61 protein-coding genes, 1 tRNA gene and 1 pseudogene (1 of these 63 running past the window's edge) are annotated in these 57671 nt (G+C 38.7%); 45 read left to right on the top strand and 18 right to left on the bottom strand.

Annotated features, from left to right (window positions below; translation table 11 throughout):
• Positions 1 to 219, bottom strand: the start of a protein-coding gene (locus HF876_RS09080) for a DUF4166 domain-containing protein (protein ID WP_169359744.1). It extends 393 nt beyond the left edge of the window; the window shows 219 of its 612 coding nt (coding positions 1-219); the start codon lies at positions 217 to 219; the stop codon falls past the left edge of the window.
• A gap of 12 nt (positions 220 to 231) precedes the next feature.
• Positions 232 to 1134, bottom strand: coding sequence for a DoxX-like family protein (locus tag HF876_RS09075; RefSeq protein WP_169359743.1), 903 nt, complete (start codon positions 1132 to 1134; stop codon positions 232 to 234).
• 101 nt (positions 1135 to 1235) lie between these two features.
• Here HF876_RS09075 and HF876_RS09070 point away from each other — a divergent pair, with 101 nt between their 5' ends.
• From HF876_RS09070 to HF876_RS19360, 5 genes and pseudogenes are all read left to right on the top strand, one after another.
• A complete protein-coding gene (locus HF876_RS09070) occupies positions 1236 to 2258 on the top strand; it encodes a serine hydrolase domain-containing protein (RefSeq protein ID WP_169359742.1) in 1023 nt (340 codons plus the stop codon).
• A 4-nt stretch (positions 2259 to 2262) separates the two neighbouring features.
• Positions 2263 to 2820, top strand: coding sequence for a GNAT family N-acetyltransferase (locus HF876_RS09065; protein ID WP_240949716.1), 558 nt, complete (start codon positions 2263 to 2265; stop codon positions 2818 to 2820).
• Complete coding sequence (locus HF876_RS09060; protein ID WP_169359741.1) at positions 2817 to 3002, top strand: hypothetical protein; 186 nt, start codon at positions 2817 to 2819, stop codon at positions 3000 to 3002. Before HF876_RS09065 ends, HF876_RS09060 begins: the two co-directional genes overlap by 4 nt.
• Positions 2989 to 3312 carry a hypothetical protein gene (locus HF876_RS09055; RefSeq protein ID WP_169359740.1) on the top strand — a complete coding sequence of 108 codons (324 nt, stop codon included), beginning with the start codon at positions 2989 to 2991 and terminating at the stop codon, positions 3310 to 3312. The genes HF876_RS09060 and HF876_RS09055 overlap by 14 nt, the downstream gene beginning before the upstream one ends.
• Positions 3309 to 3784, top strand: a pseudogene (locus HF876_RS19360) (GNAT family N-acetyltransferase). The gene HF876_RS09055 and the pseudogene HF876_RS19360 overlap by 4 nt, the downstream one beginning before the upstream one ends.
• A gap of 140 nt (positions 3785 to 3924) precedes the next feature.
• Here the strand turns inward: HF876_RS19360 and HF876_RS09045 are convergent.
• The 4 genes from HF876_RS09045 to HF876_RS09030 are packed head-to-tail and all read right to left on the bottom strand — an operon-like array spanning position 3925 to position 8464.
• Positions 3925 to 4947, bottom strand: a complete 1023-nt coding sequence (locus HF876_RS09045; RefSeq protein ID WP_169359739.1) for a sensor histidine kinase — start codon at positions 4945 to 4947, stop codon at positions 3925 to 3927.
• Positions 4944 to 5645 (bottom strand): response regulator transcription factor, encoded by a 702-nt coding sequence (locus HF876_RS09040; RefSeq protein WP_240949715.1) that lies wholly within the window; start codon positions 5643 to 5645, stop codon positions 4944 to 4946. The genes HF876_RS09045 and HF876_RS09040 overlap by 4 nt, the downstream gene beginning before the upstream one ends.
• On the bottom strand, positions 5638 to 7692 hold the full coding sequence (locus tag HF876_RS09035; RefSeq protein WP_169359738.1) for an FtsX-like permease family protein: 2055 nt from the start codon (positions 7690 to 7692) through the stop codon (positions 5638 to 5640). The genes HF876_RS09040 and HF876_RS09035 overlap by 8 nt, the downstream gene beginning before the upstream one ends.
• Positions 7682 to 8464 carry an ABC transporter ATP-binding protein gene (locus tag HF876_RS09030; protein WP_169359737.1) on the bottom strand — a complete coding sequence of 261 codons (783 nt, stop codon included), beginning with the start codon at positions 8462 to 8464 and terminating at the stop codon, positions 7682 to 7684. Before HF876_RS09030 ends, HF876_RS09035 begins: the two co-directional genes overlap by 11 nt.
• Positions 8465 to 9068: 604 nt before the next feature.
• On the opposite strand from HF876_RS09030, the gene arr reads away from it, so the two are divergent.
• The 3 genes from arr (at position 9069) to HF876_RS09015 (ending at position 11129) form a co-directional block, all read left to right on the top strand.
• Complete coding sequence (arr, locus tag HF876_RS09025) at positions 9069 to 9818, top strand: NAD(+)--rifampin ADP-ribosyltransferase (protein ID WP_169359736.1); 750 nt, start codon at positions 9069 to 9071, stop codon at positions 9816 to 9818.
• A 234-nt stretch (positions 9819 to 10052) separates the two neighbouring features.
• Positions 10053 to 10640 (top strand): glycerol-3-phosphate 1-O-acyltransferase PlsY, encoded by a 588-nt coding sequence (gene plsY, locus HF876_RS09020; RefSeq protein WP_169359735.1) that lies wholly within the window; start codon positions 10053 to 10055, stop codon positions 10638 to 10640.
• A 48-nt stretch (positions 10641 to 10688) separates the two neighbouring features.
• Complete coding sequence (locus HF876_RS09015) at positions 10689 to 11129, top strand: hypothetical protein (protein WP_169359734.1); 441 nt, start codon at positions 10689 to 10691, stop codon at positions 11127 to 11129.
• 212 nt (positions 11130 to 11341) lie between these two features.
• On the opposite strand, the gene HF876_RS09010 is transcribed toward HF876_RS09015, so the two are convergent.
• Positions 11342 to 12118, bottom strand: coding sequence for an enoyl-CoA hydratase-related protein (locus HF876_RS09010; protein ID WP_169359733.1), 777 nt, complete (start codon positions 12116 to 12118; stop codon positions 11342 to 11344).
• A gap of 150 nt (positions 12119 to 12268) precedes the next feature.
• On the opposite strand from HF876_RS09010, the gene HF876_RS09005 reads away from it, so the two are divergent.
• Both HF876_RS09005 and HF876_RS09000 read left to right on the top strand, forming a co-directional pair.
• Positions 12269 to 13501 carry an EAL and HDOD domain-containing protein gene (locus tag HF876_RS09005; RefSeq protein ID WP_169359732.1) on the top strand — a complete coding sequence of 411 codons (1233 nt, stop codon included), beginning with the start codon at positions 12269 to 12271 and terminating at the stop codon, positions 13499 to 13501.
• Between the two features lie 122 nt (positions 13502 to 13623).
• A complete protein-coding gene (locus HF876_RS09000; RefSeq protein WP_169359731.1) occupies positions 13624 to 13977 on the top strand; it encodes a YhjD family protein in 354 nt (117 codons plus the stop codon).
• Here the strand turns inward: HF876_RS09000 and HF876_RS08995 are convergent, their stop codons facing one another.
• Positions 13978 to 14487, bottom strand: a complete 510-nt coding sequence (locus tag HF876_RS08995; RefSeq protein ID WP_251555870.1) for a competence protein ComK — start codon at positions 14485 to 14487, stop codon at positions 13978 to 13980.
• A 213-nt stretch (positions 14488 to 14700) separates the two neighbouring features.
• Here HF876_RS08995 and HF876_RS08990 point away from each other — a divergent pair, with 213 nt between their 5' ends.
• The 4 genes from HF876_RS08990 to HF876_RS08975 all read left to right on the top strand — a co-directional run bounded on the left by HF876_RS08990 (position 14701) and on the right by HF876_RS08975 (position 21520).
• The gene (locus tag HF876_RS08990; RefSeq protein ID WP_169359730.1) at positions 14701 to 14931 is read left to right on the top strand and encodes an IDEAL domain-containing protein; all 231 of its coding nucleotides are present in this window, start codon (positions 14701 to 14703) and stop codon (positions 14929 to 14931) included.
• A gap of 506 nt (positions 14932 to 15437) precedes the next feature.
• Positions 15438 to 17420 carry an excinuclease ABC subunit UvrB gene (gene uvrB / locus HF876_RS08985; protein WP_169359729.1) on the top strand — a complete coding sequence of 661 codons (1983 nt, stop codon included), beginning with the start codon at positions 15438 to 15440 and terminating at the stop codon, positions 17418 to 17420.
• Between the two features lie 6 nt (positions 17421 to 17426).
• Complete coding sequence (gene uvrA / locus HF876_RS08980) at positions 17427 to 20297, top strand: excinuclease ABC subunit UvrA (RefSeq protein WP_169359728.1); 2871 nt, start codon at positions 17427 to 17429, stop codon at positions 20295 to 20297.
• Positions 20298 to 20398: 101 nt separating this feature from the next.
• Positions 20399 to 21520: a DUF4097 family beta strand repeat-containing protein gene (locus tag HF876_RS08975; RefSeq protein WP_169359727.1), complete on the top strand. Its 1122-nt coding sequence runs from the start codon at positions 20399 to 20401 to the stop codon at positions 21518 to 21520.
• Between the two features lie 64 nt (positions 21521 to 21584).
• On the opposite strand, the gene catA is transcribed toward HF876_RS08975, so the two are convergent.
• The 3 genes from catA to HF876_RS08960 all read right to left on the bottom strand — a co-directional run bounded on the left by catA (position 21585) and on the right by HF876_RS08960 (position 23919).
• Positions 21585 to 22235 carry a type A chloramphenicol O-acetyltransferase gene (gene catA, locus HF876_RS08970; protein WP_169359726.1) on the bottom strand — a complete coding sequence of 217 codons (651 nt, stop codon included), beginning with the start codon at positions 22233 to 22235 and terminating at the stop codon, positions 21585 to 21587.
• Between the two features lie 561 nt (positions 22236 to 22796).
• Positions 22797 to 23174 (bottom strand): peptidylprolyl isomerase, encoded by a 378-nt coding sequence (locus tag HF876_RS08965; protein ID WP_169359725.1) that lies wholly within the window; start codon positions 23172 to 23174, stop codon positions 22797 to 22799.
• Positions 23175 to 23355: 181 nt separating this feature from the next.
• Entirely contained in the window at positions 23356 to 23919 is a 564-nt protein-coding gene (locus HF876_RS08960; RefSeq protein ID WP_169359724.1) for an N-acetylmuramoyl-L-alanine amidase, read from the bottom strand.
• Between the two features lie 117 nt (positions 23920 to 24036).
• Between HF876_RS08960 and hprK the strand changes: the two genes are divergently transcribed.
• From hprK to HF876_RS08925, 7 genes are all read left to right on the top strand, one after another.
• Positions 24037 to 24966 (top strand): HPr(Ser) kinase/phosphatase, encoded by a 930-nt coding sequence (hprK, locus tag HF876_RS08955; protein ID WP_169359723.1) that lies wholly within the window; start codon positions 24037 to 24039, stop codon positions 24964 to 24966.
• 28 nt (positions 24967 to 24994) lie between these two features.
• Complete coding sequence (lgt, locus tag HF876_RS08950; RefSeq protein ID WP_169359722.1) at positions 24995 to 25804, top strand: prolipoprotein diacylglyceryl transferase; 810 nt, start codon at positions 24995 to 24997, stop codon at positions 25802 to 25804.
• Positions 25805 to 25827: 23 nt separating this feature from the next.
• Positions 25828 to 26766 (top strand): nucleoside recognition domain-containing protein, encoded by a 939-nt coding sequence (locus tag HF876_RS08945; protein WP_169359768.1) that lies wholly within the window; start codon positions 25828 to 25830, stop codon positions 26764 to 26766.
• Positions 26763 to 27419 carry a pyrophosphatase PpaX gene (gene ppaX / locus HF876_RS08940; protein ID WP_169359721.1) on the top strand — a complete coding sequence of 219 codons (657 nt, stop codon included), beginning with the start codon at positions 26763 to 26765 and terminating at the stop codon, positions 27417 to 27419. Before HF876_RS08945 ends, ppaX begins: the two co-directional genes overlap by 4 nt.
• Complete coding sequence (locus HF876_RS08935; protein ID WP_169359720.1) at positions 27416 to 27925, top strand: acyltransferase; 510 nt, start codon at positions 27416 to 27418, stop codon at positions 27923 to 27925. The genes ppaX and HF876_RS08935 overlap by 4 nt, the downstream gene beginning before the upstream one ends.
• Positions 27926 to 28083: 158 nt before the next feature.
• Positions 28084 to 28506, top strand: a complete 423-nt coding sequence (locus tag HF876_RS08930; protein WP_169359719.1) for a MarR family winged helix-turn-helix transcriptional regulator — start codon at positions 28084 to 28086, stop codon at positions 28504 to 28506.
• Between the two features lie 34 nt (positions 28507 to 28540).
• Positions 28541 to 29167 (top strand): nitroreductase family protein, encoded by a 627-nt coding sequence (locus tag HF876_RS08925; RefSeq protein ID WP_169359718.1) that lies wholly within the window; start codon positions 28541 to 28543, stop codon positions 29165 to 29167.
• A gap of 94 nt (positions 29168 to 29261) precedes the next feature.
• On the opposite strand, the gene HF876_RS18760 is transcribed toward HF876_RS08925, so the two are convergent.
• A complete protein-coding gene (locus HF876_RS18760; protein ID WP_205964061.1) occupies positions 29262 to 29561 on the bottom strand; it encodes a hypothetical protein in 300 nt (99 codons plus the stop codon).
• A gap of 653 nt (positions 29562 to 30214) precedes the next feature.
• Between HF876_RS18760 and HF876_RS08915 the strand changes: the two genes are divergently transcribed.
• From HF876_RS08915 to HF876_RS08855, 13 genes are all read left to right on the top strand, one after another.
• Positions 30215 to 31393, top strand: a complete 1179-nt coding sequence (locus HF876_RS08915; protein WP_169359717.1) for an ATP phosphoribosyltransferase regulatory subunit — start codon at positions 30215 to 30217, stop codon at positions 31391 to 31393.
• Positions 31386 to 32015 (top strand): ATP phosphoribosyltransferase, encoded by a 630-nt coding sequence (gene hisG, locus HF876_RS08910; RefSeq protein ID WP_169359716.1) that lies wholly within the window; start codon positions 31386 to 31388, stop codon positions 32013 to 32015. The genes HF876_RS08915 and hisG overlap by 8 nt, the downstream gene beginning before the upstream one ends.
• Positions 32016 to 32026: 11 nt before the next feature.
• Positions 32027 to 33310, top strand: a complete 1284-nt coding sequence (gene hisD, locus HF876_RS08905; protein ID WP_169359767.1) for a histidinol dehydrogenase — start codon at positions 32027 to 32029, stop codon at positions 33308 to 33310.
• Positions 33307 to 33903: an imidazoleglycerol-phosphate dehydratase HisB gene (gene hisB / locus HF876_RS08900; RefSeq protein WP_169359715.1), complete on the top strand. Its 597-nt coding sequence runs from the start codon at positions 33307 to 33309 to the stop codon at positions 33901 to 33903. Before hisD ends, hisB begins: the two co-directional genes overlap by 4 nt.
• Before the next feature lie 11 nt (positions 33904 to 33914).
• Positions 33915 to 34655 carry a 1-(5-phosphoribosyl)-5-[(5-phosphoribosylamino)methylideneamino]imidazole-4-carboxamide isomerase gene (gene hisA / locus HF876_RS08895; protein WP_169359714.1) on the top strand — a complete coding sequence of 247 codons (741 nt, stop codon included), beginning with the start codon at positions 33915 to 33917 and terminating at the stop codon, positions 34653 to 34655.
• A gap of 25 nt (positions 34656 to 34680) precedes the next feature.
• On the top strand, positions 34681 to 35307 hold the full coding sequence (hisIE, locus tag HF876_RS08890; RefSeq protein WP_169359713.1) for a bifunctional phosphoribosyl-AMP cyclohydrolase/phosphoribosyl-ATP diphosphatase HisIE: 627 nt from the start codon (positions 34681 to 34683) through the stop codon (positions 35305 to 35307).
• Positions 35308 to 35383: 76 nt separating this feature from the next.
• The gene (locus HF876_RS08885; protein WP_169359712.1) at positions 35384 to 36913 is read left to right on the top strand and encodes a tetratricopeptide repeat protein; all 1530 of its coding nucleotides are present in this window, start codon (positions 35384 to 35386) and stop codon (positions 36911 to 36913) included.
• A gap of 69 nt (positions 36914 to 36982) precedes the next feature.
• Positions 36983 to 37933 (top strand): thioredoxin-disulfide reductase, encoded by a 951-nt coding sequence (trxB, locus tag HF876_RS08880; protein WP_169359711.1) that lies wholly within the window; start codon positions 36983 to 36985, stop codon positions 37931 to 37933.
• A 193-nt stretch (positions 37934 to 38126) separates the two neighbouring features.
• On the top strand, positions 38127 to 38597 hold the full coding sequence (locus HF876_RS08875; RefSeq protein ID WP_169359710.1) for an NUDIX domain-containing protein: 471 nt from the start codon (positions 38127 to 38129) through the stop codon (positions 38595 to 38597).
• A 3-nt stretch (positions 38598 to 38600) separates the two neighbouring features.
• Positions 38601 to 39485, top strand: coding sequence for an RNase adapter RapZ (gene rapZ, locus HF876_RS08870; protein WP_342559832.1), 885 nt, complete (start codon positions 38601 to 38603; stop codon positions 39483 to 39485).
• A 4-nt stretch (positions 39486 to 39489) separates the two neighbouring features.
• Positions 39490 to 40467 (top strand): gluconeogenesis factor YvcK family protein, encoded by a 978-nt coding sequence (locus HF876_RS08865; protein ID WP_169359709.1) that lies wholly within the window; start codon positions 39490 to 39492, stop codon positions 40465 to 40467.
• 31 nt (positions 40468 to 40498) lie between these two features.
• On the top strand, positions 40499 to 41440 hold the full coding sequence (gene whiA, locus HF876_RS08860; RefSeq protein ID WP_169359708.1) for a DNA-binding protein WhiA: 942 nt from the start codon (positions 40499 to 40501) through the stop codon (positions 41438 to 41440).
• Between the two features lie 19 nt (positions 41441 to 41459).
• Positions 41460 to 41717 carry an HPr family phosphocarrier protein gene (locus tag HF876_RS08855; protein WP_169359707.1) on the top strand — a complete coding sequence of 86 codons (258 nt, stop codon included), beginning with the start codon at positions 41460 to 41462 and terminating at the stop codon, positions 41715 to 41717.
• 64 nt (positions 41718 to 41781) lie between these two features.
• On the opposite strand, the gene HF876_RS08850 is transcribed toward HF876_RS08855, so the two are convergent.
• Together HF876_RS08850 and clpP are read right to left on the bottom strand one after the other, a co-directional pair.
• Complete coding sequence (locus HF876_RS08850; RefSeq protein ID WP_169359706.1) at positions 41782 to 42039, bottom strand: ribosomal protein L7/L12; 258 nt, start codon at positions 42037 to 42039, stop codon at positions 41782 to 41784.
• A gap of 72 nt (positions 42040 to 42111) precedes the next feature.
• Complete coding sequence (gene clpP / locus HF876_RS08845) at positions 42112 to 42714, bottom strand: ATP-dependent Clp endopeptidase proteolytic subunit ClpP (RefSeq protein WP_169359705.1); 603 nt, start codon at positions 42712 to 42714, stop codon at positions 42112 to 42114.
• 172 nt (positions 42715 to 42886) lie between these two features.
• On the opposite strand from clpP, the gene HF876_RS08840 reads away from it, so the two are divergent.
• A tRNA-Arg gene (locus tag HF876_RS08840) sits at positions 42887 to 42958 on the top strand.
• Between the two features lie 75 nt (positions 42959 to 43033).
• Here HF876_RS08840 and HF876_RS08835 read toward each other — a convergent pair.
• The gene (locus tag HF876_RS08835) at positions 43034 to 43975 is read right to left on the bottom strand and encodes a catalase family peroxidase (protein WP_169359704.1); all 942 of its coding nucleotides are present in this window, start codon (positions 43973 to 43975) and stop codon (positions 43034 to 43036) included.
• Positions 43976 to 44141: 166 nt separating this feature from the next.
• Here HF876_RS08835 and HF876_RS08830 point away from each other — a divergent pair, with 166 nt between their 5' ends.
• Both HF876_RS08830 and HF876_RS08825 read left to right on the top strand, forming a co-directional pair.
• Positions 44142 to 44795, top strand: coding sequence for a TPM domain-containing protein (locus HF876_RS08830; RefSeq protein WP_169359703.1), 654 nt, complete (start codon positions 44142 to 44144; stop codon positions 44793 to 44795).
• Positions 44796 to 44816: 21 nt separating this feature from the next.
• Entirely contained in the window at positions 44817 to 45263 is a 447-nt protein-coding gene (locus HF876_RS08825; protein ID WP_169359702.1) for a GNAT family N-acetyltransferase, read from the top strand.
• Between the two features lie 366 nt (positions 45264 to 45629).
• Here HF876_RS08825 and HF876_RS08820 read toward each other — a convergent pair whose 3' ends face one another.
• Positions 45630 to 46010, bottom strand: a complete 381-nt coding sequence (locus HF876_RS08820; RefSeq protein ID WP_240949714.1) for a multidrug DMT transporter permease — start codon at positions 46008 to 46010, stop codon at positions 45630 to 45632.
• Between the two features lie 482 nt (positions 46011 to 46492).
• Here HF876_RS08820 and HF876_RS08815 point away from each other — a divergent pair, with 482 nt between their 5' ends.
• The gene (locus HF876_RS08815; protein WP_169359765.1) at positions 46493 to 47278 is read left to right on the top strand and encodes a cupin domain-containing protein; all 786 of its coding nucleotides are present in this window, start codon (positions 46493 to 46495) and stop codon (positions 47276 to 47278) included.
• Positions 47279 to 47720: 442 nt separating this feature from the next.
• Here the strand turns inward: HF876_RS08815 and HF876_RS08810 are convergent, their stop codons facing one another.
• Together HF876_RS08810 and HF876_RS08805 are read right to left on the bottom strand one after the other, a co-directional pair.
• Positions 47721 to 48851 (bottom strand): hypothetical protein, encoded by a 1131-nt coding sequence (locus HF876_RS08810; RefSeq protein ID WP_169359700.1) that lies wholly within the window; start codon positions 48849 to 48851, stop codon positions 47721 to 47723.
• Positions 48829 to 49350: an RNA polymerase sigma factor gene (locus tag HF876_RS08805; protein ID WP_169359699.1), complete on the bottom strand. Its 522-nt coding sequence runs from the start codon at positions 49348 to 49350 to the stop codon at positions 48829 to 48831. The genes HF876_RS08810 and HF876_RS08805 overlap by 23 nt, the downstream gene beginning before the upstream one ends.
• Positions 49351 to 49759: 409 nt before the next feature.
• On the opposite strand from HF876_RS08805, the gene HF876_RS08800 reads away from it, so the two are divergent.
• The 7 genes from HF876_RS08800 to eno all read left to right on the top strand — a co-directional run bounded on the left by HF876_RS08800 (position 49760) and on the right by eno (position 57130).
• Complete coding sequence (locus tag HF876_RS08800; protein ID WP_169359698.1) at positions 49760 to 49993, top strand: glutaredoxin family protein; 234 nt, start codon at positions 49760 to 49762, stop codon at positions 49991 to 49993.
• Between the two features lie 136 nt (positions 49994 to 50129).
• On the top strand, positions 50130 to 51167 hold the full coding sequence (locus HF876_RS08795) for a sugar-binding transcriptional regulator (protein ID WP_169359697.1): 1038 nt from the start codon (positions 50130 to 50132) through the stop codon (positions 51165 to 51167).
• A gap of 13 nt (positions 51168 to 51180) precedes the next feature.
• Positions 51181 to 52188 (top strand): type I glyceraldehyde-3-phosphate dehydrogenase, encoded by a 1008-nt coding sequence (gene gap, locus HF876_RS08790; RefSeq protein ID WP_169359696.1) that lies wholly within the window; start codon positions 51181 to 51183, stop codon positions 52186 to 52188.
• A gap of 167 nt (positions 52189 to 52355) precedes the next feature.
• Positions 52356 to 53522 (top strand): phosphoglycerate kinase, encoded by a 1167-nt coding sequence (locus tag HF876_RS08785; RefSeq protein WP_481900283.1) that lies wholly within the window; start codon positions 52356 to 52358, stop codon positions 53520 to 53522.
• A 17-nt stretch (positions 53523 to 53539) separates the two neighbouring features.
• On the top strand, positions 53540 to 54301 hold the full coding sequence (gene tpiA, locus HF876_RS08780) for a triose-phosphate isomerase (RefSeq protein WP_169359694.1): 762 nt from the start codon (positions 53540 to 53542) through the stop codon (positions 54299 to 54301).
• Positions 54294 to 55832, top strand: a complete 1539-nt coding sequence (gpmI, locus tag HF876_RS08775) for a 2,3-bisphosphoglycerate-independent phosphoglycerate mutase (protein ID WP_169359693.1) — start codon at positions 54294 to 54296, stop codon at positions 55830 to 55832. Before tpiA ends, gpmI begins: the two co-directional genes overlap by 8 nt.
• 2 nt (positions 55833 to 55834) lie before the next feature.
• The gene (eno, locus tag HF876_RS08770; RefSeq protein ID WP_169359692.1) at positions 55835 to 57130 is read left to right on the top strand and encodes a phosphopyruvate hydratase; all 1296 of its coding nucleotides are present in this window, start codon (positions 55835 to 55837) and stop codon (positions 57128 to 57130) included.
• Positions 57131 to 57671 lie beyond the last annotated feature (541 nt).

The raw sequence follows: 57671 nt of genomic DNA, 5'->3' as shown, positions 1-57671 counted from the left end.
TACGATTTGAAATGGTACATTCTCTCCTTGCTCAGGAAATAAAAACTTCCAACGAGTGGCTATACGAAAGAAAGGTGACAACCATTTCGGACCACTAGTTATTTTTGTCATGACTCCTGTTGCCTGGAAGGCCTTTTCAGAAGAAATAGTATACCGCCGCTTGAGCTTTGGCTGCAGTCGCTCGAATTGTTCTCCAAGCATTTCTTTATAAATAGACATATGAAAAACTCCTTATCTTGAACGCTTACAGCTTTTGGCAGTTGGAATGTCTTTACTAACCAGCAATCCGATAACGGATAGAACAAACAGCGTTAAGTTAAATGTAAGGGGGTTAAATGGATCACCAAATACGGTGGCGTCTCCTATTAAAGTGGAGAGTGTAAGTAATGGAAAAACAACGACTTGGATTTTCAGTAATCTTCGCTTATTACTATAAAGTACCCACAGAATACCAAATACTATTTCAATAACGCCTGCTGTTGATACGATATTTTGAGCTTCGTTCACCGTTAAGGGGAGCATGCCTTGGGTCATTGATACTTCCTCGGGATGCATCAATAGTAATTTTGGAACGAGGCCGTGATACACCCAAACAAAAAAGAACAGAATGGTAATAAGCCAGTGACTGAAGAATCGTACATACTGACTAGAGGGAGTATCTCCCTTTTCAAGCCACCTCTTAAATACATCAAAGCTAAGAGCAGTGGCCCATCCCATTATCGGGCGAAATAGGACGCGATCTATCATTTTTCCAAGTGTTCCAAAACGAACATCGTAATCATACTGCGTAAAAAATTTAACGCCATTTTGCTCAGGCTCATACTTCCAATATCCCTTGCCTTCTTTTATAGGAGAAATCTTTTGGGCAGTACCGAAATGCAGTGAGGATGTTCTAGAGTTGTCCTTCGCATGAAAGGTACCGACACTTTTCCCCCAACCTGCAATACTAAATCCAAATCCTATATTCGTTTTATATTCAAATAGCTGGGCTTCATCTTCTTTTTTGGGTAAATAGGTGATAGAAGAAAAACGTAAATCCCATTGTTCATGTAGCTGGGGATTTTGAGATGCCTCCCATACCTTTTCCATATCGCTAGAGATACTAGTCTCTACATAAATTGGTTTATTTTTCATTATCTCACCTCCTTATAAGATTACCATAAAGGACTTTATGTAAGTGACAAAGAATAAATTAGGGAGGAGAAAAAATAGGCTCAAGAAATGAGGGTGAAAAAATGCAACTGAATAAAAATATACAGGCTAGATTTAATCCAGTAATTGATCATGTAAAAAATACATATAACTCTGTCTATGCAACTGGAGCGGCAGTTATAGTCATTCATAAAGATGAGATTGTGGCAGAAAGATATTGGGGCACTCAATCTAGCAGACCAGAAGCTAGAGAAGTACAGGAGGATACCCAGTTTCACGTGGCATCTGTTCGCAAAAGCTATATAGGATTTGCAGTCGCATATGCGGTGCATCATGGTTATATCGATTCGATAGATGGTGAAGTGACAAAATATATTGCGGATTTGGAGGAAGAAGTTTTTCGTGGAACTACAATTAGACATTTATTGACACATACGCATGGGTTAACGGAGCTAGAAGGTAAAGTTATTCGAGAGTTTTTACCAGGGGAGAGCTGGGCCTATAGACAAGTTAATATAAACCTGCTTACTCAAATAGTAAAGGTTACAACAGGCCAAACAGTAGCAGAGTTACTAAAAGAAAAAGTATTTCGACCACTCAGCTTGAATGAGAGTGACTGGTACACAGAAATTCAACCTAAGCTTGCAGAGGTCATTGATCCGTCCGGCCAACCAAAACAAATACCAACAAACAGTACAAAGGGTGATCAAATTAATATGTTCACTTCTGCAAGAGATTTAGCCTATTGGGGTTACCTTCATTTAAAGCGGGGATACATAGATAACAAGCAGGTAATACCAAAAGAAGTTATTCAGCTATCTACGTCTCTTATAAGTCCGAGTACAATTGATAAGGATTTGCCTCAGCATGGTTTCCTTTGGTTTGTAAAGGATTTACCGGCAAGTAAAACGGAGCTTGGGGTATTAGTTCCGCGTGGCTCGTATCAAATTTTAGGATTCACAGGTGTTGCCGTGCTAGTCATACCAGAACACGAAATCGTGGCAGTTCGGATGGTCAATAGCTATGGGTCACCAGAGAACCATGATTTTCTTGCGGACATAAGGTCCTTTGGAGATAGTGTAATGAAAAGTTTACAGGAGGGGTAAGTGAATGATTATTATTAAGCAATTTGATCATAGCGTCCATGTAGCAGAAGAAATGGCTATGCTTTATCAAGCAGTATGGCAAAAAGAAGAGGATGACTTCTTCGAAAGAATACAAAAGCATGCCAATTATGATGGTTTTCTTGGAATTGTAGCATATTCCGATACCAACGAATGCATTGGATTTGCCTATGGTTATAAATCAGAGGATGGACAGTATTACCGAGGACTTCTGGAGCAGGAACTAACCGTGGAAGAAGCAAACGAATGGTTAACAGATTGCTTTGAATTTGTAGAGCTATTAGTTCACCCCTCTTATCGTGGGAATGGATTAGGTAAAAGATTATTAGAAAAATTAGTGAACAATTGCTCGATGAAGACGTCTGTATTAACAACCAAGGCTAGTAATTTAGCAGCTCAAGCTTTATATGTAAAATCAGGATGGGTAGTGGTAAAAGAAAATTTCTTTCCTTCTGCAAATGATGGACCATATGTCATTATGGGAAAGGACTTGAGAAGGGAAGAGCTTGTAAGTAAGTTAATACAAGAGGGGAAAGAAAAATGATATGGCTTTTAATCATTCCCACACTTGGAGTGCTGTTATTTTTAAATATAATTACGCTGCTCCAAAAATTAAAAGATGGTAAAAATTATCACAATCAAAAAGTACTGGGTGCAGTAATTCTATTCATTCTATTATTTTTCCTTACTTTTTTTCTATTGGAGGGATCAAATGTACAGTATTGAAGCTTTTAGTACGTTCACATTAATGAGACCAGTCTTTATAACGTTTCTAGTTTTAGCTGTAATTTTACTTATAGCGGTAGTGCTCTTTAAAATTCCAAAATGGATAACAGCCTTCACCATTTCTATTGTCTCTATTATTTCTATTGTAGTTTGTGCTCAACTTTTATTTTTGGAAGGAATTATTGTAGATGAGCTTAATTTATCAGGCGACCCAGCTTCTTTGTATATGTTTTTTGCTATTACCCTGTTGAGTATATTAAATCTTCTTATTTACTCTTTTAGACTGGAGAAAAGGAGAGGAAGCGCTTGAGCTATATACTTCAACCGATGACTCAGGAGCAGGCAGAGGACATTGCTTATAACTGGCACTATGAGGAGCCTTATTCCTTTTATAATATGGAGGCAGACAAGGAGGACCTGGAGGAATTTTTAGACCCGGTATGTCGTAAGGACGAATACTACGTCGTTATGGAGAGGGAGAAGCTGATAGGCTTCTTTAGTTTTACTTTCGTAGCCCCTCAAGTGTAATGGATATTGGACTGGGAATGCAGCCAAATTTAACGGGTAAGGGTAAAGGAATCGATTTCTTGAAGGCAGGCTTACAGTTTGCTCAAAGTATGTTCAAACCGGCAGCCATTACTTTATCCGTAGCTACCTTTAACAAACGAGCTATAGCGTTGTATAAACAGCTAGGCTTTAAAGAGCTAGAAACTTTTAATCAGACTACTAATGGTGGAAGCTATGAGTTTGTTAAAATGCTTTATGAAACAGCCAAGGAATGAGTTTCCTTGGTTGTTTTTATTATTGCTAATTAAGTGAGGTATTAAAAGTTAAGGTAGCGTTAAGGGAACTTTTATAAAAGATTTCTAAACTAGGGTTTGGTGACATTGCTTACTCATTCATTAAGATTTCAGAAAAACCTTTAAACCTTCGGAAAAAGCAGCTGAATGGTAAAACCACGTTTGTGTTCTGACTTAACCTCAATTTCAATCTGCAGATTGTCACATAATTTTTTCACTAAAAACAATCCCAACCCTGTAGACCGCTTTTGATTACTAGCATCTCCTGTAAAACCTTTATCAAATATAAATGGTAAATCTGATTGTAAGACGCCTAGTCCATTGTCAGCTACTTTAACATAATAGCTGTCTTTTGTATGGTCAAAACCTGTTTCTATCCAAATGAAACTTTCACTATTTACGTTTCGATATTTAATTGCATTTACAAGTAATTGGATCAAAATAAAATGAAGCACTCTTTCATCAGATACAACGGGTATGTCCTTTATCTCTCTATGAACAAGTACATGCTGCTCTTCCAATAACGATTGTAGCTCTAGTAATACATCTTCAAAGCATTCCACAATAGAGACCTTTTTCAAGCTATAGTCAACATGTGCAGCTTGTAGCTTTGCATAAAATAATATGCGTTCTACGTGATCATGAATCGTTATATTTGCATGATTTAGCCGTTGATAAACCAACGGGGACATTTCATCTTGACGATTTTGTAAGACAAAAAGAAGTAACGAAAGTGGTGTTTTAATTTCATGCACCCAGCTTTCGATAAAGGTTTCATATTCTTTTGACTGGTACTTTGCATCTTGTAAGTCATCAGATAGATGACGTAATTGATTAGCCAAATCATGCAGTGGTTCCTTATGTATGTCACCTAAAACTTGTAGCAACTTAGCCTCATGCTCAGCGGAAGGCTCTCTTAAAAATTTATAGAATGTGTTTCTTTGCTTTCGTTGTTTTTTCCATGTAAAAAGCACACCAATCAAAATGGTTACAAAAGTAAAAATGAGCATCGTCAATATTAATAATTTAAATGACTCTGGATATGCAACCCATGCTAAAAAAATAAAAAAACCGCTATTTACACATAGAAGCAAAATCCATTGCCGCGATTGATGTAAACTAGGGAGCCAATTTAGTTGCCTCATGGGGACTCACCCTCTATCAATTGATAGCCAACGCCTCTGACCGTTTTAATCTGAGATGATACGCCTACGCCTACTTTATCTAATGTTTTACGAAGTCTGGTCATGTTTACTTGTAGTATATTTTCGTCCACAAATTCACTACTTCCCCACAATTCATGGAAAAGTTGCTCCTTTTCCACAACAGCCGGTGCATATTGTATTAAAAGCTTCATAATGGCACTTTCATTTTCAGATAATGAAAGTGAATTGTGACCAATATATAATTCATTCGTTTTCACATCTAATTGGAATTTCCCCCAATTTAAAAGCATCGGCATTTTGGCATATAGTTGTTGTAACTTTTGTACTCTTGCAATGAGACGTTTCGGATGACATGGCTTCGTTAAAAAGTCATCGGCTCCTAACTCTAATGCATGCAACTCATCTCGTATCTGATTGCGAGCAGTTAAAATTAGAATCGGACCAATTCCTTTCATTTTCAAAGTACGACAAATTTGAAAACCTGATAAGTTAGGTAAATTTAAATCTAACAATACTAACCCCGGTTTGGCAGCGATGATATCTTCAACAGGTGTATTAAAAGAAGAGATACTTACTACAAAGTACCCCTCCTTTTGTAAAATATTTTGTAATTCTTCGCGGAGGAAAATGTCATCCTCTACAATGACAATATTCGCCATACCATCACCTCTACTCAATTTCTTTTAACTTCCTGATTTCCTCATCACTTTTTCGTTGAATCATTCGAATATAGCCAACTTCAATTACAATAAATAATAGCACTACTAAACCAATAATAATTCCATTTTGAAGACTGAAAATAGTAGCCGGCATTGCTTTTAATAAAGACCAAATGCCAAAAATTCCACTAACCAACGCGACCGAAATAGCTAAGATGAAGTATAACCAAATTTGCTTGCGAGCAGATTTACAAATTGATTCCACATCTGCACCGAGCATTGCTAATGTTTGATAGCGACTACGCGTGCTTATTTGCTGCATTAAAAAGTTTAGACCTAGTACAGTATTAGCAATAATTAAAAACATCACGCCTAAATAAAACGTTGTATAACTGCTTGCTACCGTATAAAATAACTGTCTACCCATGCTCGCAAGATAGCTCTCATATTGCAAGCCTGTCGAATTAAGTACTTGATCGACTTCAAGCATCGCCTGCATAAGCCCTTTTTCTTCAATGAACTCGTCTTTTAACGTCATATTCCAAAGCCAAGTTTCCTCAGCGTCAAAATATTGCTCATATAATGCATCAGGTACAATCAACGAATACATTAACGTAATAGCTCGATCTGCCACAATTTGATCCGAAAATAACGTCGGCAATAATGTGTATTCATTTTCCGCAATTTCGACTGTTGGATTTTTTTTCAATGTGTCTTTTAATATATCATATGGCGCTCCTGTATCGTCACTTGTATACATGGCCACTTCATTATCAGCTAACTGAATTGGATTCTTTCCAGCTGTCTCAAGCATCGTGTTATAGCTCGATAATGAAATAAAATACGGCGTGTGCTGCATCGATAAGTTGTTTAATAAAATCTCTTTTGGCTCTGAATCAGCTTGACTCGATACTGTTTCTATTAAGCCCGTCCATGCAAAATAATAATTTAATACTGATTCATCTGCAGGTGTGTAGAAATTATGTAACTCCATCCCATAATAACTATCAACATAAGGTGCTAGCTCATCGGATTTAATCAAAGGGTTAATTTCATCTTCATTACCATTAAACGTATAATCAACAGTTCGATTAGCTACAGCGCTATTCATTAACGCTGTCGATGTACCAAAAGCGAAGCAGACCATCGCCATTAGAATCAGTAAGGATGATATAGCGAGTGAACTCCATTGATGCAATACATTTTCTTGTAGCTGTCTCGCCGAAAATATCGATAAACCTGTCGAAGAACTTCCTTTTCGCTTCACATAAACACCAATCATACTTCCTAAGCCACGAAATAAAATAAATGTCCCACACACACCAACAAACAAAATCAATGCAAATACGCGGTAATCAAAATTTCGTAAATATAAAATCGCCATACCATAAGCGATGCTTAAAAAAATCGTCCCGAATAATAAAGCCGCTCCAGATAGTAAGCTCACGGCTCCCCATTTAGGCGTCATTGTAGTTTGTGACTTTTCCTTATCCTCATGAAGTAATTCAATCGGCTCTTTTCGACTCATTGTAAAGCTTAAAATAAGCATCGCTAGCAGTTGCACAAGGAAGAAACCACAGATCGTCAAGCCAATACCTGTCCATGAAATACGGAACGCATGACCTATAATCCCCATGCCAACTAAACGTGATGTCGCTAAATTGATCAGCTCTGTTAAAAACAATGAAATCGGCAAACCAATACTCAGGGCCACAATCCCGTTCCAAATCGTTTCGCCCGTAATCATGAGAAACAGCTTACTTTGCTTCATCCCCATCATTAAATACAAACCGAACTCATGACTGCGACGCTGAAGCTGGTAGCGATTTGCAAAATACACGAGGAAGAATACGAACAATAATGAAACTGCATAAAGCACTGGAATTAATAACAACAATCGCTCGACTGCATCGCTTTCAATCGTCTTCAAATATAACATGACATCTTGCTCACCTAGTGACAAAATCACATAAAACGCCACAATTGACACGACAAGCGATGCAAAATACACACCGTTTTCCTTCCGGATTTTGCGGCTATTACGCTTCACAAATTCAAAGAACATTACTACTACCTCCAGCAAGTTGCGCCATCACCATAACGATTCGCTCATAAAATGTCTCCTGAGATTCTCCCGGTACATTTCTACGTAGTTCATGGAAAATGACACCGTCTTGGATGAACAAAATTCTTGAGCAGTAGCTAGCCGCATTCGCATCATGCGTCACCATTAAAATAGTAGATGCCTGTTTTTGATTATGATCAGACAGCTTCTTCATTAAAATCTTGGCGTTTTTAGTATCTAACGCACCAGTCGGCTCATCCGCTAACACAATGCTAGGATTTGAAATTAGCGCTCTCGCTGCTGCAATCCGTTGCACTTGCCCTCCAGATAATTGTGACGGAAATTTATTTAGCAGTTCTTCTATATCGAATATTTTTGCTAATTGCAGCAACTCTTGTTCTTGTGCCTTTATATTAATTCCATGAATTGCTAACGGCAACATGATATTTTCTTTCGCCGTTAAATTATCAATCAGTTCAAATTGCTGAAATAAATATCCGATTTGATTGCCTCTATATGCTGCGAGTTGTGATCCTTTGAACGACGAAATATTTTGCCCGTCTAGCAATATTTGCCCTGATGTTGGCTTTTGCATTGTGGCGATTACATTTAGTAGCGTCGTCTTGCCTGAACCGCTCGCACCCATAATGCCAAGAAATTCCCCTGGTAAAACATCAAAAGTTACGCCTTTTAATGCCATTGTTTCATTTTGCCCCTCACCAAAAACTTTTCGTATTGCTTTCACTTCAAGTAATTTATTCGAAGCATTCATCTGTATAGCCTCCCATTTTCATTCCTAGCAATACCTTACTACAAAAAAACTGCAAATTACTCTTACAGTTGTTGTAAGATTGAGAGAACTTTATGTCTGTTTAAATCAAGTTGCTAGTAGTAATCGGTAAAACGAGGGGGGACGCAAACAAAAAAATGAAAAATGGTGCTGATTTTGTTACAAATAAATTCGTTGAAGATCGTATTGGTTATGCAATAGAATGGTTTGAGACAATTTAAAAGTAATAGGTACCCTTTTTTCTTATTGAACTAACGGTTTAGTTTAGTTGAATAAGAAAATTTGGTAAAAGTACTATATTTTTATATGAGAATGTTATAAGAAAGGGATTTAAAGTGGCTATTTATTTCAATAAATAATTACGGAAAATTAAAAGACACTCACTTACACGATTCTGAATTTCAAAATATATTGGTTAATTACAGTAAAAATGAAATAGAAATAAGTCTAAGAACAGCGACGAATCAAGACACAGGTTCAAAGGAAATTAAGTTGTTTTTTAATAAGAAGATATGGTCGTTTAAATAAGAGTTTTGGAGAAATGTATTTCAAAAATGTTATTTCATTAATTGGGAGGTAAGATTAGATGAGTATAAAATTTGATCAAAATAACGTCGTTATTAAACTCTGTATGAATGGAATGAACATGGAAGATGGGGGAAATGTTGAAGGTGCAATCACCATGTTTCATCAAGCATGGCACGAAGCAAATGACGACTATGAAAGGTTTATTGCAGCATATCATTTGGCTCGTAAACAAAAGAGTATTACAGGGAAATTGAAATGGATGGAAACCTCTTTACAGTGTGCACTAAATATAAATGATGATAATGTTAAGAGTGCATATTCAACGTTATATTTAAACATTGCCAAATGCTATGAGGAGTTGTGTGATTTTGATAATGCAAAAAGAAATTATGAATTGTCAAACTCATCTAACGGTACACCTTCTGATGAAGGACCATTTTATCATGGGACAAAGGCAGATTTACAGGTTGGTGATTTGCTGATAGCGGGTGGAGATTCAAATTACAAACCTGGGCTTAAAATGAACCACATTTATTTCACTGCTAATGCCAATGGTGCAGGACTTGCAGCAGCATTAGCAAAAGGAGAAGGAAGAGAACGGGTTTATAAAATAGAACCAACAGGTCAATTTGAAAACGACCCAAATGTTACTGACAAAAAGTTCCCGGGTAACTTAACACGATCTTATCGTTCTCAAGAACCTTTAAGAATTATTGGCGAAGAAACTGAGTGGGCGAAACTGACAACAACGGAGCTAAGTGAATGGCGCAAAAATTTAGCCAAGAACAAGGGGGAAATTATTAACTGAACATATTTCAAATGGCATAAAATAGTTAATTTGTTTCCAATTATCTATATTCCGTAATATGGACTTTAGTAAGATAAAAGAACCAAATAAAAATGAACTTGGAAAATATCCAGCTCATTTTATATGTATTTTAAGTCCACCTTTAGCATTAACATAGCCGAAAGGTTTGAAGGAAAAAGTATACAACAAAGAGAAATACTTAAATAACAAACTGAGTGGGGAGATAACATTACTTTGAACATTTTAACTCTGATTTTAAGTTATTTAATCGGTTCCATTTCATTTGCTTTAATCGTCGGTAAAATATTATATAAGAAAGATATTCGTGATTATGGTAGTGGTAATCTTGGTGCAACTAATGCTTACAGAGTTTTAGGCATTAAAGCAGGAGTAATTGTTGCAATTGCTGATATATTAAAAGGCACACTTGCTTGTTTTCTTCCCCTAATACTAAGTTCTACTATTAATCCAATTGTATGTGGCTTATTAGCTATATTAGGTCACGTATTTTCTGTGTTTGCTAGTTTTAAAGGTGGAAAAGCTGTTGCGACAGCAACTGGAGTTTTTTTATTTTTGACCCCTTTAGGTGTTTTTGTTGGTTTTCTTGTGTTTGTGCTAACTTTGGTATTAACAAAGTATGTATCACTAAGTTCAATGTTAGCTTGTATAGCTTTATTTGTTTACAGTCTAATATTTGAAGATAAAGTTATCATAGGACTTTCTCTATTAATAAGCGTATCGATCATCATTCTTCATCGACAAAATATAAAAAGAATTCTAGATGGATCAGAAAACAGGATAGTAGCGCCACAGGATAGTTGAAGAAAGATGTTTTACTTATGTAGACATTAGTAAATGGGGTGGGATTGGATGAAGAATAATTTATTTATCAACATTAATTTAACAGAAAGTAATGTTGATTTCCAAAGTTATAATTACTGGTTTTCTTTAATTGATTATTTCATAACATCTGCAAATTTTATAGAATTCCATGTGTGGAATGAAGAAGTTGAAACAATTGAAGAATTAAGTTTGAAAACTAATCTTGAAAAAATTGATTTGCACCCTATGAAAATGGTCTGTTTTCAAGGGGATATAAACAAAAAAATAATTAATTTCATTTTACAAGAGAGTTTAAGTCAGAATGGAGAAATAAAATGGTTTTCACTTTTTTTGAAATATAATGGTAATTGTTTCTTTGAATCATCACATTGGGGCTCTGAAATTAATATAGAAAATCCTTCTGAAAAAGAAATTATAATGTTTAAAAATTTTATGCCAAAGAATGCAATCTTTCATCATTTCAAGTAAAACTATTTAATGAGCGTTCGGTAATAGCGCTCGATTGCGGAATGAGTACACGAACGAGGTACGTAAGCCAAAAATAATATCAAAGTAAAATGAGCGAGGAGAAAATATCCTAGCTCATGTTTATGTGTATTATAAGTCACCTTTAGCATTAACATAGCTAAGGTTAAAAAGGAGGATGGTCGTGAACTATTCACAACATCCTCCTTTTGAAATTATTTCCCCTTAAAAACAGGTTTTCTTTTTTCACTAAATGCATTCAAGGCTTCTACTCGATCCTCTGTCGGAATCGTAATTTCATACGCCTTACGTTCAATTTGCAATCCAGTTTGCAAGTCCACATTCATCCCTTGTTTGACAGCAAACTTGGCTTGTTGAAGTGCAATTGGTCCGTTCGCTAACATACGTGCTGCGAAGCTTTCCGTTTCTTGCTTTAATGTTTCTCGACTCGCAATTTTAGTTAAAAGTCCATACGTAAAGGCTTCATGAGCCGTCAATCGTTTAGCAGTTAAGATTAACTCTAAAGCTTTGGATTCCCCAATGAGGCGAGGTAAACGTTGTGTACCTCCTGCGCCCGGGATAATTGCGAGGCTTGTTTCAGTTAGTCCCAATTGTATATCGTCTGCTGCAATACGGAAATCACATGCAAGCGCTAGCTCTGTCCCTCCGCCAAACGCATAACCATTTAACATGGCAATCGTTGGCTGAGGTAAGCTTTCGACTAAAGAGAATACTTCACCTATTTTATATATATTACGTTTAACTCTTTGTTCAGTTAACGTTCGGCGTTCTTTCAAATCTGCTCCAACACTAAACGATTTTTCACCAGATCCAGTAAAGATTACTACTCTAATGTCCGGATTGATACGGATCGATTCTGCAATTTCTCCTAATTCACATAACATTTCATAGTTGAAAGCGTTCAAAGCTGTAGGTCGGTTTAATGTGACAATTCCAATATTCCCCTGTTGTTCATAAGTAATAGTTTCCATTACATCTCCCCCTAATACGCTAAAATTCTTCACTATTAAACATATCATTTTATGATAATCCTGTCATCAAAGGAAAAAATAGGTCGTTTTTCATCCTTATCTTTGATACAATAGTATCAATTACATTTCTTAAGAACATGAGGAAATTAAATGGAGATTTTTATTGCAAGGCAGCCAATTTTTAATATGAACGAGTCATTATATGGATATGAATTGCTTTATAGGAATAATGAAGACAATTCTTTCCCTGACGTGGATGCGGATATGGCAACGATTGATGTGCTGACACATTCATTTCTGACCATAGGAATAAATGAAATTGCAGGCGATAAGCTATGCTTTATTAATTTCACTGAAAACCTTCTGGATAAAGCGGTACTAAGAAAGTTCCCATCTAACAGGATAGTAGTAGAGATACTAGAAAATATTACGATAACTCCCCGTCTTATTAAACAAATTAGACAAATAAAAGCAATGGGCTTTCTTCTTGCATTGGATGATTTTGTTTTAAAACAAAATGTTGACTATTATGATGAACTGTTTAGCTTAGTTAGCTTTATTAAGATAGATTTTCTTGCCACTACAGTGGAAGAGAGAAAATCGGTCGAGAAAATTGTCCAAACCAACTATCCCAACATTGTACTGCTAGCTGAAAAGGTTGAAACACGAGAAGATTTTTACGAAGCTAAATCTGCTGGCTATAAATTGTTCCAAGGCTACTTCTTTGCTAAGCCTGAAATTATCAAGGCCACTGATATACCTGCTAACGTAGTGCAATACATTAGACTGATCAATCTTTTACGCAAGGAAGAAGCTTCTATGGATGAAATTGCGTTAGAAATAGAGAGAGACGTTTCCTTGACCTTTAAAGTGTTAAAAATGGTCAATTCTCCAGTTGCTCGACCACGTTCCAAGGTTCGCTCGATTAAACAGGGTGTTTTAATGTTAGGGCTGGAGGAGATTAATCATTGGCTTCATGTCTTGTTACTGCGAGAGGTACATCAAAACTACAAAGGGGATGGACTAGCTATTGTAGAAGCATCCTTATTTAGAGCTAAATTTTGTGAGCTACTTGCTAAACAGAAAAACCTGACAAATTCCTCTGAATATTTATTAGTAGGCATGTTCTCTCTAATGGACACCATCTTACATAAGAAGATGGATCAGCTAGTTAAAGAGTTACCTCTTTCTGATGATGTAGCGGCTACTTTGGTTGGGTCCAGCACAGAGATGAAGCCTTTCTTAGATTTAACCATTGCCTATGATGAGGTTCGTTGGAACGATATGCTCGAAGGAGCTAATAATCTAGAAATTGATTTTCCAAGTCTTAATAATTTTTATAAGGAAGCTCGTAAGTGGGCAACTGACATAGTGTCTCAATAATGTAACTGCCATTCTTCGGATTGGCAGTTTTTTGATTGAAGTTCTTTTCTTTCCATTGCATTTTCTTTTAAAAGTTGTAAAATATAAGAACAAATGTTCTTTTAAAAGAAAGGTGAATGAAGATGCCCTTAATACCAGAAGAGGCAATTCCATATTTCGAAAAAATGATTTATCTTCCCATGGTATTTACCATCTTGGAAAAGGATCGAACCATTATTGAAAAAGCCCCATTCAAATTAAACAGACCTTATTTGACTCTCGTAGAAGGAGCAGCAAAGCAAGTTCAAAAAGAGCTAAAAGACACACATGTCTACATGAGAAGGCATAGTATGAAAGTGATTAGAGGAGAAGGAGATGATATGTTCACAGAGTACGTGTTTTTTCATGGAGGGTACGAGGAGCACCGTCGTTATCTGAACGTCCGTCTTCGTAACCGCGTAGAAGAACTGCTTTCTATGTACTTAACCATTACCTAATCAGTTGCGAATGTTTTTACGCATAGATGCTTGTCTAGAGGTGGCATATCCGTTGTTTAAAAGATGGCTCATTCGTTTCAGGAATTGGGTGCTTAATATGTTGGCATACGCCACTTGACGATTCATAGTGTTAGGCGAAACAGGAACATCAATGGTATCCCCATTAGAAAGAACAACGGTAGATCCCTTTTTATTTGGGTAAAAAGTTTCGATGGCCTGATAGGAAAACCATATATTTAAATCTGATTTTGGAGAAAGAACAGGAATCCATATACAAGGTGATCCAAAGTCATGAGCTAGTATGATTGGTAGCTTAAAATAGTTGCCAATCGTTTCTCGGGAAAGGTTTACTGCGTGTTGAAAGGAAGAACCGTAGAAGGAGCAGGAATAACGAACGATTTCGTATGGCTTTTTACTTACCATGGAGGTTTCACCAGAAAAATTAGTAACTTTCGTGTAAACTTTGTTATTTACTACAGAAGGTTGAAGTAACGCGGTCTCGAAGGAGATAAGATGGGATTTATTTTCAATTTTATTAGTCAGAAAATTTCACTCCTTAGTATATTATAATTTAAATTATAGTTAATTTTGGAAATAAATCAAGCTAATGTATCTAAAAATTAAAAAATACTTCTATTTACTGTATAATCTAAATTTTCTCAAAATGATTGCAACTAGCCTTAAGCTTTTATATAATATAAAAAAGGCATCGGGGTGATTGAAATGGACAAACAATATTCATATACAGATTTTATGAAAGCAATGGGACAAACAGGGAAAGAAAGCTCTGCAGAAAAGTTGTTAAACGAGATTTATCTTGATATGTTTTTAAATGTTGTCCACCGGGAGCAGAGAAGTTTTCGGCTAATGGGTTTAATTGACGAGGCATTGGATCGCAAGGATAAAGAAGCATTTAACGAGTACACGAACGTGTTACTTCATCTGAAAAATTAAGTTGCTAATGGGCCGGGAATTCGTGAGGAATTAATAGTTAATATATGTTGAGGATGGGGCTGAGATAAACTAATCATGCCCTCAAAAAGTGAGATTGCGATATGCAATCTCACTTTTTGCATTTAATTTGGGTAAATGTCTTTCAAAACAGTAGTTCGGAGCTAAGGCGGCGAACTTAGTAAAAACAACGGCTATGAAGAAAATATAAAAATAAAGCAGTTCAAATTTTACAATGATTGAAATTTGAACTGCTTTTAGTTTTGATAAAAAGTCTATTCTTTTAATGTTAAAAAACTAACATTCTTATATTTTTGCAAGATAAAATGTAGCTTTTTCTGTAAAAGAGGGTAGTAATAGATAGGAAGAGATTTTTACCACTAAATCGTTGATACGACAAAGGTTGAACCTACTCTGAAAATTTATTTTAAAAACGTATGTTCGTTTTAATAGTGTTAGAAAAATGATTATGTTAAACTAAATTTAATAAGAATACGGGAGGCATACATATGGAACAAATTTTTGATTTACAATCTCCGTATGAGCCAGCAGGGGATCAAATAGAAGCAATAAAAGAGCTAGTAAAAGGAGTAAATGAGGGCAAAAAGCATCAAACATTACTAGGGGCCACAGGTACTGGTAAAACCTTTACTATTTCAAACGTAATCCAACAAATCAATAAACCAACCCTTGTCATGGCCCATAACAAGACACTTGCAGGGCAGCTATATAGTGAGTTCAAGGAATTCTTTCCTAACAATGCAGTAGAATACTTTGTCAGCTATTATGACTACTTTCAACCAGAGGCATATGTGCCACAAACGGATACGTATATAGAAAAAGATTCTAGCATTAATGAAGAAATTGATAAATTACGACATTCTGCTACTTCTTCATTATTTGAACGTAAGGATGTCATTATTATCGCTTCTGTTTCCTGTATTTATGGACTCGGAAATCCAGAGGAATATAAAGAAATGGTCGTGTCACTAAGAGTTGGCATGGAAATCGATCGAAACCAACTGTTAAGAAAGCTAGTGGATGTGCAATATGAACGAAACGATATTAATTTTACTCGTGGAACATTTCGAGTTCGTGGAGATGTAGTGGAAATTTTCCCTGCCTCTCGTGATGAGAGATGTCTAAGGGTAGAATTTTTTGGTGATGAAATAGATCGAATTCGAGAAGTGGATGCGTTAACAGGAGAAATATTGGGTGAACGAGATCATGTAGCTATTTTCCCAGCATCCCACTTCGTAACACGAGAAGAAAAGATGAAAATTGCGATAAACAATATCCGTCAGGAACTAGAGGAGCAGCTTACTATTCTTCGAAGTGAGGATAAATTGTTAGAAGCTCAAAGACTCGAGCAGCGAACGAATTATGATTTAGAAATGATGGAGGAAATGGGCTTCTGTTCAGGGATCGAAAACTACTCGCGCCACTTGACGTTAAGAGAAGCGGGAGCAACCCCTTATACATTATTAGATTATTTTCCGAAGGATTTCTTACTGGTAGTAGATGAAAGCCACGTTTCATTACCACAGGTTAGAGGAATGTTTAATGGAGACCAGGCGCGGAAATCTGTGCTAGTAAATCATGGTTTCCGGTTACCTTCTGCATTAGATAACCGTCCGCTCACTTTCCAGGAATTTGAGGGGCATGTGAACCAGGCTATTTATGTATCCGCAACTCCGGGACCATACGAATTAGAGCATACACCAGAAATGGTCGAGCAGATTATCCGACCTACGGGATTATTAGATCCTATTATTACAGTGAAGCCGATTGAAGGACAAATAGATGATTTAATAAATGAAATATATGAACGATCTGCTAAGAATGAACGAGTCTTAATAACAACCTTAACAAAGAAAATGTCCGAGGATTTAACGGATTACTTAAAGGAAATAGGTATAAAAGTACAATATCTGCACTCAGAGATAAAAACATTAGAGCGAATTGAGATTATTCGAGAGCTTCGTTTAGGAACGTATGATGTCCTGATAGGAATTAACCTATTGCGAGAAGGATTAGACTTACCAGAGGTTTCACTGGTCGCTATTTTGGATGCGGATAAAGAAGGCTTCCTGCGTTCAGAGCGTTCATTAATACAAACTATTGGGCGAGCTGCCCGAAACTCTAACGGTGAAGTTATTATGTATGCCGATAAAATGACAGACTCTATGACAAAGGCCATTAGTGAAACGCAGCGTCGTCGTACCATTCAAATGGAATATAACGAAAAGCATGGCATCACACCTAAAACGATTGAGAAGAAAATTAGAGAAGTAATACGAGCCTCTCAAGTGGCAGAAGACGAAGAAAGCTATGTACAGCAATTAACTAGCGGAAAAGTCTTAACCAAGGAAGAAAAGGGTAAACTATTAGACAAACTCGAAAAAGAGATGAAAGATGCTGCAAAAGCGCTTAACTTTGAACGAGCTGCTGAATTACGTGACGCAATTCTAGAGCTCAAGCTGGAAGGATGATGATTGGTGAAAAACCAAGAAATTAATATTCAAGGTGCTCGAACAAATAATTTAAAAGATATAAGTATTAAAATACCAAGAGATAAGCTTGTCGTCATGACAGGTTTATCTGGTTCTGGTAAGTCATCATTAGCTTTTGATACGATCTATGCGGAAGGGCAAAGACGTTATGTCGAATCCTTATCAGCCTATGCAAGACAATTTCTTGGCCAAATGGATAAGCCAGATGTGGATTCTATAGAGGGTCTGTCTCCTGCTATTTCAATCGATCAAAAAACAACAAGTAAGAATCCAAGATCTACTGTCGCAACAGTTACGGAAATTTACGATTATATGCGATTACTATATGCTCGTGTCGGTAAGCCGATTTGTCCAAAACATGGGATAGAGATTTCCTCCCAAACAATCGAGCAAATGGTTGATAGACTCATTGAATATCCGGAAAGAACAAAAATGCAAATTCTTGCCCCGATTGTTTCTGGACGCAAAGGGACACATGTGAAATTGCTTGAGGACATGAAAAAGCAAGGATACGTACGTGTTCGCATTAATGGGGATTTAATAGACTTAGATGACGATATAACTTTAGACAAAAATAAGAAGCATAATATTGAAGTAGTTATCGATCGAATTGTAATAAAAGAAGGGATAGCTGCACGAATAAGCGATTCCTTAGAATCCGCATTGAGACTTGGAGATGGACGAGTTTTAATAGATGTAATGGAGCAAGAGGAGCTGCTGTTTAGCGAGCATCATGCATGTCCAATTTGTGGTTTTTCGATTGGTGAGCTAGAGCCAAGAATGTTTTCATTCAACAGTCCGTTTGGGGCATGTAACGATTGTGATGGATTAGGTGTCAAATTAGAGGTTGACCCGGATATAGTCGTTCCAGATAAAAGCTTAACTTTAGAAGAAGGCGCCATTGTCGCATGGCAGCCAACTAGCTCTCAATATTATCCGAAGCTACTAGAGGCAGTGTGCAAGCATTACAAAATAAAAATGAATGTACCAGTCGAAAAGTTACCAATTGATCAATGGAACAAAATTATGTACGGTTCGGGTAAGGACAAAATTCGTTTCCGTTACCAAAACGAATACGGCCAAATGAGAGATAATCTAATTCAATTTGAAGGCGTGCTTGCAAATATAGAAAGACGTTATAGAGATACATCTTCCAACTACACGCGTGAACAAATGGAAAAGTATATGGCAGAGCATGACTGTCCTACTTGTAAGGGGTATCGTTTAAAAGAAGAAACAATGGCCGTAAAAGTGGATTCTATGCATATCGGGCAAGTATCTGAGTTTTCCATCGAAGAAGCATATAAGTTCTTTAAGGAATTAAAGCTATCAGAGAAGGATATGCAAATAGCTCGACTAGTTTTAAGAGAAATTGATGAACGTCTGAGCTTCCTTGATAATGTAGGGTTAAATTACCTGACGCTTAATCGCGCATCTGGAACATTATCTGGGGGTGAGGCTCAACGCATTCGATTAGCAACTCAAATAGGCTCAAGGCTTACGGGTGTACTTTATATTCTGGATGAGCCTTCTATTGGTCTCCACCAAAGGGACAATGATCGCTTAGTTGCAACACTCAAGGATATGAGAGATATAGGAAATACGTTAATCGTAGTTGAGCACGATGAGGACACGATGATGGCTGCAGACTATTTAATCGATGTGGGACCAGGTGCTGGTGTCCACGGTGGAGAAATTGTTGCAGCTGGAACTCCAGAGGAAGTAATGAAAGATAGTAATTCACTAACTGGTCAATACTTAAGTGGTAAAAAGTATATTCCGCTACCTATTGAACGAAGAAAGCCAGATGGTCGTTATATCAAGATTAAAGGTGCTACGGAAAATAACCTGAAGAATGTGAGTGTCGATATCCCGTTAGGAGTATTTACAGCAGTCACAGGGGTATCCGGATCAGGAAAAAGTACACTGGTGAATGAGATTCTTTATAAATCATTGGCACATCAAATTAATCGAGCTAGAACGAAGCCAGGTGCACATAAAACAATAGAAGGAATTGAAATGCTTGATAAGGTAATTGAAATCGATCAGTCTCCTATTGGACGCACTCCTCGTTCTAATCCTGCAACTTATACAGGGGTATTTGACGATATAAGAGATCTCTTTGCCTCAACAAACGAGGCGAAAATTCGAGGATATAAAAAGGGGCGCTTTAGCTTCAATATAAAAGGCGGACGTTGTGAAGCCTGTCGCGGAGACGGTATTATCAAAATAGAGATGCACTTTTTACCAGATGTCTACGTGCCTTGTGAGGTTTGTCATGGAAAACGATACAACCGGGAAACACTTGAAGTATTGTATAAAGGAAAAAGTATTGCAGACATTTTGAAGATGACGGTTGAGGATGCTTTAGCATTCTTTGAAAACCATCCAAAAATAAGTCGCAAGATCCAAACGATCTTTGATGTAGGTTTGGGATACATGGAGCTGGGACAACCAGCTACTACTCTTTCAGGTGGAGAAGCACAACGAGTGAAGCTAGCATCAGAGCTGCATAAGCGTTCTAATGGTAAGTCATTTTATATTCTAGACGAACCAACTACTGGATTACATGTAGATGATATAGCGAGACTGCTTGGCGTGTTACAGCGCTTAGTTGAAAATGGAGACACAGTTTTAGTGATTGAGCATAACCTAGATGTGATTAAGACGGCAGATCACTTAATCGATTTGGGGCCTGAGGGTGGAGACAAGGGCGGAACCATTTTAGCAACAGGGACACCCGAGAAAATTGCAGAAGCAAAAGGGTCTTATACTGGAAACTATTTAAAGCCTATTTTAGAGCGAGATCGTAAAAGAATGGAAGAAGGCATTAATAAAGCAACAACAAAAAGTTAAAGCCTAAAGAAACGTAAGTGAAACCTTTTGGCTCACAGAACGTATAACTAGTAGGAAGATATTTGTAATATACTTTTAAATTTATGAGGAGGCCTTTAACTATGCAAGAAGAGCGTAAACGTATTTTGGATATGGTTGAAAACGGCACGATTACTGCACAGGAAGCACTGGCACTTTTAGAAGAGCTAGGTAAGCAAGCAACAATTGTAACTCCCCAAGTAAATACTCAAAAGTTTGAAGAAGAGAAAAAAACAGAGCAAGTCAAACAAGGTAGCGCAGATTTTATCGAGGACTTAAAACGTGATTTTACAATGGTAGGAGATCGTTTTATGCAGTTCATGCAAGGGACTGTAGACAAAATGAAGGATTTCGAGTTTGAAATGAAATTCAATGATCCTGTTACTTTTGAAGAGAAGTTTGTAAAACAAGATGTGCAATTTGACGATATCTCGATTAACCTTACAAATGGTAAAGTGAACATCTTTCCATCGGAGGAGCCATTTGCTCATGCTACGGTGAAAGTCAAATCCTTTAAGAACTCTACAGAGGAAGAGGCAAGAAAGAGATTCCAAGAAGAGTTTATATTTACTACTGAAGGAAACAAGCTACGCGTTTATAGCGATATGAAAACTATTTCCGTACAAGTAGCTTTGTTTGTTCCAGAAAAAGAGTATAACCATATTTCTGCTCGTTTGTTTAACGGTGATTTTGTAGCACAAAATCTAGAGGCTAATACATTCAAGATTAAAACAACAAATGGTAAGGTTGAATTAGAAAACAGTAAGTTCCATCGTGCAGATATAGAAACAGTAAATGGCTCTGTTCAGCTTCAACATGTCGAAGGTGATACTGTAGAAGTAGAAACAATGAATGGCCGCATTTATGTAGATGGTAAACTGAAGGAAATTGAAGGTTCATCCGTTAGTGGACATGTTATTTTAACAACGAAAGACAAAGAGGCTCGTAAAATTGAAGGGACAGCTGTAGCTGGCACGGTAGAAATCTATGTGCCTAAAGATATTTCCTTAAAAGGTGAGACTACTACTCAGCTAGGTCGTATCGATGTACAGCTTACAGATGTAACTCAAATAAACCAGTCAGAGCAAGTGCTCAATAAACGTGTTGCTTTCACAAAGGTTGTTGACTCTGAAAAAGAGCCGTTAAGAATATATGGAGACGCTAAAACAGGATCCGTAGTAGTAAGATATACAACAGAAGCATAAAAAAGAAAGACCAAATCGATTAGGATTTGGTCTTTTTTAATGGATTCATTTTTACTATTAATCTTTAAGGCAGCCAATCATGACAATTATTAGCTAATTTCTGTAACTCCTCAAAAAATAGACTTGCGTGGTATCCATCACAAACTGCATGATGAATTTGTAGGGTAATAGGCAACAATGTTTGACCGTTCTGGTGAAAATATTTTCCACCTGTAATTATAGGTAATAAATAGTCGTTGTCATTATTCATATTAAGGTTAAAACCAGTAAAAGAAACCCATGGAATACTTGATATATTAAAATTGTTTGTTGGTACATTATCTTTTGATTCCAGTTTCTTAACATTCGTATATTGCTGTATATCCTCTTGGCAGCTCTTATAAAAGGCACTAAATTCATTAGAAAACACAGTCCATATGCTTGAGAATGTCTTGCTATCCTGATGGAAAATTGTATAACTTGGAATCATTTCATTCCAGTATCCCAAGATTCCCTCCTCATTAAAGCTAAATCTAAATTCTTTATGCGAATTTACTGTACGGGTGACCATGTAAATAAATGCGGGATATAATTTAAATCCCTTATTCTGAAGCTGTGTTAGCAATGCTGTGATGTTAATATTTGTTGTTATGCTAAAAGTACATTGTTGACTAATAAAATGATCAAAGTATTCTTTTCTCTCCCAATTCTCTCTATCAATTATATTAAATTTCATTTGATTAACCTCCTATACAATGTGTGTTTTTTAGAAGGTTAATTGGTCTGCCTTCGCCAACACCCTCACCTCTTAAGGAAAATTAACTAAAGATATTCTTTCACTAAACTACAGGAAATTAATCCTTTTAGGGTTAAAGTCACGAATATATGAGACAACTTTCAAAGCACAGATTTTCTACTGGGAAGCTCTATATCAAGTAACATTAGTCCAATAATAACTTTAGGAACCGCAATATTATTTAGTGCTTCTTATAACCTTAAAGGACAGGCTCGATAATATAAACGACACAACTATTAGCACCGGAGTTACAACAAAGATGGTTAATAGATCGGTTTGAACATTCCAAGGCACAAAAGCATTCCAAAATAAGCCCATAAGTCTCCAAAGTGTGGTGAAAATAAATATGGTAAATACAAAATAGATAATCTTTGCTATTACATGATTCAACTTATCTAACCCCCCTTTGTTAAGAATGATTACTATAATAGGAATTCAAAATACAGGGATTAATAGCTGAACACCCTAAATGGCATGGATAAACTAAAATAAATATTCGATTTAGTCAATTGTTGCATTATCAAAAGGTATTGATTCACCATTCAATGTAACATCTAACACATCATGCTTCGGGTCTGATGTAAAATAATAGGTATGCTGCTTAACAACATCATCCAGATTAGTTACATTGAACTTTATAGTGACAGTATCTCCCTTTGTTTCTAAGTCTGACTTAACATTTCCGCTTGAATGAAAAATAATATATTTACCCTCTGCATCATTGGTGATGGATTGAAGGGTTAAGCTGGAGTCGACTAAGTCTTGCACATGACTCGGAACACGCTCAATTTCACTAAAGTTCAATTTGGATGAACTACAAGCAGCTAAAACCAAACTGGCTAAAATTCCTAATACAAATAGTTTCTTCAAACCTTTCACTCCCTCTGTCTTTTAATTATATACGACCTAAGTAAATATAGGTTCCATGTATAGATAAATTTTCCATATGCTCAATTGCTAATCTCTATTGTTAGAAACCAATTAACAATAAGTAGAAATTTTAAAAAGCATTACTGAGTTGCACTTAGGCTGAACAAAAAAGAGGTATAGGGAGCACCCCCTATACCTCTTCTAATTGAAACTTTTTAACCCAAAGTTTTATGCCTGTTGCAATTCCAGTAGCACATTTTAAACGGTAATCATCCGTTTGTAGTAGCCTTGCTTCCTCTTGGTTAGTCATGAATCCGCATTCCACTAGAACAGCTGGCATGTTCGTATCTCGTAAAACAGCTAGATCCTTCTTTTTAACCCCTCGATCTTTCCTTTCAACAGCGGTGCAGAGAGATTCCTGAATATGCTTGGCAAGTATGACAGAATCGGAAGAAGGCTTTGTGTAAGTGAAGGTTTCTATACCATTAACATCGTTCCAGTTTGAACCATAAGCATTAGCATGGATGGAGATAAAGGCTTGCACTTTTAATTTGTTGGCAAGGGTGGTTCGTTCGCGTAAAGGCACATCTTTTTCGTCAGAATGACTAAAAATTACTATTATTCCGAAGCGATCTAGCTCCTTCTTTATTAATCTCGTGACTGTGCTGTTAAACTCATATTCCTTCATCTTTCCATCTGGCGTTCTTTTTCCTGCGGTGTTAGGGCCATGACCTGCATCTAAAATAATCTTCATTAAACTTCCTCCTTTTAATTAATAAATAGGTAGAGAAAAGATAAATGGATACTAATTAAATGTTTATTCATGCTAAAATAAGAACTAAGTTTATCAGAGGTTAAAGGAGTGGGAAATGTGTCTCATGTGACGAGTAAAGATATACAAGAGAAATTTAATTTGTCCTTAGTTAGCGGACAAGAGGGTATTGGACGACACATTTCTATCAGTGATATTTCAAGACCTGGTATCGAAATGGCTGGTTACTTTATGCACTATCCTTCCGATCGAATTCAGCTATTGGGGAAAACAGAGGTTTCTTTTTTTGAATTACTAAAGCCGAAAGAGAGAACAGATCGGATGACGAAGCTTTGTGCACAGGACACACCAGTTATTATTGTTGCCCATGGCATGGAAGTTCCTAATGAGCTAATTATAGCATCTAATGAGAAATCAGTCCCTGTTCTTACTACTAGTATGCCGACCACTAGATTCTCAAGCTTGCTGACAAATTATTTGGAGAGTATGCTAGCTCCGACTACTGCCGTTCATGGAGTATTGGTTGATATTTACGGAGTAGGTGTACTGATCACAGGAAAAAGTGGTGTAGGTAAGAGTGAAACGGCACTTGAACTAGTGAAGAGGGGCCACCGATTAGTAGCCGATGATTGCGTGGAAATTAGGCAGGAGGGCGAGGACACTTTAGTAGGAAGTGCTCCAAAATTAATAGAGCATCTTTTGGAAATTCGTGGATTAGGTATAATAGATATTATGACGTTGTTTGGCGCTAGTGCCATTCGCAGCTATAAGCGAATTACGCTTGTGATTGAGCTAGAAATCTGGGATGAAAAGAAAAGCTATGACAGACTAGGTCTCGAGGAAGAGAAGATGGAGATTATCAACACCGCAGTGACTAAACTCACAGTGCCAGTCCGTCCTGGGCGAAACTTGGCAGTTATCATCGAGGTTGCAGCTATGAATCACCGATTGAAAAGAATGGGTGTAAATGCAGCGGAGGATTTTGCAAAGCGGCTAGATGATGTAATAAGCCAAAATGGAGAATTTTAAATGATGTACATAGTGGAAAGGAGTTTTTATGAATATTCTACAAGCAATTGACCCGGTCGCTTTTTCCTTAGGGCCGCTAGAAGTAAGATGGTACGGAATAATTATTGCGTTTGGAATTGTGCTTGCTTTTATAGTCGGGCAGCGTGAAATGGTGAAAAGAGGGTTTCACCCTGATTATTTAACTGATTTACTAATTTGGGCCGTTCCAATCGCTATTATTAGTGCGCGTATTTACTATGTAATTTTTAAATGGGATATCTATAGTCAGCACCCGGAGAATATTATTAAAATATGGGAGGGTGGAATAGCGATTCACGGCGCCTTAATTGGATCGTTTTTAACCGCTTACTTCTTTACGAAAAAAAGAAAGAGCTCATTTTGGAAGGTTACGGACGTATTAGCTCCAAGTATTCTTATTGGTCAGCTAGTCGGTCGTTGGGGTAACTTTATGAACCAGGAGGCACATGGAGGAGAGGTAACAAGAACCTTCTTAGAAAATCTATTCCTTCCTAATTGGATCATAGAGCAAATGTATATCGACGGAAAGTATTATCACCCAACGTTCCTTTATGAGTCTGTTTGGAACCTGATTGGTGTTATTATTCTATTGCTGCTTCGTAAGGTAAACCTTCGCCGTGGAGAGATGTTCCTCTTCTATTTAACGTGGTATTCGGTGGGACGTTTCTTTATTGAGGGAATGCGTACGGATAGTCTTTATTTAATAGGAGATCTGCGTACTGCACAAGTAGTGTCACTAGTGACGATTGCAGTCGCAGTTATCATATTTATTTATAGAAGAAAAATGGTTAAGCCAGTGGTGCGTTATCAAGATAAGTAAGAAAGATGGGATCGAGTATGGAAATGGGAACTCTTAAAAGGGGATTGTCCGCTGGTCTAAAGACAACATGGACATTAAGCAAGGTTATCTTTCCAATTACATTAATCGTAGTTATTTTGCAATATACGCCTGTTTTGCCGTGGATTATACAATTTATAGAACCATTTATGGGCTTGATTGGCTTGCGAGGGGAAGCGGCTATTCCTCTTGTTTTAGGTAATGCCTTAAATCTGTATGCAGGTATAGCAGGAATTTTGTCATTAGAGTTAACTGTAAAAGAAGTATTTATATTAGCAACCATGTTATCGTTCTCCCACAATATTTTCATTGAAACAGGAGTGGCACTAAAGGTTGGAGTGAAGCTGTGGGTCGTATTACTCGTCCGTTTTGGGCTTGCAATAGTTTCGGCAGTTATTATTAACCTAGTGTGGCAGGGCGGAGGCGAAGTGGCTAAGTATGGAGTAGTTACAGCTACGCAAAGTGTACCAGATGGCTGGCTTGAGATCATATTACTTGGTCTTCAAAAGGCTACCTTTGGTGTGTTGCAGCTTGCGCTAATCGTCATCCCACTAATGGTGATTATTCAATTCTTAAAAGATCGAAACTATTTACAAAAGTTTTCAGAGAAGCTTGCACCATTCACAAAAGTAATTGGGGTGCAGCCAAATGCATCTATGACTCTAGTGGCTGGTCTAGTTATTGGTCTGGCTTATGGTGCCGGAGTAATGATTCAGGCAGTTCAGGAGGACGGTGTTAGTAAGAAGGATGCGACATTAGCCTTTATCTTCCTAGTAGCCTGTCATGCCGTCGTGGAGGATACGTTAATCTTTGTTCCATTAGGTATTCCAATTTTACCGCTCTTGCTCATTCGACTAATCACGGCTTTTGTCTTGACGATTATTGTCGCTTATATTTGGCGTAAATCAGAACAGAAAAAAACCAAGGAAGTGCTTACGACATGAACGAAGTAACATACAAGGCTTTGCTTTTTGATTTTGATGGCACGTTATTAGATACCAATGAGCTCATTATTGAAAGTTATTTACATATTTTAGGAGATAAATTTCCTGGGAAATATGATCGAGACTCAGTCATTCCTTTCTTAGGACCGTCCCTTCAGGAAACCTGTGAAGCGATTGATCCTACGCAAACTGATTCGCTCATTTTGTCATACAGAGAATGGAACTTGGAGCATCATGACCAAATGGTTGCACCATTCGATGGAGTTGTCGAAACGCTTCATAAATTAAAGAATGACGGCTATAAGCTAGCAATCGTTTCGACTAAAAGAAGAGAAATGATTGATAGAGGACTTCAGCTGATGGGGTGTCAGTCATTATTTGACACGATTGTTGGATTGGAAGATGTTTCTCGTACAAAGCCAGATCCAGAACCAATATTACTTGCTTTAGAGCATTTGAATGTCTCAAAAGAGGATGCCCTTATGATAGGAGATAATTTTCATGATATAGTGGGCGGACAAAATGCTGGAGTGGACACTGCCGGGGTCGCTTGGTCTATAAAAGGCGAGGGCTTCTTGTCCACATACAATCCAACGTACATGCTCTATCATATAAATGACTTACTTTCTATTAAAAAAGGACAGCTGCTATGAGGAAAACAGAGAGATTTCCTGTAAAAGGTGCGAATTCACTTTGGCATGTATACGATACCGTTCCGTTTTGGAAGGTCATTAAAAACTTTATTTTTATTCAAGCTGCGAGATATTCTCCTTTCTTAAGCTGGAAAAACTTTTTTTACCGTACCTTTCTACGTATGGAGGTCGGCAAAGAAACCTCCTTTGCTTTAATGGTCATGGTCGATGTGATGTTCCCTGAAAGGATTAAAGTGGGGAACAATACGATTATCGGCTATAACACAACGATTTTAGCACATGAATATTTAATCGATGAATACCGAATTGGTGATGTTATTATCGGAGATCGTGTTTTAATAGGTGCGAATTCTACGATTTTGCCTGGAGTAACAATCGGTAACGATGCCATTATTTCTGCGGCAACATTAGTAAATGCGGACGTACCAGAGGGCTGCTTTGTTGGAGGCAATCCGATGCGCATTATCTATACAAAGGAAGAAATGCTAGAGCGCAATGCAAAATAAGTATGAACTAAAACTGTACGACTATTTGTTAGCTACTAACTAACATGGTCGTCAGTTTTTTTGTGCGAATCAAAATACTTGATTAATTATTTTAATAAATTATAATTGACGAATCAACAATTGACTGGTCAAGAGTTCAGTCTGTTAGGAGTGGAAAGATGGCTAAGTCCTTTAAAGAAATAAAACAAACATTACTTATGCTTAAAAGTTTGGATAGGCGCATAGCTCAAAACTTTGAAAAGAAGACAGGTATTAGCCTAACTAGATATGAAATGCTGAACACCATATTTGAACGTGCACAGCTTTCCCAAATAGAGCTACAGCAAACGTTGAAAATAGATCAAGGGGCAATCACAAGACATTTAAAAATACTTGAAGAGAAAAACTTTGTCGTTCGCAATCGTAATAAGCAAAATAATAGAGAAGTCATTGTCCAAATCACGGAAACTGGTATCGCTACTTTGGAAGACTGTGATTTAGGTAAAAATGAATTCATAGACGAATTATTTAATGGATTTACCGATCAAGAGATTCAACAGCTTCAAACACTAGTCAAGAAATTGATTGATAACACGAACTAAAAAAATCATTAAAATTTGAAAAGGGGTTTTTTATATGCAAAAAACACATACAACAATCGACCAATTGATTCATGAAAGAAAATCAGTTCGTAAATATAAAGAAAATGTCGTTATTCCACATGAGGATCTACAAACTTTGTTACAAAAAGCAATTACTGCACCTTCCTCAAGTAATATGCAGCCATGGCGCTTTATCGTTATTGAGGACCAGCAGGTTAAAAAGGAATTGCGCCCAATCGCTAATAATCAAGAACAAGTAGAGACATCATCGGCTATTATCGCTGTACTCGGTGACCTAGAAATGTACAAGAATACAGAAAAAATTTATAATACAAATTTTGAAAAGGGCTATATGAGTAGAGAAATAGCTAATTTCATGATAGAAAGCTCACTTTCTTTATACGGTAATCTTCCTGAAGAAGTCATGAAAAATATTGTTCACTTTGATGCGGGACTTATATCCATGCAAATCATGCTATTAGCGAAGGACATGGGCTATGACACAGTTCCAATGGGCGGATTTGACAAAGTGAAATTTGCGGAGAAATTTAATTTACCTCAAAATGAAATCCCTATTTTACTTATTGCAATTGGTGAAGCAGCAGCCCCGGCTTACGGATCATCACGTCTTCCTCTTGAACAAATAGTAAGATATATTTAAACAAAAAGAGGGCAGCGCAAAGCCGGCCGCATAATAAAAAACAGTTCCAATTTTACTTATTGTAAGATTGGAACTGTTTTTTTGTAGTTTTAAGCTAATCTCTTGTGAAAATTATGATTGCACCAGCTAAAAAAACACCCATTAAAATTATTAGTAAAAGACTAAAAACTGACTGATTTGAAAAATACCTAATAAAAACAATAGGTGTGCCAATCATAGCCAAAATGGAAACAAACTTCATATAGCTGATAACTTTTGGAGAAACTTCAGGTTCTTCTTCGTACATCCAGCGTTTTCCCCATAAAAAGCTTTCTTCAGGGTAGTTATATGTCCAAATGAAGAAAGCATAAAGCGGTATCATAAAGACTATTAAGATGAAGATTTCGCCTATCATTTTGTTTTCCCCCCGGACAATTAAAGAATATAGATCACCCAAACTAAACTGTGGTTTTACTTTAATACGGTTGAGAATAGTGCAGGTTCCGAATTTAGATGAATTTTACATTTAAAATGAATGAAACCCTGGGGATAAGTAAAAGTATTTGGAGGAATGCGGTGAAAATGTCCGGGACGAGGAAAAGTGTTGCGTCAAAATAGAAAGTGTTGCGCCAAATTCAAAAGTATTGCGGAAAACGGATTAAGTGTTGCACTAAAATCCAAAGTGTTGCGGAAATCGAGTTAAGTGTTGCACGAAATTAAAGTGTTGCAGAAACGGGTAGAAGTGTTGCGCGAAATACAAAAGTGTTGCGGAAAACGAGTTAAGTGTTGCGCCAAATACAAAAGTGTTGCGGAAAACGAGTTAAGTGTTGCACGAAATTAAAGTGTTGCGGAAACGGGTAGAAGTGTTGCGCCAAATTTAAAAGTGTTGCAGATAACCCGCTAACTGTGCTCCAAACGATGAACCTGCTGGGGAGTGGTTGAGGGGAATTAAAAGGGCTCTTAAATCTATAAGCTTATGAAGTTGACGAATAGTCTGAAATAGTATAAAATTTATTTAATTTATTATATTAGCACTCTACTACAGTGAAGTGAATTAGGGGTGGGACAATGAGTAAAATTCAAATGTTTGAGAAGCCGCTTGGTATGCGAGATTCGTTCCCAGAGGTTAATGAGCAAAAAGAATACATAAGATCCGTCGCGAGAGAGTTTATTCGCACCAAAGGATATGATTTTATAAAAACACCATCGGTCGAGTATTTTGAGACGATTGGGAAGGCGTCGGCAATTGATGAGTCCTCATTATTTAAATTGGTGGATAACCAAGGAGAGATGCTCGTTTTACGACCTGATATGACGACTCCTATCGCTAGAATAGCAGCATCCAAGCTATTAAAAGAAAAGAATCCGCTTCGCCTTGCGTATTATGCAAATGTATTTCGTGCGCAACAACGGGAGGGTGGAAGGCCAGCGGAATTTGAGCAGCTGGGCTTAGAGCTGATTGGTGATTTTAGTCCTTACGGAGACAGCGAGATTATTTATACGGCTGTAGAGCTCATTAAAGCGTTAGGCGTGGAACATTTTCAAATCACGATTGGGCACGCTGGGCTTTTGACAGCTATTCTTTCCAATAATACAAACAAGCCGGAGCAGGTAGAAACGCTAAGAATGCTCCTAGTAGAAAAGAATTTTGTAGGATTCATGAAAATGCTGGCTGACTTAGAGCTATCAGCTATTCAACAAGAAAACTTGACTATGCTGGTGGATCATACGATGGCATCGAAGTCCGTGGAAGATTTTAGACAGCTTTTGACAAACGAGCAGCAATATTTAGTGGATCAGATTATACAGCTCCAGCAGCTATTAGAGCTTCAGCTGAGTGATCCCTCTATTTATTCCTTCGACTTTTCATTAGCAAGCCATATGAGCTATTACACAGGTATGCTGTTTGAGATTCATGCTGCTGGCAGTGGCTTTCCTCTTGGAAATGGTGGAAGGTATGACGAGCTATTTAAGCAATTTGAACAAAATGTTGGAGCAACCGGCTTTGGATTAAGAGTAGATCGGCTGCTAGAGGTTCTCCCTAAAAAAGAGAAAAATGAAAAACATACACTTATTTTATTTGATAAAGGCTCCTTCCTAAAAGCTAATGTTCTAGCAGAGGCAAGACGTAGTATTGGGGAGCGCGTAACGCTTCAATATGAGGGCAGTGTCCATGACTTAGAGGCCTATCAATATAGTTTTCAGGAGATAATTAAGGTAGTAGAAGGTGGTTTTGCAGGTGAATGAATTAACGATTGCGATGCCGAAAGGGCGCATTTTTGAGGAAGCCTATCAACTATTTGTCGAAGCAGGGTTTAATTTACCAGCTGAAATTAGCGATTCTCGCAAGCTGATCGTAGAAGCGCCGGATGAGCGAATACAGTTCATCTTAGCGAAGCCAATGGATGTCCCGGTTTACGTCGAGCATGGGGTCGCTGATATTGGAATAGCTGGCAAGGACGTTTTACTGGAGCAGCATCGAGATGTGCATGAATTATTAGATTTACATATTAGTAATTGCTATATTGCAACAGCAGGGCTGCCGAATACGGTGATGAATGAGATCGCCCCTCGTGTTGCAACTAAATATCCAACAATAGCTACTAATTTCTACAAGGAAAAAGGGGAGCAGGTGGAAATCATTGAGCTGAACGGTTCGATAGAGCTGGCTCCAATGATAGGCCTAGCCGACCGTATCGTCGATATCGTGTCGACAGGACAAACGCTAAAAGAAAACGGCTTAGTGGAATATGAAAGGATTGTGGATATATCCTCTCGACTAATCGTGAATCCTGTAAGCTATCGTGTAAAAAGTGAGCGGATTCGAGAGTTCGTTGCCAAGCTAAATAAAGAACTTCAAAAAAGGTAGGGAATACCATGATGAAAATAGAGAAGCTTACAGAGAGCATCACATTACAGCGCTCTGTGGAGCAGGCTAATATGACTCACCTCACAACCGTTCGAGAGGTTATTTCAGAGGTACAAGCAAATGGAGACCAAGCGTTACTCGCCTATACAGAAAAATGGGATGGAGTTAAGCTTTCAAGCCTAAGAGTTTCCCCAGAGGAGATCGAAGAAGCGTTCATCGGCTTTGATCCTCAGCTGATAGAGGATTTGAAGGAAGCAGCGAATAATATTCGTACATTTCATGAGAAGCAGGCGAGACAAAATATTGAATTGGCTCTAGAGAAAAACTCATATATTCAATATAGAATCTCACCATTAGATGCAGTCGGCTTATATGTGCCAGGTGGGACAGCGGCATATCCATCATCCGTACTCATGAATGCGATTCCAGCCATTGTCGCAGGTGTAACTCGAGTAGTTATCGTATCGCCACCTTCTAAGGATGGCAGGCTTCCTGCTTCGGTTCTAGTCGCAGCAAAAATAGCTGGAATAACAGAAATCTATAAGGTAGGTGGCGCACAAGCGATTGCGGCGCTGGCTTACGGAACAGAATCCATTCAACCTGTGGATAAAATAACTGGACCAGGTAACAGCTATGTGGCACTTGCGAAACGTGAAGTGTTTGGCAAGGTGGCAATCGATATGATTGCTGGGCCAAGTGAGATAGCGATTATTGCCGATGATACCGCCTACGCAGATGAGGTAGCAGCTGATTTATTGGCACAGGCGGAGCATGATGCCTTTGCGAGTTCGGTTTTAATTACCACTAGTGAGCCTTTAGCCAAGCAGGTTTCCATAGAAGTAGAGAGACAGCTAAAGCAGCTTCCTCGTGAAGAAATTGCACGGGCCTCTATAGAAAACTACGGTCGTATCTATTTGGCACAATCGCTTCAAGAGGCAGTCAAGGCAACAAATGAGCTTGCCCCTGAGCATTTAGAAATTATTACGGAAAATGCAATAGAGCTGAGTGAGCAGATCAAGCACGCTGGAGCTATATTCATCGGTCGATATAGTAGTGAGCCGGTTGGTGATTATTTTGCCGGTACGAACCATGTGCTTCCAACGAACAGTACGGCTCGTTTTTCAAGTGGCTTAAATGTAGACGATTTTGTAAAGAAAACGAGTGTCGTGTATTATTCGGAGGAAATGTGGCAGGAGCAATATCCTAAAATCGCTCGTTTGGCTAGACTCGAGCAATTAGAGGGACACGCTCGATCTGTCGAATCAAGAAGCTGGGAGAAGGGGAATGCAAAATGAAACCAAATCGAATTGCTAAAATAGATAGAATGACAAATGAAACAAAGGTTTATGTAGATATTAATCTGGATGGAGAGGGTAAGGCGGAAATTGAGACTGGCGTTCCTTTTATGGATCATATGCTGGACCTGTTTACGAAGCATGGCCTGTTCGATGCCACAATTAAAGCAAATGGCGATACACATATAGACGACCACCACACAACAGAAGATATCGGTATTGTATTAGGGCAAGCAGTAAAAGAGGCACTAGGAGACAAAAAGAGTATCAAACGCTATGGAAATGCGTTTGTTCCAATGGATGATGCATTAGCCCAGGTTGTAATTGACATTTCAAACAGACCTCATTTAGAGTTCAGGGCACAGTTTCCGACACAAAAGGTAGGGAACTTTGATACAGAGCTGGTTCACGAATTCCTATGGAAATTTGCTTTAGAGGCTCGTATGAACGTCCATGTCATCGTTCACTACGGAGCAAATACCCACCATATGATCGAAGCGATTTTCAAGGCACTTGCTCGAGCAATCGACGATGCCATTACAATAGATGATCGAGTGAAGGGTGTTCCTTCTACAAAGGGTCTACTTACATAAGGAGGAATTTCATGAGCTCAATACAAGTATATCCCGCAATCGATATGAAGGGCGGTAAATGTGTACGCCTGTATCAAGGGGATTATGAACAAGAAACTATATATGGAGACTCTCCATTTGATATGGCAAAAAAGTTTGTCGATGAAGGGGCAACCTGGATTCATTTGGTTGATCTAGACGGGGCAAAGGATGGCGAAAAGATTCATGCCAAGGAGGTTATCCGTATTGCGAAAGAGCTACCGGTTAACGTTCAAATAGGCGGAGGAATACGATCTAGCGAGGATGTGAGCTACTATCTTGATCACGGGGTCAATCGTGTCATTATAGGTAGTCTTGCCATTTCACAGCCAGAGCTTGTTGCCAATCTGATTCAAGAGTATGGCGGTGATCGAATCGTCATTGGGTTAGATGCGAAGGATGGCATGGTAGCAACACATGGCTGGCTGGAAACTTCTAGCCAATCCGCAATCGAAGTAGGACAATATTTTGCCTCTAAAGGTGCGAAACACGTTATTTTTACAGACATTGCGACTGATGGAACATTGCAAGGTCCCAACTTAAAAGCGAACAAAGAGCTAGCAGAAGCGACCGGACTGTCGATTATTGTATCAGGAGGAATCAGCTCCTTAGAGGACATCGAGGCAGTAGCGGAGCTATCTACAATCTCCAGCGTTAGCGGAGTAATCACAGGAAAAGCGTTATACAACAATCGTTTTACATTAAAAGAGGCGCTACAAACAATAAGTAATTGAGCAAGCCTTGAAGGGGAGTAAGAATATGGCTACATTAACATTTGACGATAAAGGACTAATCCCAGTAATTGTACAGCATGCCGTTACAAGAGAGGTTTTAACGCTTGCATATATGAATGAAGAGGCATATGAAAAAACAGTGGAGACGAGAGAGGCATGGTTCTTCAGTCGTAGCAGACAAGAGCTGTGGCATAAGGGAGAAACGTCCGGAAATACTCAGAAGGTCGTATCCATTCAAACGGACTGTGACTCCGATGCACTCGTACTAGAGGTGCTGCCTAGTGGACCTGCTTGTCACACGGGAGAAGAGACATGCTTCCATAAGAGCCTAGAAAAATTCGAGGAGGCATCTGGCTATAATGTCCTTACTAATTTGATAAAAACGATTGAAGAACGTCAGCAAACGATGCCAGAAGGTGCCTATACTACTTACTTGTTTGAAAAAGGTGTAGACAAAATTTGCAAGAAGGTCGGAGAGGAAGCATCAGAGGTGATCATTGCCTCCAAAAATAATGATGCAGAGGAACTGAAATGGGAAGCGGCAGATCTCATTTATCACTTACTTGTTTTATTGCAAAACCAAAAAGTCAGCTACTATGATTTATTACAGGTGTTACAAAAAAGACATGAAGCGAAAGCAGATAAAAAATAATACTTTATGATATACTGAAAATATACTAATAAGGAGCGTTTCCGTAACGTTCCTTATTATTTTTCGGAGGAGTATCTTGAATAAAAAAAGAAGTAAGAAACTAGACAAAGAAAATATAATTTCATTTTTGCCGACTGGCGAATATTACTATAAAAAAGCATTAGATGAGCTTCAAAAAGATGAGTTACAAAAAGCACAAAAATATTTAAAGCGAGCAACTGATTTAAGTCCAGACGAACCAATGATCTTACTGCAATATGGGATCCTCCAAATGGAGTTCGATAACTATGATTACGCTCATGAGCTATTGAGAAGCGCGTATTCACTAGATCCGAACGAAGGAGATATCATTTTCTTTTTAGCTGAGGTAAACGCTCATTTGGGAAACTTTATAGAGGCAAATCGCTTTGCCAAAATCTATTTAGAAAAGGAAGTTAACGGAGAATATATGGAGGAAGCAATGGAAATCATTGATTTCACCGAGCAGGAGGATATCGTAAACCTTCAGCTGGATACCCCCTCTAGTGAGGCGCTTTTCCTTCAAGAAAAAGCCCGACGCTTTATGGAGCAGGGTAAATTTGTAGAAGCAGTTGAGCTGCTGGAATCGATCATTGCAGACCATCCTGATTTTTGGGCAGCGTTCAATAACCTAGCGCTTGCTTATTTTTATTTAGGAGAGGAAGAACAGGCTAAAGCATTACTGCATCAGGTATTACGAGAGAACCAAGGGAATATCCATGCATTATGTAACTTGGCTGTTATTCACTACTATGAAAGAAATAACGAGGAGCTTGAGGAAATCACAGCTCTTTTATCTAAAATAAATCCTTATTTTATCGAGCATCGCTATAAATTAGGGGCAACTTTTGCGTTAATAGGGAAATATGAACAAGCCTTCAAATGGTTGAGAAGCATTCAACGAAAAGGATTTGAAGCAGATCCAGGCTTCTATTTTTGGCTTTCGCATTCTGCTTATTTTGCAGGGCATGAGGAAGTGGCGCGTAATGCGTGGAAAGCGCTTTTAAAGCTGGATCCAGAAAAAGCAGGCTTCGAGCCGTGGCTCCCACAAATGAAGGAGCTAGTAGAGCCAAATAACGAGGAACAAAAGAACTTAATCTTAGAAAAGCTAGAAAACAAAAATATTAGTGAACGTATTTTTGGCTTCTATCTGTTAGGGAAGTCTCGTCATCGCCAGGAAATTATCGCACACCCTAAGTGGATTGTAGTGGAGGAACTGACTACAATGGAGAAATTGTTTTTAGCTAATTCTCTTGGGCATAAATTCGATGAGAAATCTCCGGCAGAAAAAGCATTTTTGAGAGCCATTGCAGCTACGGATTTACTTTATGACAACAACAAGTCACTGGAGCAGTCAGAGACACTGTTATTACAAATGTGGTTTGTGCTAGTAGAGCGTGCGCTAGAAAAAGGGTATGGCTTTAAAAATCCGCGTGCTTTGGCAGCAGCGACTGAGTATATGTTCGTATCCTCACGAATGAAAAACGTGACGAAAAAACAATATGCGGAGCAATACGGAATCACTACAGCAACGCTCACGAAATATGTCAACGAGCTAATCCAATTCTTACCTTTTTCTGACTCCTAAGCATATTAGTTGATGAAGGGTACAAAATTAGTTAGATTGTTGGTATGTAGTACGTAGGAGGAATTATCGATGACAACTGAAAATATATATGACGTGATTATTATAGGAGCGGGCCCAGCAGGTATGACAGCAGCTGTATATACTTCCCGTGCAAACCTTTCCACTCTAATGATTGAACGTGGAATTCCAGGCGGCCAAATGGCTAATACAGAAGAGGTAGAAAACTACCCAGGATTTGAAACAATCTTAGGACCTGAGCTTTCTACTAAAATGTTCGATCATGCGAAAAAATTTGGTGCAGAATATGCATATGGTGACGTTTCCGAAGTAGTCGATAACGGAGACTATAAAACCGTAAAAGTAAGCGGTAAAGAATATAAAGCGTTAGCTGTTATCATCTCTTCAGGAGCTGAGTACAAAAAAATGGGTATTCCCGGCGAAACAGAGCTTGGTGGACGTGGCGTAAGCTATTGTGCAGTTTGTGATGGTGCTTTCTTTAAAGGGAAAGACCTAGTAGTAGTTGGAGGCGGGGACTCTGCAGTTGAAGAGGGTGCTTTCTTAACTAAGTTTGCCAACAAGGTAACAATCGTACATCGTAGAGATAAGCTTCGCGCTCAAAAAATTCTACAGGACCGAGCTTTTGCTAACGAAAAAATAGACTTTATTTGGAATACAACATTAAAAGAAATACACGGAACAGACGGTAAGGTTTCTAGCGTTACTTTAGTATCCACAGTGGATGGTTCCGAAAAAGAATTTTCAACAGACGGTGTATTCGTATATGTTGGAATGCTACCACTTACAAAACCATTTCATAGCCTTGGCATCTTAAATGAAAATGGTTATATCGTTACAAACGAGAAAATGGAAACAGCAGTACCTGGTATCTTTGGGGCAGGGGACGTTCGTGATAAAATGCTTCGTCAAATTGTCACAGCAACAGGTGATGGTAGTGTAGCAGCTTTATCAGCTCAGCACTATATTGAGCATTTAAAAGATAAAAACACATCAAATATTTAATTTAATTTTATCTTAATTTAACTGTAACTGTTCTGAAACATATTAAGTGTATAGTAAAGTATATAAATTGACCCCCTTTTTATATATGCAAGATTTGAACAGGCTGTTTTGCGATTTAAATCGTGAAGCAGCCTCTTTTTGTGCAAATTCATGTATAATATAAGGTAACTACAGACAGATGGAGTGACCATACGTGCAAAGAATCGCTAATTTACTTATTTGTAAAGACGACAAAGTTTTGTTATTAAAGAAACCACGTAGAAACTGGTATGTTGCACCAGGCGGAAAAATGGAAGAAGGAGAATCTATTCTTATTTCTGCTGTTCGTGAGTTTACGGAAGAGACAAACACTGTACCGATCAATCCACATTTAAAGGGAATCTATACAATGCTCATTGAAGAGGATGGGAAACGTCTAGATGAATGGATGTTATTTACCTTTATCGGAACAGATATAGAAGGAACTCCATATAAAGAAACTAAAGAAGGTGTGCTCGAATGGCACCCGGTTGAAGATTTAGCACATCTACCGATGGCAGAGGGAGATCGAACAAATCTATTGTTTGCTGTAAAGGAAAAGGGTATGCAATACGGTACTTTTGTATATACTCCAGATTTCGCATTAATCAGTGAAACTATTCAACATTCATGGGAGGATAAATAGATAGTGGAAACTCAGCAGAAGCCAGAAACAGAAGTAGTCATCATTACTGGAATGTCAGGAGCAGGAAAAACAGTAGCTATCCAAAGCTTTGAAGACCTAGGCTATTATTGCATAGACAATCTTCCTCCTGAGCTCCTAAGCACTTTTATCAAGCTAATGATTGAGTCAAATCAGCAACCGCGAAATATAGCAGCGGTAATGGATTTGCGTGGAGGGAAAATGTTTCATTCACTCGTTGACTCCGTTAACCAGCTTCAAGAAGCAACCTCTGTAACTCCAAAGGTGTTGTTTTTGGATGCACAGGATGAGGTTCTTGTCCGAAGATATAAGGAAACAAGACGCTCCCATCCGTTAGCAAATGCAGGATTGCCATTAGAAGGTATAAAAAAGGAAAGAGAGCTTCTTTCTGACTTAAAAGGCAGAGCACAATTTATTTATAATACATCCAAGATGAAGCCACGCGAGCTTCGAGAAAAAATTCAAGAGGAATTTTCGACAAATGGAAGCCAGGTCTTTACGGTGAACGTTATGTCCTTCGGTTTTAAGCATGGAATTCCTATTGATGCAGATTTGGTTTTTGACGTTCGTTTTCTTCCAAATCCGTATTATATCGAGGAGCTCCGTTTAAAATCAGGACTAAATGAAGAGGTTTCTAGCTACGTTTTAAAATGGGCAGATACGAAGACGCTTATCGAAAAACTAAAAGACTTGTTTGCCTTTATGATTCCGCAATACAAGCGAGAAGGCAAGACGCAGCTTGTTATTGCCTTTGGCTGTACGGGCGGTCAACACCGTTCTGTCACACTAGCAGAATATTTCGGTAAGGTTTTTAAGGAAGACGATGAAACAGTAATAACTCATAGAGATGTTACTATCAGGAAGGAATGACTTAATGGGTCGTACAAAACACCGTAAAAAAATAGTCATCATTGGTGGTGGTACTGGCTTATCTACCTTGCTTCGAGGACTTAAAAAACTTCCATTAGATATTACTGCCATTGTTACAGTTGCGGATGACGGAGGAAGCTCCGGTAGATTAAGAGATGATTATGATATTCCACCACCTGGTGATATCCGAAACGTCTTAGCAGCCTTATCAGAGGTAGAGCCGCTCGTAGAAGAAATGTTTCAGTTTCGCTTCACTAATTCCAGCGAACTCGAGGGACATTCCTTAGGCAATCTAATGATTACTGCTTTAACCTCGATTACAGGAGATTTCGCACATGCAATCACGGAAATGAGCCGTGTTTTAAATATTCATGGAAAAGTGCTTCCTGCTGCCAATCAGCTAGTCACACTCCATGCACAATTTGAGGATAAAACTATTGTTACAGGGGAATCTAAAATACCGGACTATGGGAAAAAGATAGAAAAGGTATTTATTACTCCTGACGATGTAAAGCCACTGCCAGAGGCAATTAACCTAATCCGCCAAGCGGATATTATAGCAATTGGACCAGGTAGCCTTTATACTAGTATTTTGCCTAATCTCTTAGTCGAAGATATTCGTAAGGCAGTCATCCGTTCGAAGGCTAAAAAAGTGTACATTTGCAATCTTATGACACAAGCTGGAGAAACGAATAACTATACTGCGTATGATCATGTAGAAGCATTGATCGACCATGTAGGCGAGAACTTTATAGACTCTTTGTTGATAAGTAATGAGGAAATTCCTGAAAATGTTCAGTATTTATACAAGCAGGAGAAGGCTTCTCCCGTTAAAATTGATATAGAGAAATTAGAAACACTAGACATAGAAATCGTTAAGAAGGACATTTCCATCGTATATAATGGCGCTGTCCGTCATGATGCGATAAAAGTAGCGGAATGGCTTTACGAATATGCAGGCCAAAAAGGATTCAAACAATAGAGAGGCTCTGCAAGAAAGGGGGAAACGTTATATGTCGTTTGCTTCTGAAACAAAAAAAGAGATGACACAGGAGGAGGCTGAGCCTTGCTGTTCGAAGGCAGAGCTTTCAGCGCTCATCCGTATGAATGGTTCTCTTTCTTTTAGCAACAAAATGCTTAGCTTGGATGTCCAAACCGAAAATGCGGCGATTGCCCGAAGGCTGTACACGTTGATCAAATCATTGTATCAGCTGAACGTGGAAGTACTTGTTCGTAAAAAGATGCGTCTTAAAAAGAATAATGTCTATATTTGCCGAGTAAGAGAAGGCTCCAAGAGGCTACTAGAGGATTTAATGATTTTGAAGGAAGGCTTTGAATTTGAGTATTCGATTTCACAGGAGCTTGTCAAAAAAAACTGCTGTAAAAGAGCTTACCTACGTGGAGCTTTCTTAGCAGGAGGCTCTGTCAATAATCCAGAAACTTCCTCTTATCACTTAGAAATTTACTCCTTATATAAAACACATAGCGACGCATTAGTCGATTTAATGAACTTTTATGAATTAAATGCAAAAACCATTGAACGTAAAAAAGGTTTTGTGGCATATTTAAAGGAAGCAGAAAAAATTTCTGACTTTTTAAGCATCGCTGGAGCACATCGTGCCCTCTTAAAATTTGAGGATGTGCGAATTATCCGAGACATGCGGAACAGTGTCAATCGCTTGGTCAACTGTGAAACGGCCAATCTGAACAAAACCATCAGTGCAGCTATCCGACAAGTGGATAACATCCGTTTTATCGATAATGCAATCGGGCTGGATCAATTGCCTGAGAAGCTTCGAGAAATTGCCCGTCTTCGTGTCGAGTATCAGGATGTAACCCTAAAGGAGCTAGGCGACATGGTATCCACTGGAACTGTAAGTAAATCAGGTGTTAACCATCGCTTGCGTAAGCTGGATGAAATAGCAGATGCTTTAAGAAGAGGCGAATCAATTTAAAGAAATGGGGCTAAGGATTATGGCGGAACAACAGGTCGAAGTAAAATTACAATCAGGACTACAAGCGAGACAAGCAGCTTTATTTGTACAAGCAGCGAATCGTTTTATAGCAGATGTGTTTCTTGAAAAAGATGACAAAAAGGTAAACGCTAAAAGTATCATGGGAATCATGAGCCTTGCGATTGGCAAGGGCGCTACTGTTACTTTGAGTGCTGAAGGCTCTGATGAAGAGGAAGCTGTGGAATCATTAGTTAAGTTCATTTCTAATGCTGAATAAATAAAGAGAGCTGTTATCTAGTCCGCTTGGATTAGATAACAGCTTTTTTTTCGTAGAAGTGACATTAAATATGGTTAAGCACTTTATCTACATATTTCTTTGCTGGTACTAGTCCTAAGCCTGTTTCATTCCGAACAAGCTTGACCATTTCAACCTGGCTGCTGTCATTATTATTCATCTCTACGATTTGTTTTTCTAAGGCTTTGTCTCCTTTAAACGGAAGGGCCTGTTGTGATTCTAATTTTTTTATTTTGCTTTGTAGACTTACGATGTAAATGACTAAGGACAATATGATTAACAGAGAACTTATTGTATATAGCAAATGGAACACAACCTTTCATCTTTTTATAAAAAAATCCAAGGCAGAGAATCACCGCCTTGGATTTATATTATATTATTTTACATCTTTTTTCATGTCGCTACGTGAGATGATATGGTCGATTAGACCGTATTCTAATGCACGCTCTGCTGGCATGAAGTTATCGCGATCTGTGTCTTTTGAAACGACTTCAATCGGTTGACCAGTACGTTCGGCCATAATTTGGTTTAGCTTGTCGCGTAGATATAAGATACGTTTTGCTGCAATCTCAATTTCCGTTGCTTGCCCTTGAGCTCCACCAAGTGGTTGGTGAATCATAACCTCAGCATTTGGAAGTGCATAGCGTTTGCCTTTTGTTCCAGCTGTAAGTAAGAAAGCACCCATTGATGCTGCCATACCGATACAAATAGTTTGTACGTCTGGTTTAATGAATTGCATTGTATCGTAGATAGCCATACCTGCTGTAATACTTCCGCCTGGGCTATTGATATAGATAGAGATATCTTTTTCTGGATCTTCTGCTTCTAGGAATAAAAGCTGGGCAACGATCGAGTTTGATACGTTGTCATCAATCGCGCTACCAAGCATGATGATGCGGTCTTTTAATAATCTAGAATAAATGTCATACGCACGCTCGCCGCGATTTGTTTGTTCAATAACTGTAGGGATTAAATTCATCCTGGATTGCCTCCTTCAAGGTAATTGTTAGTGTTTTTTTAGTGTGTACTGAGAAATTCTGCCTCAGTTGTAACTTTATCATACATGGAATGGTCAAGGAAGGTCAAATATTAAGCTTTGAAATGTTGACTTGAATTATTCCTCATCCATTTGTATAATAGAAAGGTCGCTTGCCCCTGTAGTTTAATGGATATGACGTAAGATTCCGGTTCTTGAGATGGGGGTTCGATTCCCTCCAGGGGCGTCCATAACAGTTAGAAACACTCGAATTCGTTCGAGTGTTTTTTTTATGCTCATTTACTATGTGTTTGAGACTTTCTTATTCATTCTTACTTCTCCTCTCATATGATTCAGCATATGCTCCACTTCGAAAGTGTAGTATGGGATCGTCCGTTAGCTCGATTCCCTTTGGAACAATCGTTGGGTCGAAAACAATGTCTTCCTTAGGATGTATTTTATTTCTAATTTCCAAACGACCTATATTCACTTTTCTTCTATCTTCTGGCCACATATCCGTTGCATCGTTTGGGTTATCCCCTTCCTCTGCTAAGCGGATGAACAGATCAAACTGGACTGGCCCGCGTTTTAATCGGTCGTCGAGCTCCTCCGTCAAATAGTTGGCTGAAATCGATTTGCTTGTTAGAGCAGGATCCTTTGTTTCATCGACAGGGACCCATTCGTATTTGATTGCTTGGCGTTCGCCGTCTTTATTGACGAAATAGAAGGCGTGGATAGGATAGTAGTGAAGCTCAGCGTAGCTCGTTGGTGGCTGCTTTGCCTGCTCCTTAATGATTTGAATGACCTCTTTGCTATGTGGATATTTTTTAGAAACTAGCTCCACCATATTAATGGCCCGGTCAATTGTTTTAATCCCAGTTTTTTTATCCGTAAATATTTCAATCATATCGATAAACTCTCTAGGACTGCTTGTGACGAACATCGGTACAGTAGAGCTCACTAAATTGGTGAAGCTTCCATCGGGTAGCTCAAATTGAACGGCGAGCCCTTTGGCAGGAACAAGATAATCGACGGAAGCAGGGTTAGGGGGGCTATTGGAAAAACGAGCAGTAGCAGGAATTGCTTCTCTATGAAGATGGGGTGCAACCGTATAGGGTACAGCATTCCCATTCGGAAGAAATGTTGCCTCATACATATCCCCCTTAGCGTGTGCGCGCCTCGCTCCAGGGAATTTTCCTTGAATCTGCTCCAGTGCATCAATGGCTTCTTTTGGTGTTAAATCCTCGTTATGTACTTGGTCCATTTGTTTACCTCCTTTATTTACTGTCTAATCTATATCATTACCACTCTTTTCCTATATTAAACTCGTAAAAGGGACTTCTAATAGTCATAATTCATGTATAATATAATTAACTTATCAGAATAAAATAAAAATGATGAGACTGCAGGCTGAAAGGGGAATGGCACTGTTGAATAAAACAATACATCTGCTAGTTATAACCTTCCTTATTTTGTTGTTCTCTCCTTTAAGTACAGGGGCTGCTGGAGATATATCAAAGGATACCTATTTAGTAGATGAAGAGAACTTTTTAACAGAAGAAACGAAGCAGGAAGTAAAAATACTGGGAGATAAATTAAAAAAAGGAACGACCGCTCAGCTGGTTGTGATGATTATCGAGCATGTAGGAGACCAGTCGGCAAGTGAATTTAACATGGATATCATACGAGAGAACCAAATAGGAAGTGTAAGAAATAAGAATGGCTTACTATTTTTAATCGAGACGGATCCGGTTAACGGGGGAGGTCCGGCAGTAGAGATTACAGTGGACCGTGACTTGGAAAAAGCACTTTCAGATGCCAAAATAGACCAGATAATCGAACGGTATACGATGCCTTATTTAAACCAAGGTCTAATCGATGAGGCTGTAATCTCAACCTATCAGGCTTTGTCCAATGAGGTTTCCAAGCATTACGGTATTTCGGAGGGGCTAACGAAGCCACAGCCCTATACAAGTAACAGCCTACAGGACAGTATCTCTATCCCAACCATAATCATTATCCTTTTAGTCATCTTCCTCCTATCTAGAATGGTAAATGGTAAAAGAAAAAAGCAGAGAGATTAACAAAAGAAACGGGGAAATGGAATGAAACTAGTAGAAATAAATAAGGATAACTGGCTTAAAGTAGTCCTTCTAACAACTAACGAGGATGGCAAAGGAACCGTAGTAGAAAAATTTGTTGCCTCCAACGCATTATCCATCACCCAATCAGTCTATGAAACTGGATGGATTATAAAAGGTATCGAAGCAGAGAAGAAGCTCATTGGCTTTGCCATGTACGGATTTGATGAAGAAACTGCCAACTACTGGATCTGCCGCTTTATGATCGATCATAAAAGCCAAGGAAAAGGCTACGGCAGAAAAGCAGTAGAGCTAGTGCTGGATGAAATGAAACAATTGGACGGCTGCAATTCCATCTATTTATCAACGGAGCCAGAAAACGAAATAGCCATCAAGCTCTATGAAAGCCTTGGCTTCCAGAAAACGGGCAACATCAATGAAGGCGAAGCAGAGTTTGTGTTAAAGGTTTAGAGAAATTAAGGTGGGAGAAATAGATTAACTGGCTCTGTACACGGGGAGAACATGTAAAAAAGCAAAGCAAATGGGGATACAATTCATCTAATTGCACTGCTAATAATTTTGTTAATTGGAGGAAGAAAATTGTTTTGAAATCACCGGAACAAAATTCATAACCCTTCTCAATTTTAAAAAATTTGACCCATAAATATCGAGTAATCTTCCACTTAGGTTCTCATAATAGAATAAAAAGAAAAATTCCTTCTTTTATAAAGTAGGAATTTTTATTGTTTTAATATATTTTGTATTGCTTAAAAAACTCGTTCCGCATGGTGAACTTAAAAAGTTAGACAACCTATATAAATTCCCCTTTAATATATGTTAGACGGATATTTTTGATTGATTTCTTAATGGATTCGAGCGCATCACTAACATAAACCAGATGGCAAAACCAAGATAAACTAATGTCATAATAACAATTATAAAATGAAACTGCTCCATCAACTGCCGGAGTAAGGCAAAAAAGACAACGACGCAATGTATCAGATTTCCCAATACGACAGGTTTGTTATAGATGCCGCCGATTAGGGCGGAACGTGTAAACCAGTTCAACATTGCAAAACCTAAATATAGTCCTCCGATGATTTGCAGAAGAATCAGAGTAATGGGCGAAGGGTCAATCCCTAATACATTTGAAATTTCTTCGGGAATAAAGGTTCCTGCCAACCCCAACAAACCCATAACTACAGCACTACTAATCAAAAGCCATTTTTTTCCCCTTTTCATCTAAGCTTGTGTTTCACAGCAACCAGAAAATTTTAATAAGGAATGTATGAGTTTCAAAATGCAATAAAGCTATCGTTAAACGATAAATTATTATATTCAACGGCATCCCGTTTTTAACCTTTATGGAAGAGCTAGCTTCAATAAATTTTTGACGTTTTCTAATCAAGAGCATTTCATCAGCAAGAATGACTTTCTTTTCTCATGTTTGTGATCATTCTGGTTTATTACTCGTTGATTACGTTCTCGTGTCTTCTTCTCATCAAACGAATCCGTTAGAACACGCTGCTCTTTTGGGGGTAGTGGTAGGGGGAGTAAGAAACGTTGATTGTAGGAAAACGTGGAGTAATTGTCGTCGTTTTTAATCTCAAATTGTTCTCTTATGACAACATTTAGTATACCCTGCTGACACCACACATAAGATGGATTATTAATAAAATGAAGTGAAGGGATTGATAAAAATGTATTATGCACCTTATATGTATCAATATCCTTATTATGCAAATTCTCCACAGTATATCTACGGAAACACTCATGGTTATTGGGCAGTTCCGAATGAGGTGGCATTTGGTTCACACCATTCTTATTATGAGAACGTGTTAAAAGACTATGGAGCAAACCCTTTTGTTATTAATATTAATGAGGCAACCAAAGTAAATCAGACGTTTCGTACTGCACTATGGACAGGAAATCGTTTGCAAGTCACTTTAATGAGCCTTAATGTAGGGGAAGATATTGGTTTGGAAATACACCCTGAAGTGGATCAATTCCTACGTATTGAACAAGGTCAAGGAATAGTTCAAATGGGTAATAGTAAAGATAATCTAAATTTGCAATGGAGTGTATTCGATGATACAGCAGTTGTAATACCAGCTGGAACGTGGCATAATCTCACAAATACCGGAAATGTTCCTTTGAAACTATATTCCATATATGCCCCGCCAAACCATCCATTTGGTACAGTTCATAAAACTAAAGCGGATGCAATGGAGATGGAACATGGAAATGGAAATAAAAAATATTATGGGAAGACTCCAGATGAGTGGGTTAAGCACACAGAATTTCTGGTTAAAGAAGGCATGGAAGACGTTGAACGAGGAATTAATATGACACATATCCTTCAAGAGTTTATTTTAATGGGAGTTCTTGTTGGAAAGGGATATTCTCCTGAAAAAGCATATGAAACAGTAGAAGAATGGGAACGTACAGGAGAATCACAAATTCTCCAGCAAAGCAAAAAAATGTAGAGCCTAAGAGGCAATCAAATAAAAAACAAATGAAGAAAACGAATCGTTTTTTTCATTTTTTTTTGTGAAGATAAAGGCTATTATCTTTCGTTATGAGGTATTGTAGTAAACTACGCTGTGATTGTCGTAAATTAAAACGCTAGGAATCTCAGGTAGACTAGCCAGCTGGTGAAGGTAGGCGGCAAAAGGGTTGGGGTCTATGAGTGAACGGTTTGAATTAAGTTTTAAAAACAAGGAAGTAAGAATGTGGTGTTATTTAGCTATACCAACATTTATTATAATAATCCTTATGGTTAATTATAGTGATACAAACTATCAGTTTGTTGTTCTTTTAGCATTTTGGGTGATTTTTTATACTTGGCGTTATTTTTATCGGAAGAAAAACAAAGATAAAACGAGCTAGTCATAACCAGCTCGTTTCAATCAGGAATCATTTTCTCTGCTAGTCTACTTCTTTAAATGTTTGAAGCATCTGAATAACCTTCTTGTAGACATCTCGATGAGAGCCTATCGTGATATCGCCAGTAATCCCCATGTCCAAGCCAGGAGCGTACACTAGCTTGCCATCATCGTATAGAGTCACCGTGTATAATGTCTTTTCTTGATTTGCTTCGTTTGTTAAATAGATTTGATAGCTGTTCCTTTGAGACAACAATTCAGCTCTCCAGCTGCTTTCCTCCTCGGTAACCTCTTGAATAGGTAAATCGTTAATGGATTCCATTATTTCATTTATTTGAACTGTGTCAGTTGTACAGCCGTTTATTTGATTGGAGCCAGTTCTTCCATTGAAGCAAATGGAATCGAACGAAACGTCGATAACTGGCTTCCTGTTATTAAAATAGGCATCAAAATTTGGGATGATATCATATAGATGTTTGCCATCTGTAGCTAACATTAAGTTATATCTCCCTATTTTTCCAGGCTCTGTTTTAGAAAAGATATATTCTTCTTTTAACGTGTGAAAGATTTTCTGGTCTTTATCGTTTGTCAAGGAAACCTCCACGGTAGCTCGATAAATAGTTGGATGATCCTTATCCTGTGTTATCTGGACCTTCTCTAATTGCATGTCTAAATTGCTGTCTATTAATTGGGAATTATATTTGAACACCATTACAGTGCTAATAGCCTGTTCCATCATATCTTTTGTGAAATAATCACCAAAGCTTTTGTAAAAATAATTAGTATAATCTGTACTTTCCTTCGATTGTAGCAGCTTATTGTACTCATCCTGGTTCTTTGTAGGGGTTTTACTTTGCAGTTCAAACCATGCCCTTAGTAACCTTTCAAGTTCCATATCCGGCCCATTATATTCTTTTTCAATGACGGCCATAATCACTTCCTCATTCGTAAGAGGTTGTGCTGTTTGCTCAGTTTCTGCTGGAATCATATTTGTGAACAGGAAAAAGGAGGCGATGGCAATTGCTGCTAATGCAAGGATGGCGGGAAATATTCTACTTTTTTTCTTTTCCATTCGTTCCTTTATCGCTAGCCATGTATTTCGTCTTGCTTCATTAGAACGTTCAACATGCTTCATTTCCTCAAAAAGCTCATCAAATTCCTTTGACGGTTCCATTTACATAACCCCCTTTTTGATGAAATTCCTTTTTTAGCGCCTCGAGTGCACGCATCATTTTCATCTTGACCTTTGCCTCGGTCCATCCGAGAATGTAGGCAGTTTCCTGGATGGAGCATTCCTGGATTTTTCGCAGGATGATTACCTCTTGATAATCCTTCTTTAGCAGGCGCAAGGAATCATACATCCGTGTCAGCTTTTCTTTTTGTTCGACGTGACTTTCTGGGGAAAGCCCCTTTGTTTCTATATCATGATTCTTTTCAAATGAAAAAAATTGAACCACTCGTTTTCTTCTGAAATAATCATAGGTAACATTGCGAGCAATTTTTAGGATCCACGTAGCAGTCGATGCTTGCTTATCAAACGTTTTAAATCCTTTAAATGCTTTGTAAAAGGTTTCCTGTGTAAGGTCCTCAGCACTTTCTTTATGACGGACAAGTAAGTAAATATAGCTGTAAACCCGGTCGCTGTGATCTCTATATAGCTGTTCCATTTCCATCTCCTGACCCCCTTAGTGCAATAGACGAACGAATAAATGAAAAGTATCGCTTTTATTAAATAGAATGTGAATTATCCAATAAAGTCCTAGTGGAATAGCCCTTCACCAATCAAACACGAACATTTTCTTTCTATTGATTGAAGCGGCAGGCGACGACTCCAGCGCAATGGGTGATGGCTTATCGCGCACCCCGCGGAAAGCGTTCGCCAGAGCGGAAATCAATTCTACATTCTCATAAAACGGCATTTAAACTTCATTGTTCTCAATTATTTGTTCGTATTTTATTATGAAATACATGCTCTTCTATTTTACCTTTTAAGGAATATTTTGTATGCAACACATTCGACACGCTTTTAATAGGTTAAAAGTTTATAATGAGAGAAGCTAAACGATGGGGGGGACACAGAAAATGATTGTCCATTTTTATACAAGACCAGGTTGTCATTTATGTGATGACGGAAGAATGATGCTGAAGCTGGTACAGGAGGACGTGCCATTTCAAATAGTGGAGCATAATATAGAAGAAGATGATCAGCTACACGAAAAATTTATGCTCATGATTCCGGTTGTGGAATATCAAGGGGAAATCATTCAGTACGGGAATCTCGACTATGTGACACTGCTGGAAGCATTAGAAAAATAATGCTTCCAAACACATATATTGCTATTTGGAATATATTAAAGTATTATGATTATAGAAATTAAATTTTTTTTGAGTAGATGGGACATTTTTAATACATGTGGGACAAATATGTCACCACTAGCGTGGGATGTGACAAATGGATTCTTTTCTAAGTGCACAGCTAAAGCTAATGCCAGAGATGAGTGAGCTGCTTCAGAAGAGGTATCGTATTCTCCAAACTATCCAGCTGACCAGAGGTATTGGCCGTCGGGTTCTTGGAGAACAGCTAGACTTAACGGAGCGTGAAACTCGTAAGGAATTGGATGCTCTAAGGACTCAAGGCTTGATAGAGGTTTCTCGTGAGGGAGCGGCTATTACAGCAGAGGGCAATGAGGTTTTGATAGATTTAAAAGAAGTAGTCCGTATGTGGTCTGGTCGATCACAAATGGAGCTAATGTTAAAGAAATATTTAAATATAAAAGATGTGATTATTGTTCCGGGAAATGTAGATACTGATACTAACACATCTATGCTTTTATCCCAGGAGGCAGCAAAGTATTTAGAGAGTATTTTACTGGATGAATACATCGTTGCAGTTACTGGTGGATCAACGATTGCATCCATCTCCCATGCCATGACCGAATCGTCCAGATGGAAGGATTTGTTGTTTATCGCAGCAAGAGGAGGGGTAGGGAAGGATGTCAGGCTACAAGCAAATACCATTGCGTCTTTGTTTGCTAGCAAGATGAATGGAACCTACCGGACGTTATATATACCGGATCGCTTAAGCGAAGAGGCATATATGACGATGAAGAAGGAGCCTTTTATCCAAGAAATGATGGACCTTTATGAAAGGACAAACATCATTATTCATGGAATAGGCGATGCATTAGAGATGGCCAAGAGAAGAAATTCGAGTGACGAGGAGATTGAGCTTCTAACAAGTAGAGGTGCAGTCAGTGAGTCGTTTGGCTATTATTTCAACAATCACGGTGAAGCTGTTCACCATATTCGCACAATCGGTGTTCAATTAAATCAGCTTCAGCATATAGAGCATCTGCTTGCAGTCGCAGGCGGGGCAAAAAAAGCCAACGCGCTTATTTCTTATTTCAAGCAGGCACCATTGCAAACTGTTCTCGTAACAGATGAAGGTGCGGCCAATGAAATGATGAAAGTAATTCCAAAAAACATTTAGGAGGAATTTTATTATGACAGTAAAATTAGCTATTAACGGATTTGGACGTATCGGACGTAAAGTTTTCAGAGAGGCATTAGAGCAAAAGGATTTAGAAGTAGTAGCAATCAATGACTTAACAGATGCAGCGATGCTTGCTCATTTATTAAAATATGATTCTGTACACGGAATCTCAAATGCTGACATCACTTCAGAGGGTGAATACCTAGTAGTAAACGGGAAAAACATTCAAGTATTTGCAGAAAAGGATCCTTCTGTACTTCCTTGGAAAGACCTTGGAGTAGACATCGTAATCGAATCTACTGGCGTATTCAGCACAGTTGAAAAAGCTGGCAAGCATATCGAAGCAGGAGCTAAAAAGGTTATTCTTTCTGCTCCGGCAAAAGACAATATGCCAACATTCGTTATGGGTGTAAACGAAGAAAAATACAACCCAGAAACAGATCACGTTGTATCAAATGCTTCTTGTACAACAAACTGCTTGGCACCAGTAGCAAAAGTATTGCAAGATAACTTCGGTATTAAACGCGGAATGATGACAACAATTCACTCATTCACAAATGACCAACGTATCTTAGACTTGCCACATAGCGACTACCGTCGTGCTCGTGCAGCATCTGAATCTATGATTCCTACAACAACTGGAGCAGCAGCTGCAGTGGCGAAGGTTCTTCCTGAGCTAAAAGGTAAATTAGATGGTATGGCTGTTCGTGTACCAACACCAAACGTATCTCTAGTTGACTTTGTAGCAGAGCTAGACAAAGAAGTAACAGTAGAAGAGTTAAACGGCGTGCTTCGTAAAGCTGCTGAAAATGAACTAAAAGGAATTCTTGAATATAACGAGCTTCCATTAGTATCAATCGACTATAACGGCAACACTGCTTCTTCTACAGTAGATGGTCAATCTACAATGGTATTAGGAGATAACCTTGTTAAAGTATTAGCTTGGTATGACAACGAATCAGGATACTCTGCACGTTGTATCGACCTTGCATTATTAATGGCAAAAAAAGGGTTATAATTTCTCGCTAGGTACCGAGAAACATTAGTGTTTGGATAGCGTTTAAGTATAATAACCTCTATAATAAAAGAGGGTAAAGGAGCAAAGGTTACCCCTTTTGCTCCTTCTTTTTTTAGTAGGCAATTCAATTACATAAGGAGGCTTATTTCATGAAGGAAAAACAAACAATGAGCGATGTAACGTTAAAGGGGAAACGCGTCTTTTGTCGTGTAGACTTCAATGTACCAGTAGAAGACGGTGCCATTACAGATGATACTCGTATTCGTGCAGCACTACCTACGATCCAATATTTAATCGAGCAAGGAGCGAAAGTGATTCTTGCAAGCCATATGGGTCGCCCAAAAGGGGAAGTAAAGGAAGAGCTACGTTTGACAAAGGTTGGCGAGCATTTAGCTAAGCTATTGAATAAGCCTGTAACTAAATTAGATGAATCAATTGGAGAACAAGTAGAACAAGCGATCTCAGCAATGAATGAGGGAGATATTGTTTTATTAGAAAATGTACGATTCCACGCTGGAGAAGAGAAAAATGATCCAGAGCTAGCAAAAGCGTTTGCAGCGTTAGCAGATGTGTATGTCAATGACGCATTCGGTGCAGCTCACCGTGCGCATGCAACAACAGAAGGTATTGCGAAGCTTTTACCTGCAGTATCTGGATTGTTGATGTCAAAGGAATTAGATGTACTAGGAAAGGCTTTATCCACACCTGAGCGTCCTTTCACGGCGATCATTGGTGGAGCGAAAGTAAAGGATAAAATCGGTGTCATCGATCATTTATTGGACAAGGTAGACAATATCCTAATCGGTGGTGGTTTGTCGTATACGTTCACGAAGGCGCAAGGCCATGAAATTGGAACCTCTCTTTTAGAGGAAGACAAAATTGACCTAGCGAAGTCCTTCCTTGAAAAGGCGAAGGAAAAAGGCGTGAACTTCTATTTACCGATCGATGTAGTTGTTGCGGATGAGTTTTCAAAGGATGCCAACACGAAGGTTGTCCCAGTCGACCAAATTCCATCTGACTGGATGGGCTTAGACATCGGACCAGAAACAGTAAAGCTGTACGATCAGGTCATTAAAGACAGTAAGCTGATCATTTGGAACGGACCGATGGGTGTGTTTGAAATGGATGCTTTTGCAAACGGAACGAAGGGTGTTGCGACTGCAATGGCAGAAACTGCTGGCTATACGATCATTGGCGGAGGAGACTCAGCCGCTGCAGTAGAAAAATTTGATGTAGCAGATAAAATGGACCATATCTCAACTGGTGGAGGAGCTTCCTTAGAGTTTATGGAAGGTAAGGACTTACCAGGCGTATCGGCACTAAACGATAAGTAATTGGAGGAGATTTTATTATGCGTAAACAAGTAATCGCAGGAAACTGGAAAATGTACAAATCACTTTCAGAGGCAAAGCAATTTGCTAACAAATTAAAAGAAAAACAGATCGACACTACGAATGTAGAAGCCGTCATCTGCGCTCCGTCTTTATTTCTAGAGTCTTTAGTGAATGAGACGAAGGGGTCCTTCATTTCCATCGGTGCACAAAACATGCATGAGGAAAAAGAGGGCGCGTTCACTGGTGAGGTGAGCGGCCACCAATTACAAGATATCGGTGTAAGCTATGTCGTGATTGGGCACTCGGAAAGACGTCAATATTTCAATGAAACCGATGAATCCGTCAATAAAAAAGCGAAGGCAGCCTTCGAATATAATTTGACACCAATCATTTGTGTTGGAGAGTCATTGGAGCAGCGCGAGAGCAACGAAACAGAAAGCATTGTTTCCGCTCAAACAACCGCAGCTCTAGAAGGCCTAACAGAGGAACAAGTGAAAAACACGATCATCGCCTACGAGCCAATCTGGGCTATCGGAACTGGGAAGACAGCTACAGCTGACGATGCAAACGATGTATGTCGTGCCATCCGTGAGACTATTTTAGATGGTTTTGGAGAAGAAGTATCAAGTGCAGTGCGTATCCAATACGGCGGCAGCGTGAAGCCTGAAAATATCGTGGAGCTGCTTTCTAAGGAAGATATCGATGGTGCACTAGTTGGCGGGGCAAGCCTACAGGTAGATTCGTTTGTGAAATTACTGGAGGCTGGTGCAAATGCCTAAAAGTCCAGTTGCACTCATTATTTTAGACGGCTTCGGGCTAAGACCCGAAACGTATGGTAATGCCGTATTTCATGCAAAGAAACCTAACTTCGATCGCTATTGGAACCAGTTTCCGAATGCAACCCTGATCGCTTCAGGTGAGGCAGTTGGTCTACCCGATGGACAAATGGGTAACTCAGAGGTTGGTCATTTAAATATCGGTGCCGGAAGAATCGTCTATCAAAACCTGACTCGTATTCATAAATCGATTCGAGACGGGGAATTTTTCCAAGAGCAAAAGCTGTTAGCAGCAATTGAGCATGTAAAGCAAACAGGTGGTAAGCTGCATTTAATGGGCTTACTATCAGATGGCGGTGTTCACAGTCATTATTCTCATCTATTTGCTTTGTTGAAGCTTGCTAAGGCACAAGGCCTAGACGATGTATTTGTACATGGCTTTTTAGATGGTCGTGACGTTGGTCCACGTACTTCTGTCGCTTATGTTGCGGAAACAGAGAAGCAAATGAAGGAAATCGGAATCGGTAGGTTTGCTTCTATTAGTGGACGCTACTATGCGATGGACCGTGACCGTCGCTGGGAGCGTGTCATCCTTGCTTATCAGGCAATGGTTGATGGAGTCGGTAAAACGGCGGAAAGCGCGACGCAAGGGATTCTCGATTCGTATGAACAGGATATTGCCGATGAATTTGTCCTGCCATTTGTCATTGAGGAAAATGGACAGCCAGCTACAACGATTGATACGAATGATGCGGTCATCTTCTTTAATTTCCGTCCAGACCGTGCGATCCAATTATCGATGGCATTAAATACACCAACGTTCGATAGCTTCCCATTAAGCGAGAAGCATCCGAAAAACCTTAAATTCGTGACATTCACACATTACAGTGATGACGTGGTCGCGGATGTAGTATTTGAAACGGTCGATTTATCGAACACGATCGGTGAGGTACTGGCAGCCCGTGATAAAACACAGCTTCGCATTGCCGAAACGGAGAAGTATCCACATGTGACCTTCTTTATGAGTGGTGGTCGTGAGGAGACATTCCCTGGAGAACAGCGAGTTCTTATTAATTCTCCTAAAGTGGCAACCTATGATTTGAAGCCTGAAATGAGTGCTTACGAGCTAACCGATGCTTTATTAGGTGAAATTGCATTAGATAAATTCGACGCAATCATCTTAAACTTTGCTAACCCAGATATGGTAGGCCATAGCGGTATGCTAGAGCCCACTATAAAAGCAATCGAGGCAGTGGACACATGCCTTGGCAAAGTGGTAGATGCTATTTTAGCAAAAGGTGGCCAGGCCATCATTACAGCAGACCATGGGAATTCCGATGAGGTAACGACCCTCGAGGGGAATCCGATGACTGCTCATACAACCAACCCTGTTCCAGTGATTGTGACCGAAAAAGGAGCAAAACTTCGAACAGATGGAATTTTAGCCGATTTGGCTCCAACCATGTTACACTTATTAGGTATAGAAGCACCGCCTGAAATGACAGGTAAAACATTAATCGAAACGGAGAGTTGAAAATGCCAATTATTACACAAATTCAAGCTCGTGAGGTATTAGATTCACGCGGGAACCCAACAGTTGAAGTAGAAGTATTCACAGAAAGCGGAGCATATGGCCGCGCAATCGTACCATCTGGTGCATCTACTGGTGAATACGAAGCAGTAGAACTTCGCGATGGCGACAAATCAAGATACCTTGGAAAAGGTGTATTAAAAGCGGTAGAAAACGTGAACAACGTAATCGCGGCAGAATTAGAAGAAAATTTCTCAGTGTTAGACCAAGTAGAAATCGACCATGCCATGATCGAGCTAGACGGTACAGAAAACAAAGGTAACCTAGGAGCTAACGCTATTCTAGGAGTTTCTATCGCAGTAGCACACGCTGCAGCAGACTATTTAGATGTACCTTTATATCAATACCTAGGCGGGTTTAACGCAAAGCAACTTCCAGTTCCGATGATGAATATCGTAAACGGCGGCGAGCATGCTGACAACAACGTAGACATCCAAGAATTCATGATCATGCCAGTAGGCGCGGAATCATTCCGTCACGCACTACGCATGGGCGCTGAAATCTTCCACAGCCTAAAATCAGTATTAAAAGATGCTGGCTTAAACACAGCTGTTGGAGATGAAGGCGGATTCGCACCAAACTTAAAATCAAACGAAGAAGCACTTTCTACAATCATGACTGCCATCGAAAAAGCTGGCTACAAACCAGGTGAAGAAGTCCTTCTTGCAATGGACGTTGCAGCTTCTGAGTTATTCAACAAAGAAGACGGCAAATACCACCTAACTGGAGAAGGCGTAGTGAAAACTTCAGAGGAAATGGTAGATTGGTACGAAGAGCTTAGCAATAAATATCCAATCATCTCAATCGAAGACGGATTAGACGAAAACGACTGGGCTGGCCACAAGCTTCTAACAGATAGAATCGGCAAAAAAGTTCAGCTAGTTGGAGACGATCTATTCGTAACAAACACGAAAAAACTAGCACAAGGGATCGAGCAAGGCGTAGGCAACTCCATCCTTGTGAAAGTAAACCAAATCGGTACACTTACAGAAACATTCGACGCAATCGAAATGGCAAAACGCGCTGGCTACACAGCTGTAATCTCCCACCGTTCAGGAGAGTCTGAAGACGTAACAATCGCAGACCTAGCAGTAGCAACAAACGCTGGCCAAATCAAAACAGGAGCACCATCCCGCTCTGACCGCGTAGCAAAATACAACCAACTTCTACGTATCGAGGACCAACTGTACAACACAGCTCAATACCTAGGAAAAGATACATTCTATAACTTGAAAAAATAATGATTAGTGAAAACTCCTTAACACATTTGTGTTGAGGAGTTTTTTTGTGGTGAGAAGCTTGCAAGAAACGTGGGTGTTGCGGGAATAAAAGAGTTGCGGGAAATGTGGTAAGTGTTGCGCCAAATGAGTGAAGTGTTGCAGTAATGGGGCAAAGTGTTGCACTAACGAGAAGAAGTATTGCGGGAAATAAAAGTGTTGCGGGAAATAGGGTAAGTGTTGCGCCAAAGGGGTGAAGTGTTACAGAAACGGGGCAAAGTGTTGCGCGAATGAGGAGAAGTATTGCGGGAAATAAAAGCGTTGCGGGAAATGAGGTAAGTGTTGCGCCAATGGAGTGAAGTGTTGCGGAAATGGGGCAAAGTGTTGCGTGAACGGGAGGAAGTATTGCGGGAAATAAAAGAGTTGCGGGAAATAGGGCAAGTGTTGCGCGAATGGAGAGAAGTGTTGCAGTAATGTGGCAAAGAGTTGGGGAATGTAAAATATTTTGTGTAAATGTATTACTATCTTTATTCTAAACACATACTTACTTTATCCGTTAAGGGGA

This window comes from Psychrobacillus sp. BL-248-WT-3 (assembly GCF_012843435.1).
In the GTDB taxonomy this organism is placed as follows: Bacteria; Bacillota; Bacilli; order Bacillales_A; family Planococcaceae; genus Psychrobacillus.
This window is presented reverse-complemented; position numbering and strand designations above follow the sequence as displayed.

Coding starts and splice junctions, on each gene's coding strand:
- HF876_RS09075 (WP_169359743.1), bottom strand. CDS start 1,134: ATGAAAAATAAACCAATTTATGTAGAGACTAGTATCTCTAGCGATATG.
- HF876_RS09070 (WP_169359742.1), top strand. CDS start 1,236: ATGCAACTGAATAAAAATATACAGGCTAGATTTAATCCAGTAATTGAT.
- HF876_RS09065 (WP_240949716.1), top strand. CDS start 2,263: ATGATTATTATTAAGCAATTTGATCATAGCGTCCATGTAGCAGAAGAA.
- HF876_RS09060 (WP_169359741.1), top strand. CDS start 2,817: ATGATATGGCTTTTAATCATTCCCACACTTGGAGTGCTGTTATTTTTA.
- HF876_RS09055 (WP_169359740.1), top strand. CDS start 2,989: ATGTACAGTATTGAAGCTTTTAGTACGTTCACATTAATGAGACCAGTC.
- HF876_RS09045 (WP_169359739.1), bottom strand. CDS start 4,947: ATGAGGCAACTAAATTGGCTCCCTAGTTTACATCAATCGCGGCAATGG.
- HF876_RS09035 (WP_169359738.1), bottom strand. CDS start 7,692: ATGTTCTTTGAATTTGTGAAGCGTAATAGCCGCAAAATCCGGAAGGAA.
- HF876_RS09030 (WP_169359737.1), bottom strand. CDS start 8,464: ATGAATGCTTCGAATAAATTACTTGAAGTGAAAGCAATACGAAAAGTT.
- arr (WP_169359736.1), top strand. CDS start 9,069: ATGAGTATAAAATTTGATCAAAATAACGTCGTTATTAAACTCTGTATG.
- HF876_RS09015 (WP_169359734.1), top strand. CDS start 10,689: ATGAAGAATAATTTATTTATCAACATTAATTTAACAGAAAGTAATGTT.
- HF876_RS09010 (WP_169359733.1), bottom strand. CDS start 12,118: ATGGAAACTATTACTTATGAACAACAGGGGAATATTGGAATTGTCACA.
- HF876_RS09005 (WP_169359732.1), top strand. CDS start 12,269: ATGGAGATTTTTATTGCAAGGCAGCCAATTTTTAATATGAACGAGTCA.
- HF876_RS09000 (WP_169359731.1), top strand. CDS start 13,624: ATGCCCTTAATACCAGAAGAGGCAATTCCATATTTCGAAAAAATGATT.
- HF876_RS08990 (WP_169359730.1), top strand. CDS start 14,701: ATGGACAAACAATATTCATATACAGATTTTATGAAAGCAATGGGACAA.
- uvrB (WP_169359729.1), top strand. CDS start 15,438: ATGGAACAAATTTTTGATTTACAATCTCCGTATGAGCCAGCAGGGGAT.
- HF876_RS08975 (WP_169359727.1), top strand. CDS start 20,399: ATGCAAGAAGAGCGTAAACGTATTTTGGATATGGTTGAAAACGGCACG.
- catA (WP_169359726.1), bottom strand. CDS start 22,235: ATGAAATTTAATATAATTGATAGAGAGAATTGGGAGAGAAAAGAATAC.
- HF876_RS08960 (WP_169359724.1), bottom strand. CDS start 23,919: ATGAAGATTATTTTAGATGCAGGTCATGGCCCTAACACCGCAGGAAAA.
- lgt (WP_169359722.1), top strand. CDS start 24,995: ATGAATATTCTACAAGCAATTGACCCGGTCGCTTTTTCCTTAGGGCCG.
- HF876_RS08945 (WP_169359768.1), top strand. CDS start 25,828: ATGGGAACTCTTAAAAGGGGATTGTCCGCTGGTCTAAAGACAACATGG.
- ppaX (WP_169359721.1), top strand. CDS start 26,763: ATGAACGAAGTAACATACAAGGCTTTGCTTTTTGATTTTGATGGCACG.
- HF876_RS08935 (WP_169359720.1), top strand. CDS start 27,416: ATGAGGAAAACAGAGAGATTTCCTGTAAAAGGTGCGAATTCACTTTGG.
- HF876_RS08930 (WP_169359719.1), top strand. CDS start 28,084: ATGGCTAAGTCCTTTAAAGAAATAAAACAAACATTACTTATGCTTAAA.
- HF876_RS08925 (WP_169359718.1), top strand. CDS start 28,541: ATGCAAAAAACACATACAACAATCGACCAATTGATTCATGAAAGAAAA.
- HF876_RS18760 (WP_205964061.1), bottom strand. CDS start 29,561: ATGATAGGCGAAATCTTCATCTTAATAGTCTTTATGATACCGCTTTAT.
- HF876_RS08915 (WP_169359717.1), top strand. CDS start 30,215: ATGAGTAAAATTCAAATGTTTGAGAAGCCGCTTGGTATGCGAGATTCG.
- hisD (WP_169359767.1), top strand. CDS start 32,027: ATGAAAATAGAGAAGCTTACAGAGAGCATCACATTACAGCGCTCTGTG.
- hisB (WP_169359715.1), top strand. CDS start 33,307: ATGAAACCAAATCGAATTGCTAAAATAGATAGAATGACAAATGAAACA.
- hisA (WP_169359714.1), top strand. CDS start 33,915: ATGAGCTCAATACAAGTATATCCCGCAATCGATATGAAGGGCGGTAAA.
- hisIE (WP_169359713.1), top strand. CDS start 34,681: ATGGCTACATTAACATTTGACGATAAAGGACTAATCCCAGTAATTGTA.
- trxB (WP_169359711.1), top strand. CDS start 36,983: ATGACAACTGAAAATATATATGACGTGATTATTATAGGAGCGGGCCCA.
- HF876_RS08865 (WP_169359709.1), top strand. CDS start 39,490: ATGGGTCGTACAAAACACCGTAAAAAAATAGTCATCATTGGTGGTGGT.
- whiA (WP_169359708.1), top strand. CDS start 40,499: ATGTCGTTTGCTTCTGAAACAAAAAAAGAGATGACACAGGAGGAGGCT.
- HF876_RS08855 (WP_169359707.1), top strand. CDS start 41,460: ATGGCGGAACAACAGGTCGAAGTAAAATTACAATCAGGACTACAAGCG.
- clpP (WP_169359705.1), bottom strand. CDS start 42,714: ATGAATTTAATCCCTACAGTTATTGAACAAACAAATCGCGGCGAGCGT.
- HF876_RS08835 (WP_169359704.1), bottom strand. CDS start 43,975: ATGGACCAAGTACATAACGAGGATTTAACACCAAAAGAAGCCATTGAT.
- HF876_RS08825 (WP_169359702.1), top strand. CDS start 44,817: ATGAAACTAGTAGAAATAAATAAGGATAACTGGCTTAAAGTAGTCCTT.
- HF876_RS08815 (WP_169359765.1), top strand. CDS start 46,493: ATGTATTATGCACCTTATATGTATCAATATCCTTATTATGCAAATTCT.
- HF876_RS08810 (WP_169359700.1), bottom strand. CDS start 48,851: ATGGAACCGTCAAAGGAATTTGATGAGCTTTTTGAGGAAATGAAGCAT.
- HF876_RS08805 (WP_169359699.1), bottom strand. CDS start 49,350: ATGGAAATGGAACAGCTATATAGAGATCACAGCGACCGGGTTTACAGC.
- HF876_RS08800 (WP_169359698.1), top strand. CDS start 49,760: ATGATTGTCCATTTTTATACAAGACCAGGTTGTCATTTATGTGATGAC.
- HF876_RS08795 (WP_169359697.1), top strand. CDS start 50,130: ATGGATTCTTTTCTAAGTGCACAGCTAAAGCTAATGCCAGAGATGAGT.
- gap (WP_169359696.1), top strand. CDS start 51,181: ATGACAGTAAAATTAGCTATTAACGGATTTGGACGTATCGGACGTAAA.
- HF876_RS08785 (WP_481900283.1), top strand. CDS start 52,356: ATGAGCGATGTAACGTTAAAGGGGAAACGCGTCTTTTGTCGTGTAGAC.
- tpiA (WP_169359694.1), top strand. CDS start 53,540: ATGCGTAAACAAGTAATCGCAGGAAACTGGAAAATGTACAAATCACTT.
- gpmI (WP_169359693.1), top strand. CDS start 54,294: ATGCCTAAAAGTCCAGTTGCACTCATTATTTTAGACGGCTTCGGGCTA.
- eno (WP_169359692.1), top strand. CDS start 55,835: ATGCCAATTATTACACAAATTCAAGCTCGTGAGGTATTAGATTCACGC.